Source organism: Acidobacteriota bacterium, from assembly GCA_016208495.1.
GTDB lineage: Bacteria > Acidobacteriota > Blastocatellia > Chloracidobacteriales > Chloracidobacteriaceae > JACQXX01.
In genome coordinates this window covers 57672-104692 of the sequence record JACQXX010000064.1, presented here as the reverse complement: position 1 = coordinate 104692, position 47021 = coordinate 57672, and the positions used below count along the sequence as shown (strand labels likewise).

The 47021-nt window shown below is 51.6% G+C and carries 36 protein-coding genes (1 of these 36 only partly in view); 26 read left to right on the top strand and 10 right to left on the bottom strand.

Features of this window, described 5'->3' with window-relative positions:
• Positions 1-289 precede the first annotated feature (289 nt).
• Both HY774_12150 and HY774_12145 read right to left on the bottom strand, forming a co-directional pair.
• A complete protein-coding gene (locus tag HY774_12150) occupies positions 290-718 on the bottom strand; it encodes a hypothetical protein (protein MBI4749235.1) in 429 nt (142 codons plus the stop codon).
• A 223-nt stretch (positions 719-941) separates the two neighbouring features.
• Positions 942-1217 carry a type II toxin-antitoxin system Phd/YefM family antitoxin gene (locus HY774_12145; GenBank protein MBI4749234.1) on the bottom strand — a complete coding sequence of 92 codons (276 nt, stop codon included), beginning with the start codon at positions 1215-1217 and terminating at the stop codon, positions 942-944.
• A gap of 268 nt (positions 1218-1485) precedes the next feature.
• Here HY774_12145 and HY774_12140 point away from each other — a divergent pair, with 268 nt between their 5' ends.
• The 3 genes from HY774_12140 to HY774_12130 all read left to right on the top strand — a co-directional run bounded on the left by HY774_12140 (position 1486) and on the right by HY774_12130 (position 3619).
• Positions 1486-2106, top strand: a complete 621-nt coding sequence (locus HY774_12140) for an AIM24 family protein (GenBank protein MBI4749233.1) — start codon at positions 1486-1488, stop codon at positions 2104-2106.
• Between the two features lie 121 nt (positions 2107-2227).
• Positions 2228-2866 (top strand): AIM24 family protein, encoded by a 639-nt coding sequence (locus HY774_12135; protein ID MBI4749232.1) that lies wholly within the window; start codon positions 2228-2230, stop codon positions 2864-2866.
• A gap of 12 nt (positions 2867-2878) precedes the next feature.
• The gene (locus HY774_12130) at positions 2879-3619 is read left to right on the top strand and encodes an AIM24 family protein (GenBank protein MBI4749231.1); all 741 of its coding nucleotides are present in this window, start codon (positions 2879-2881) and stop codon (positions 3617-3619) included.
• A 200-nt stretch (positions 3620-3819) separates the two neighbouring features.
• On the opposite strand, the gene HY774_12125 is transcribed toward HY774_12130, so the two are convergent.
• The 3 genes from HY774_12125 to HY774_12115 all read right to left on the bottom strand — a co-directional run bounded on the left by HY774_12125 (position 3820) and on the right by HY774_12115 (position 7123).
• The gene (locus HY774_12125) at positions 3820-4794 is read right to left on the bottom strand and encodes a serine/threonine-protein phosphatase (GenBank protein MBI4749230.1); all 975 of its coding nucleotides are present in this window, start codon (positions 4792-4794) and stop codon (positions 3820-3822) included.
• 252 nt (positions 4795-5046) lie between these two features.
• Positions 5047-6321 carry a VWA domain-containing protein gene (locus tag HY774_12120; GenBank protein MBI4749229.1) on the bottom strand — a complete coding sequence of 425 codons (1275 nt, stop codon included), beginning with the start codon at positions 6319-6321 and terminating at the stop codon, positions 5047-5049.
• 169 nt (positions 6322-6490) lie between these two features.
• A complete protein-coding gene (locus HY774_12115; protein MBI4749228.1) occupies positions 6491-7123 on the bottom strand; it encodes a MerR family transcriptional regulator in 633 nt (210 codons plus the stop codon).
• 365 nt (positions 7124-7488) lie between these two features.
• Between HY774_12115 and HY774_12110 the strand changes: the two genes are divergently transcribed.
• From HY774_12110 to HY774_12100, 3 genes are all read left to right on the top strand, one after another.
• Positions 7489-8646: a DUF3810 domain-containing protein gene (locus tag HY774_12110; GenBank protein MBI4749227.1), complete on the top strand. Its 1158-nt coding sequence runs from the start codon at positions 7489-7491 to the stop codon at positions 8644-8646.
• A 131-nt stretch (positions 8647-8777) separates the two neighbouring features.
• Positions 8778-9953 (top strand): glycosyltransferase, encoded by a 1176-nt coding sequence (locus HY774_12105; protein MBI4749226.1) that lies wholly within the window; start codon positions 8778-8780, stop codon positions 9951-9953.
• Positions 9954-10047: 94 nt separating this feature from the next.
• Positions 10048-11355, top strand: coding sequence for a trypsin-like peptidase domain-containing protein (locus HY774_12100; GenBank protein MBI4749225.1), 1308 nt, complete (start codon positions 10048-10050; stop codon positions 11353-11355).
• 232 nt (positions 11356-11587) lie between these two features.
• Here the strand turns inward: HY774_12100 and HY774_12095 are convergent, their stop codons facing one another.
• From HY774_12095 to HY774_12085, 3 genes are all read right to left on the bottom strand, one after another.
• Positions 11588-13438, bottom strand: coding sequence for a response regulator (locus tag HY774_12095; GenBank protein MBI4749224.1), 1851 nt, complete (start codon positions 13436-13438; stop codon positions 11588-11590).
• Positions 13439-16187: 2749 nt separating this feature from the next.
• Entirely contained in the window at positions 16188-16475 is a 288-nt protein-coding gene (locus HY774_12090) for a hypothetical protein (GenBank protein ID MBI4749223.1), read from the bottom strand.
• A 325-nt stretch (positions 16476-16800) separates the two neighbouring features.
• Positions 16801-19989, bottom strand: coding sequence for a hypothetical protein (locus tag HY774_12085; GenBank protein ID MBI4749222.1), 3189 nt, complete (start codon positions 19987-19989; stop codon positions 16801-16803).
• Between the two features lie 306 nt (positions 19990-20295).
• Between HY774_12085 and HY774_12080 the strand changes: the two genes are divergently transcribed.
• The 3 genes from HY774_12080 to HY774_12070 all read left to right on the top strand — a co-directional run bounded on the left by HY774_12080 (position 20296) and on the right by HY774_12070 (position 22115).
• The gene (locus tag HY774_12080; protein ID MBI4749221.1) at positions 20296-20874 is read left to right on the top strand and encodes a TerD family protein; all 579 of its coding nucleotides are present in this window, start codon (positions 20296-20298) and stop codon (positions 20872-20874) included.
• Positions 20875-21031: 157 nt separating this feature from the next.
• The gene (locus HY774_12075) at positions 21032-21613 is read left to right on the top strand and encodes a TerD family protein (protein ID MBI4749220.1); all 582 of its coding nucleotides are present in this window, start codon (positions 21032-21034) and stop codon (positions 21611-21613) included.
• Positions 21614-21725: 112 nt separating this feature from the next.
• Positions 21726-22115: a PqqD family protein gene (locus tag HY774_12070; protein ID MBI4749219.1), complete on the top strand. Its 390-nt coding sequence runs from the start codon at positions 21726-21728 to the stop codon at positions 22113-22115.
• Positions 22116-22241: 126 nt separating this feature from the next.
• On the opposite strand, the gene HY774_12065 is transcribed toward HY774_12070, so the two are convergent.
• Complete coding sequence (locus HY774_12065) at positions 22242-24734, bottom strand: DUF4968 domain-containing protein (GenBank protein ID MBI4749218.1); 2493 nt, start codon at positions 24732-24734, stop codon at positions 22242-22244.
• A gap of 80 nt (positions 24735-24814) precedes the next feature.
• Here HY774_12065 and HY774_12060 point away from each other — a divergent pair, with 80 nt between their 5' ends.
• The 17 genes from HY774_12060 (at position 24815) to HY774_11980 (ending at position 46134) form a co-directional block, all read left to right on the top strand.
• Complete coding sequence (locus tag HY774_12060; protein MBI4749217.1) at positions 24815-26035, top strand: hypothetical protein; 1221 nt, start codon at positions 24815-24817, stop codon at positions 26033-26035.
• A 670-nt stretch (positions 26036-26705) separates the two neighbouring features.
• Positions 26706-27359 carry a cytochrome c3 family protein gene (locus HY774_12055; protein MBI4749216.1) on the top strand — a complete coding sequence of 218 codons (654 nt, stop codon included), beginning with the start codon at positions 26706-26708 and terminating at the stop codon, positions 27357-27359.
• A gap of 23 nt (positions 27360-27382) precedes the next feature.
• On the top strand, positions 27383-30706 hold the full coding sequence (locus tag HY774_12050) for a TAT-variant-translocated molybdopterin oxidoreductase (GenBank protein MBI4749215.1): 3324 nt from the start codon (positions 27383-27385) through the stop codon (positions 30704-30706).
• Entirely contained in the window at positions 30688-32100 is a 1413-nt protein-coding gene (nrfD, locus tag HY774_12045; GenBank protein MBI4749214.1) for a polysulfide reductase NrfD, read from the top strand. The genes HY774_12050 and nrfD overlap by 19 nt, the downstream gene beginning before the upstream one ends.
• Complete coding sequence (locus tag HY774_12040) at positions 32093-32638, top strand: DUF3341 domain-containing protein (protein ID MBI4749213.1); 546 nt, start codon at positions 32093-32095, stop codon at positions 32636-32638. The genes nrfD and HY774_12040 overlap by 8 nt, the downstream gene beginning before the upstream one ends.
• A 179-nt stretch (positions 32639-32817) precedes the next feature.
• Complete coding sequence (locus HY774_12035; protein ID MBI4749212.1) at positions 32818-33492, top strand: cytochrome c; 675 nt, start codon at positions 32818-32820, stop codon at positions 33490-33492.
• 2 nt (positions 33493-33494) lie between these two features.
• Positions 33495-34676, top strand: a complete 1182-nt coding sequence (locus tag HY774_12030) for a hypothetical protein (protein MBI4749211.1) — start codon at positions 33495-33497, stop codon at positions 34674-34676.
• Complete coding sequence (locus tag HY774_12025; protein MBI4749210.1) at positions 34663-35244, top strand: hypothetical protein; 582 nt, start codon at positions 34663-34665, stop codon at positions 35242-35244. The genes HY774_12030 and HY774_12025 overlap by 14 nt, the downstream gene beginning before the upstream one ends.
• Entirely contained in the window at positions 35241-36083 is an 843-nt protein-coding gene (locus HY774_12020; GenBank protein ID MBI4749209.1) for an SCO family protein, read from the top strand. The genes HY774_12025 and HY774_12020 overlap by 4 nt, the downstream gene beginning before the upstream one ends.
• Positions 36084-36165: 82 nt before the next feature.
• On the top strand, positions 36166-37224 hold the full coding sequence (gene coxB, locus HY774_12015; protein ID MBI4749208.1) for a cytochrome c oxidase subunit II: 1059 nt from the start codon (positions 36166-36168) through the stop codon (positions 37222-37224).
• A 16-nt stretch (positions 37225-37240) separates the two neighbouring features.
• Entirely contained in the window at positions 37241-38932 is a 1692-nt protein-coding gene (locus HY774_12010) for a cbb3-type cytochrome c oxidase subunit I (protein MBI4749207.1), read from the top strand.
• An 84-nt stretch (positions 38933-39016) separates the two neighbouring features.
• The gene (locus tag HY774_12005) at positions 39017-39616 is read left to right on the top strand and encodes a cytochrome c oxidase subunit 3 (GenBank protein MBI4749206.1); all 600 of its coding nucleotides are present in this window, start codon (positions 39017-39019) and stop codon (positions 39614-39616) included.
• Positions 39617-39737: 121 nt separating this feature from the next.
• Positions 39738-40034 carry a cytochrome C oxidase subunit IV family protein gene (locus HY774_12000; protein ID MBI4749205.1) on the top strand — a complete coding sequence of 99 codons (297 nt, stop codon included), beginning with the start codon at positions 39738-39740 and terminating at the stop codon, positions 40032-40034.
• A gap of 12 nt (positions 40035-40046) precedes the next feature.
• Positions 40047-40979 carry a protoheme IX farnesyltransferase gene (gene cyoE, locus HY774_11995; protein ID MBI4749204.1) on the top strand — a complete coding sequence of 311 codons (933 nt, stop codon included), beginning with the start codon at positions 40047-40049 and terminating at the stop codon, positions 40977-40979.
• Between the two features lie 402 nt (positions 40980-41381).
• A complete protein-coding gene (locus HY774_11990) occupies positions 41382-42356 on the top strand; it encodes a COX15/CtaA family protein (GenBank protein ID MBI4749203.1) in 975 nt (324 codons plus the stop codon).
• A gap of 100 nt (positions 42357-42456) precedes the next feature.
• The gene (locus HY774_11985) at positions 42457-44262 is read left to right on the top strand and encodes an ATP-binding cassette domain-containing protein (GenBank protein ID MBI4749202.1); all 1806 of its coding nucleotides are present in this window, start codon (positions 42457-42459) and stop codon (positions 44260-44262) included.
• A 33-nt stretch (positions 44263-44295) separates the two neighbouring features.
• Positions 44296-46134, top strand: a complete 1839-nt coding sequence (locus tag HY774_11980; protein MBI4749201.1) for an ATP-binding protein — start codon at positions 44296-44298, stop codon at positions 46132-46134.
• Between the two features lie 14 nt (positions 46135-46148).
• On the opposite strand, the gene HY774_11975 is transcribed toward HY774_11980, so the two are convergent.
• Positions 46149-47021, bottom strand: partial view of an ATP-binding protein gene (locus HY774_11975; GenBank protein ID MBI4749200.1) — the 3' portion only. Its footprint extends 495 nt past the window's final position; only the last 873 of its 1368 coding nucleotides appear in the window; the start codon falls outside the window, past its right edge; it ends in the stop codon at positions 46149-46151.

The following is a 47021-nucleotide window of genomic DNA, read 5'->3' as shown; positions in this document are numbered from 1 at the left end:
GGCGTCGGTTGGGGGTTATGCGATGATACGTCCATCGATCTACTCCTTTGTTTTGGTATGTTGAGACTCGAGTTCTCATATCTTCTAACATATACAAAACAAAGGTTTAGATCAATTTTCAAAACTCGCAACCAGTTCCAACATATTTCCCCTCCCGCCACATGTGTGCCGGTATACTCTCGGGATTCGGCTTTTGAGAAATCATAAGTACCTCCTCATTTTTATTTTCTGTAGACCAATGGTGAGCATAGGTTGAATACCTTCGCCAAACGAAGCATCAACCTGGTAATCAATTTTGACTTCCAGGTTTATGTTCCCACCGACGGAGCATCCACGGCATGAGCGCAAAAACCACGAGCATCAGGTAATACACGGTGCCTGAAATTGGGTCACGGCTTTGGAAGTATTGCTCCAGCGTCAGCCCCCGGAGCCTGAGCACCATTGTAAATTCGACTGAAATCAACAAACTTACCGCCAGCAAGCCCATTCCCAATCGAACACTCGTGTCTGTCGGAATCCGAAACCGACGGATCATCCATCGCGCAACGAGAATAATTGCCGCCAGCATAAACGGCATTTCGATCAATTCGGCGTAGCGTTCGCCCAGTCTCGGCACCAGCCACAGAATCCGAATCGGCCCCAGGATAAACCCGACGCCAAAGACGAGCAGAAAATAAATGAGACCCGTTTTGAGAATTGTGAAGAATGAGTGTGGCATTGGGGTTCGAATTGAACGGAACGCTATAGCCAGCCAATCCAGCGGGAAAATGTGAAGGCGGTACCGCCCAGGAAAAGAATCGTGAAAATAAGTTTGTTGTGCCGCGCCAGCCAGACCGGAAGGTAAATATCAAAGAGGCGTTTTCAGTGGAGGGCTCGCTTTCCAGTAAACCAGGTCGGATGAGCCGTTGCACCAGCCGATTCAGTAAATTCTATTTTGTAGATCACAGTCCAAGTTCCTGTTTGACTTGCTCGAAAGGAATTCCTTTTCCTTCTTCGATTTCGCGAATGCCCTGGCGAATATTCGCCATCAATTCAGGATCGCTCAGAATTTCCATTGTTTCAATCAAAGACTCATAGAGTTCCCATGACATGACGGCTAAAACGGGTTTGCCGTGTTGGGTAATGGCAAGAGTACCCATTTCGGGAGATTGGGCAAATTGTTCTGGCAAGTCAGAAAGTCGGTTGCAAGCTTCGTCCATTGTTAAAGTCAGAGGCATATAAGATCTCCTGAATTCAGTGTAGTGAAACAGTACGGATACCTGATTGGTGCTTCAAGGTATTCGGCAGGAAACCGCGAACCGAAGAGGAAATTTTCTTCACTTGGCATTTGAGAGGTTTTCAGAGAGAATGCGTCCCGCTTTTCACACACTCTGAATCTGCACATGTTTTGTTCTCCAAAAATCACGGCTTGATCTTCGGACAAACCCAAATTGCTTTTGGTTTTGGACAGACCTGTGTGGACAGATATTTTCGGGAGTTCACATCATGCCGAATTATCATTTAAAGAATTCACGATTACTTGAAGTCACCCTCATGAATGAAAAAGTGCTGGCACTGGCTGGCGCCATGGTCGCCTATGAGGGGCAAATGAAATTTGAGAAACAGATATTAGGCGGAGAAGGGTTTTTCGGAGCGCTGCGCCGAACTGTCTCCAACGAAGGCTTAAACGTAATGACCACCACTGGATCGGGCAAAGTGTACTATGCGCACGAAGCCCGCGAATTGACGGTGATTCCGCTCCAGGGTGGCAAATTGTTTATTGAAAGCAAAAGTTTGCTGGTCTATGACGTCAGCGTGCGCACCAGTACCGCGTTTGCGGGGCTGCGTGGGATGGCTTCGGGCCAGGGCCTGTTTACCACAACCGTCGAAGGCCACGGCAATGTAGTGGTGATGTCCGATGGCAATTTAATTTGCCTCGAAGTCTCGCCGCAGATGCCGTTATTTGTTGATCCGGATGCGTTTATCGCCTATCAGGGCAACATCCAGCAGGAATTTCACTTTGATGTCAACTGGCGCACCATGATCGGCCAGACTTCAGGTGAAAGTTATCAACTCAAGTTCAGCGGCCAGGGCCTGGTCTACATTCAACCCAGCGAACTGAAATAGAAGGAATGAAGAATGAAGAATGAAGAATGAAGAATGAATACAACATCATCGCTTAATTCCTCAATTCTTAATTTCTTAATTCTTAATTCTACATTCGTTTGACCGGTAAGGAGATAAGCGCATGCCGACCTTTGAAATGATTAACAGCAAACTGTTGTGTGTCAGACTCAACAACGAAGAAGTGTTTACCAAGCGCGGGGCCATGATCGCATACAAAGGAAACGTGACCTTTGCTAAATCGAGCGGTGGCGCTGGCTTTGGCCAGGCCGCGATGCGGGTGGTGACCAATGAAAACCTGCAACTGATGGTATCGCGGGGCTCAGGCGAGGTCTTTTATGCCTACCTTGGCAAACACGTGACGCTCCTTAAGCTCAACGGCGAACGGTTTTATGCTGAGAGCGAAAGTATTCTGGCCTATGACTCACGGTTACGGGCCGGGACCGAATTTATGGGCAACCAGGGTGGAATGTCGGGGCTGGTTCGTGGTGCGGTGACCGGTCAGGGATTATTTACCACGACGCTCGAAGGCCACGGTGAACTGGCGGTCCTGTCTGACGGAGATATGATCGGAATTGATGTCAACCCATCCAATCCGGTGTTTGTTGATCCGGATGCCTACATTGGCCATCGCGGACAACTGACGTCGAGCATCAAGACCGACGTCAGTTGGAAAACCTTTGTCGGCCAGACGTCCGGCGAAAGCTATCAATTGCAATTCACCGGCAACGGCACGGTGTACATCCAGGCAAGCGAGAGGTAAGAAGGTGGACCTATGCCCAATTCCTATAACTACCAGACACTTCCATCCAACGATAACATTAATGCTTACAGCTATTGCCTCGAAGTGCGCGACGCGATGTTTATGCGCAAAGGCAAAATGATTGCCTACTACGGCAACCTTCGGTTTTCGGCGCTCGGTGACTCAATGTATGCCGTGATTGTAGATAAGGTTTTTAACGCTCCCGGCTACATTGGTGATTTTGTGATCGTCAACGGCCAGGGAAAAGTCGTTTTGGGCGACAATGGCAACAATATCGCTTCGTACAACCTGGAAAGCGGCAATCTGACGGTGAAAAGCAGCCACGTGCTGGGATTTGATTCAAGCCTGATCTGTCAGGAATCAACCCAGCCGGGCTATTTGACGCTGATGGGAACGGGGACGTTTCTGGCATCGTCCAACGGACCGGTTCATTTTATCGAACCGCCATGCCGGGTTGACGAACAGGCACTGCTCGGCTGGGCCGATTGCCCGAGCCCGTCCTATCACTACGATTATTCCTACATTCGCAACATCTTTGACGTGGTCGGCTCCATGGTTTTGGGCCGGACTTCAGGCGAAGAAAAACAAATTGACTTCTTTGGCCAGGGAACGGTGTTAATTCAATCGTCTGAAGAAGAACTGGCCGGTCGGATGAATTTACAGCGCCTGACCAGCGAGATTTCGGGCCTCGGTCAACATGACCTGAATCAGCTTTCCAGCTTTATCAACAATTTGATGCGACCAGGAGAATAAATTGGGGTTCAGGGTTCGGGGTTCAGGGTTTTCGAATCCCTGAGAACAAAATGACTCATATCAGCTCCCTTTTTTGAAAGGAAAACGGCCTGCCATTTCGGCAGGCCGTTTTGTTTAAAAACCAAAAAGAACTGATTGATCAGAACGGCTTAATCCTGGGATTAGAGAACCCTGAACCCTGAACCCCGAACCCTGAACCCCTATTCCAGCGTGGATTCGCTTTCCTGTGGTGAGACATACTGGATTTCAACCCGCCGGGGCAGAGAGCGATCACGTTCGAGCGATTGTGGCGCCGTGACTGGTTCACCATCCGGATGTGGCAGGTGATCTCCCGTAAAGTGGAGCAGCACCGCCGTGATGTTGTCGTCGCCGCCAGCTTCGTTGGCGGCATAGATGAGTTTGCGAACCCCAAGCCGCAGATCATTGCTGACTTCGGTAATGAGTTTCTGCATCTGGTCTTTGCGGACTTTGCCCGAGAGTCCATCGCTGCACAGCAGGACCAGGTCTCCCTGGCACAGGTTGATGACCTGGACGGCGACTTCAACCCAGGCATTGGCCCCGAGGGCCTGCATAATGACATTGCGGTAGGGGTGAAATTCGGCTTCTTCTTCGGTAATGGACCCCATTTCAATCAACTGGGCCACCAGCGATTGATCACGGGTCAGTTGGACCATATGCCCATTGCGGATCAGGTACGCCCGCGAGTCCCCGACCTGAGCCAGGGTCAGGGTGCTTCCTTGAATCCCGGCGGCGGTAAAGGTGGCGCCCATGCCGGAAAATTCCGGGGCTTCTTCAGCCGCCATGGCGATTTGGATATTGGCTTGTTCAATGGCGAGTCGAAGGCGCTCGTGAAACGGATAAATTTTGAGGTCGGGGTGGGCACAGGCTTCCGACATAATCCAACCTGACCAGGCAACCGCCAGCTTACTGGCAACTTCACCCGCAGCCGCGCCGCCCATTCCATCCGAAACAGCACATAACAGGCCGCTTTCCGTTGGGGTAATGGTGAAAGGATTATTTTCGGGAGGATCGGAATCTGCAGTCCAGGTAAATCCGGTCTCAAGGTCTATCACTAAAAAATTGTCTTCATTTCCACTTCGAACCCGACCAACGTCGGTCAACGCCGAGATTTTTACTGCGAGCTGACTGGTTGGGTGAACTGAACGGTCTGTCATAATCGGAATCTCCAATGTGCTGCTCGGCAAGGTGGTTTACTCCTTTGTGTCAAAATAACTGTTCTTGAATGCAGTGTAAAATACTGAATGCTATTTCAATGTATATTTAAGGGTTTGGTTGAAATTTAAGTTTTGATCCTACGTTCAAAACCTGTTTGTGTTTGCCCGGTTTGCCTCAACTCATCGAAAAAGCGATTGAGGGAAGTGACCTGAAATCAATCAGGTGGTCAAATTGTTCGACCTCAGCCACCTTCAACTTCCGGTTTTTCGGTCCGGCTGACCATCCAATCGGCAGGTGCTGGTGGCATAACTTTGATAGGCCAGAAATTTCCGGGATTTTGCCGGGTCATCTCCCCGTTCAAGGTCCTGTTCCAGTTGGTCAAGCACCTTTAGTTGTGCCCGTAATCGAAAATCGTTACCCAAATTTGTCAAAAGCGTGGCGGTCATCTGGATGGCGCTCAAAATCAACTGCTGGGCTTCCGTATAGCGCTCCGCATCAATGTGACGCATGGCCTCACGTTTGATCCGGGCAATGGTCAGCAGTCCAACCAGTTTTCGAACCTCGGGATGGGCGGCCTTTTCCGATGCGAGCCCAATCGGCAAAAACAACGTTTGACTGACACTGTGATTATCTCCCGTGGCCTGGCACTGCCAGTTGAGCCGGATTGAGACCGTCTGGGACCTGGCATTGGCTTTCAACCGGTTGGTCGCAATAACCAGGACAATCTGGAGCGGGTGACCAGCGCGCAAATTTGGAAGTCGAACCTCCTGTTTATGAACTGGTGTGAAATCGTTGAGGATTTCACGCACGTCCAACCCGGCACTCGTCATAAACCCAAGCCGGGTGGAATGGCCAATTTGGGAAATCATGCTTTCGATTTCGTCGGTCAACACGGGTTCAAGGTCGGTGGTGCGAACCACATGAAACGCGTTGCCATCGCCAGCTTCGGCCATTGGAATCAGGAGTTCTTCCTGAAAGTCAAACCCAATCCCAATCGTTGACGTCGTGATTCCACGCTGGGTTAATTCTGATGTGTGGTTCAAGATGGTTTCATGACGGGTTTCCCCGACATTGGCGATTCCATCCGTTAACAGAATGACGCGATTGATTGAACTGGCGGTGGCGTGGCGGCTGACTTCGAGTCCGCCTCGAACCCAGGCTTCGTGGAGCGCCGTTCGACTCCCACCATAAATTTCAGCCACGGCGGCCTTGAGTGCTGGTTTGTCGGTCACCAGGGTGCTCGGCACCAGGACTTCAACCCGCGTGTCAAATGTCACCAGACTGAGGCGGTCAGTTGGGAGCAGCCGATCAATGAGCGAACAGGCGGCCTGCCTGGCATGATTGAGTTTCTCAACCCCCATGCTCCCTGACCGATCCAGGACCAGGCTGAGATTTAACGGTGGCCGATGCGTTCCCTTCCCAATCTCTGGCGGCGTGACCTGCGCCAGCACATAAAAGCTCTTGTCAGAGGCTGCTGGAATCGCCGGATATTCAGAGATCAGTTCCAGTTTGGGAAGGTGTTCCATAGTCGGGTTCAGGGTTCAGGGTTCAGGGTTCAGGGTTCAAGAAAATAATCATGGACCCACACGACCAAAAGGATGAACGGGACGAATTCCCCTTTCGAAAACCCGGAACCCGGAACCCGGAACCCGGAACCCGGAACCCGGAACCCGGAACCCGGAACCCTAAATGATCTTACTTTCGGCGGCCAGCTTCCAACAGGGCATCCTGAATGCGTCGGGCTAGCCGGTGTCGGGTTGTGGCCTCGGTTGGAAATTGCCAGCCGGTCTGAATGTGCAATTCCAACCCTGGTTCAAGGTCAATTCGGGTCCAGGCGGAATGCGTTGGCTGGCTGGCGGTTACAGGCATCGTGCTGGTTTGCCGCTGGGTGGCGCCTGGGTCAACCGATTTTTCAGCCAGGAGCGATTCCAAAAACGCGGTCGCTGAAGTATCAGGCAGTTCAAAGTCATCGGGCGGTTCAGGTGACCCTGGAATTTCAAGGATCGCTTCCAGTTCAGCCGTTGATTTCCCCGTCAGTTGCTCCCGAATCTGTTTGATTCGCAAGTTTTGGGCTTGCAACCGTTTGATGACCAGCAGTTCAAGCAAATGGTGATACCCAAAGATCGAAGCCGACCCTTTCCGTCCAAGTGGTTCAGACAAAAGCGATTGTGCCAGGTAGTAGCGGACAGTTCGTTCGTCAGGCAAATCGCTGACATTGCCCCGGTTTTGAGCTGGCACCACGTGCAGAACAAGTTGGGCGGCAGCATCAGCCAGTTCAGAAGTCCCCAGAAATTGGTGTTCGGTCAATTCAGCGGTCTGTATCGTCATAAACTACCATTGGGCTAAGGGGTAAGGCTCAACTCTGGTGTTGAATTCAATAAATCAAATGGAATCAAACCTGATTTTTGAATGCCGGTTTTCTTGCCAGTGATTTATTCTTCATCTAAGGTTGGACACACTGTACACTTGAAATAATTTACTGTCAACAGTATTTTCTTGAAAATAAAGTGTGAATATTGAATTTTATTCTATTATATTGATTTAATTGATTTTAGATAGAGCAACTGATTCTCTTAGTTATCTACTGTCAACAATTCCTGATATTGGAATCTCGATTGCCACCTGGTCATTGATCACCTTGTCACTTTGTCACCTGGTCATTGGTCACCTTGTCACTTCACTCTGGGGGATGCATGTCGGTTCCGGCACGATTTCAGAATTTCAGCCGATTTCGCTGGCTGGCAATTGGCCTTGCCCTGGCCGGAGGTGTGCTTCAGATTGGTGCGCCACGCTCTCCACGAGTGGTTGAAGCCCTCTATGGGCAAGCCCTTTATCCGCTGATGGCCCGTGGCCTCTGGTTTACAAGCGGTTGGCTGCCCTTTTCACTGGCTGAAGTTCTTGTTGGGCTGGCGATCATTTTCGCTCTGGCGGGCAGTGTGTGGTTGATGCAAAAAACGTGGAAAAATCGCGCCGATTGGAAAGGATTGGTCAAAGCCGGCGGGATCAATGCGCTGGTTGCAGGTGGAATATTGCTTCTGGGGTTTCAACTCTGCTGGGGATTGAATTACGCCCGGTTGCCGGTAACCCAGCGGCTGGCGATCCCTTCGCATCAGGCAACACCTGCCGAAGTGAAAAATCTCTGCCGGTTTTTGGTTGCCGAAGCCAATCGTGCCTACGCGGAAGCCCAAACCCAGGCCGGTTCCATGTCACCAGGCGTGATGGCCATTTCCCTGGATGTGGTTCGGGCTGATCTGGAGGCTACTTTCCGTCGTGCAACCTGGATTGGACCAACGGCCCAGGGGGCGTACAGCCCCGCCAAACCGGTTTTTTTCTCGCCAGTGCTGTCATATGCCGGTATCTCAGGGGTGTACTTTCCGTTTACCGGCGAACCGAATTTCAATACTGATATGCCGGGGTGTGATTTGCCATTCACCATTGCCCACGAAATGGCACATCAACGCGGCTTTGCCCCCGAGGATGAAGCCAACTTCGTTGCTTTTTTGATTTGCATCACCGCTGAGCAGCCCTATTGTCGCTATTCCGGGTATTTGCTGGGAGCACGCTACTTGTTGCGTGATGCCTGTGAGACCCGTGATTGCTCTCAGGAACTGCTGGAGCAGTTTGCCGTCGGCCCCCGAGCCGATTTAAAAGCCGTGAGTGTGTTTTGGGCCCGGTATCGCGGCATCTGGCAGGACCTCAGCCAGCGCGTCAATCATACCTACCTGCGCGCCAACAACGTCACCGCTGGCATTGGGAGTTACGGTCTGGTGGTTCGACTCATCGCCGATTATTATCACGCCGATTCTATTTCAAGTCGCCCTTCACCCGAAAATTCAATACCGGATCAGTGAAGCCCGGTTGGAGTTGATATCAATCAATAAGCTGGTGGTTATTGGTTAGAAATCAATACTTTCGAAGAAAAACCAAGAACTAACCACTAACCACTAACCACTAACCACTCAAAGGATTCTTCATTCTGCATATGGCGTCTGTGCTTTATTTCCTTGCCCTGTTGTTTTTAGGGGTGACCAGTCTGGGCGGGCTGGTGTATTACCTGCTGGCAATTTTTTCAATTCGTCGTCTGCGTCGGTTGCAACCTGATGTACCAGTTGACCCGACAATCCCGCTGCCGCCAATTTCGCTGCTCAAACCACTCAATGGCGCCGACCCAGGGCTGGAAACCTATTTGCGAACGTTTTTCGCGCAAGACTATCCACGATTTGAGATTCTGTTTGCTGTTCGACACGAATCAGACCCGGCGGTCCCGATTGTCCGCCGTCTGTCATCTGAATTTGCCCACATTCCAACCCGGTTGATTTTGACGGGCGAGCCACCATTTGCCAACGCCAAGGTCTATAGTATGGAGTTGATGTCCCAGGCGGCGCAGTTTGACATTTTGGTGATTACCGACAGCGATGCTTCGGTCCGAACGGATTACTTGCGGCACATGGCCAGGACGTTCCAACCGACAGAGGTCGGCGCCATGACCAACCTGTACCGGGGCGTCGGGGAACTTGATTTCTGGTCAAAACTTGAGGCACTCGGCATGAGCACTGAGTTTATGGCGGGTGTGGTGGTGGCTGAACGTCTGGAAGGCATGAAATTTGCCCTGGGGCCATCAATGGCGATTCGACGTGAATGCCTGGAAAAGATCGGCGGGTTCGCGCGCATGGCTGAGTATCTGGCTGATGATTTTGTGCTCGGGAATTGGGCGGATGAAGCGGGCTACAAAGTGGCACTTTCCACCCACGTGATCAATCATCACGCCACAACCACTGGATTTACTAAAACATTTGTCCACCGACTGCGCTGGAACCGAAGTTCGCGTTTCTCGCGTCCGGATGGATATATCGGCCAGGGGTTTACCTATGGATTGGTGTGGGCCATTGGGTTAGCGGTCCTGGCACCTTTTCCCTGGAATCTGATGGTTTTGGGAAGTATCCTGCTGGTTCGGTTCTGGCTGGCGATTGAATTGGGCACGTTGTTATTACAGGACCGCTCTGTGGTTGGACGACTGTGGATGATTCCACTCCAGGATGTCATGAGCTGGGCCACGTGGCTCGGCGCTTTTTTGGGACGCGAAATCGTGTGGCGACAGGAACGCTATCGGCTGGAATTTGGTGGCCGGTTCGTCCCCGTGGTGCCAAGGTCAAAATGACAGGGTGACAGGGTGACGAGATGACAAGGTGACAAAATGAGATTGCTTTGAAAACCCTGAACCCTGAACCCAAACCCCAGACAGGAAACCGCTTATGAGCAAGCAACTTGTGAAAGGCCAGCGCATTAAACTCTCTGATTTAACTCCGCAATCACAGATTCGTCTTGATATTGCGTTATCCGGTTTAAAAGACCAGGCCCAGTTTTATTGTCTTGCCCTCAATGATCGGCAGAAATTGCTGAAATCCGAATATTTAGTGTTTTCCAGACAGCCCAGCAGTCCCTGTCAATCAATTCAGGTGGCTTCAAGCACGCCCACCCAGGCATCCATCAACGTCAATCTCAGCTCGCTGCCTGGCGAAGCCAAAGAAGTTGTGCTGGCGGTGTCGTTGGGGGATCGGACGGGGTGTCTCCTGGAAAATGCCAGCGACATCCAGAGCGGCAGCCTGGTGGTTTCAGCCGGATCGCAGGAAGTCGCCCGCTATCAGTTTTCAGCTCACGATTTTGACGGTGAAAAAGCACTGGTTTTAGGCCGTCTGTACCAGAAGGACGGCTGGCGGCTCGGACTGGTCAGCAGTGGCTTTCGGGCGGGACAAACGGCGCTGTTTGACCATTTCGGAGTGCCCGCTGGTCTGGTGACCCCAGCCGTTCCCGCACCGCCTCCACCGCCACCTCAAGCCTATGGCCAGCCGGCAGCGACGCCACAACCCGCCCTGGCACCGCAGCCGCCACTTGAAGATCAGCCGATTTTGCTTCCTGGAAAACTTCCGCCGCCAAAACCGGTCTATATGCCAGCGAATTTTCCTGGAAATCAGTCGCCAACTGTACCCGGCGGACTGACCGGTGCCGTTGGATTCATTCTGGTTGAATGCCAGGATGGACAGCACGCTTCGGGCACGGGTTTTGTCATCAATCCAGGTGGTTTTATCCTGACCTGTTACCACGTGGTGTCAGACGCCAAACGAATGGATATTTGCCTGAGCGGCACCAACTATTTGCGACCATTGCTCTATGTTGCCGGAAGCGCCCAGCATGATCTGGCTTTGCTATGGATTTCTGATTGTAACGGTGCCTTAAACTGGATGCCGCTCATTACACCCGACAATGACATTCCGCTTGGTGAAAATATTGGGCTGTTGGGGTTCCCGCTCGGCTTTGAACTTGGCATCAGCGTGAATTACACCCAGGGCATCGTCAACAGTTTGCGAACTCGAAACAGCATTCCAGTCCTGCAAATTGATGCCGGAGCAACCCATGGTTCATCCGGCGGTCCAGTTTTTCGGCGTTCAGATGGGAAAGTGATTGGGATGGTGCAGGCGATCCTGGATCAAAAAGGAATTCTGATTAACTGGGCGCTGGACATTCGAGTGTACTGGGAACTTGGCTGGCATGCCCGGTTTTAGAGATAAGGGAGTCGGATGGAAATATCATACCACCAGGGTTCAGGGTTCAGGGTTCAGGGTTCAGGGTTTGAGGTGATGAAGTGACTTGATTCCACTCAAGATGAAGACTGGGGAACCGGCAGGTACCGCTCAAGCTGGAGTATCTGGCCCTAAACCCTAAACCCTGAACCCTGAACCCTGAACCCTGAACCCTGAACCCTGAACCCTGAACCCTGAACCCTGAACGGAATTCCTACGTTGCCACTCCTTCAATCAAATCCAGCAATTCATCAAACTGATAGGCTTTGACCATGGCCCGGAGTTTGTCGGTCAGATCTGGGTGATCGCCTTGATCAAGTTGGTTGATGACTTCATAGGTAGCTTCGAGGTCGCCTTCGTTGGCAGCTTTATTGAGCGCCGTGAGAATTTCCGGTGGTTGTGCGGCCAGAAATGCCTGGAGGGCGTCCGTGTTGATGCGGTGTTCCGCTGTGGTGGACGCCAGGTCGCGATAGACAAAATTGACTCCGAGGTACTGGGTCATTTTTTCAAAAATCACTGAATCCCGAAACGGCTTGGAAATGTAATCATCACATCCCTGGGCCAGAATGGTATTGCGGCTTTCATCAAAGGCACTGGCCGTGAGCGCAATAATCACCGTGCGGATGCCGCGCCCGCGCCCGGTGTTTGGCCGCAACGTGTCTTCTTTGCGAACCCGGCCACCATCAGAACGGGAAATTTCATAGTCGCGCATTCGGATTCCAATTTCATACCCTCGGATTTTGCGAATGGCCGTGTAGCCATCCATAATCGGCATGCGCATGTCCATCCAGACCAGATGCGGATTCCACTGCATCCATAAATCAACAGCTTCCTTGCCATTGACGGCTTCTTTGACTTCAAACCCAATCGAATTCATCATTTTGACGAGCAATCGCCGGTTTTCCCATTTGTCGTCAACAATCAGGATGCGGAAGTTTGGTTGTCCTGGCTCCACGCCAATGACCTTGCGTTCAAGCTGGGACCGTTCTTCAAATTCGACTCCCATCAGCGGGATTTCAAATGAAAACCGGGAGCCCTGTCCAAATGTGCTCTCGGCTTTGATTTCACCACCCATCAACTTCACAAACGTCTGGCAAATGGCCAGTCCCAGCCCCGTACCTTCCTTCATCCGGCGTCCGGTTTCAGACTGGACAAACGCTTTGAAAACCTCGGGCAGATCGTCATCGGAAATGCCCTGACCCGTGTCGCACACTTGAAATTCAACCCGATCTTGCTTCCAGTTGACGATGAGTTCAACGGATCCGCATTCAGTAAATTTGAAGGCGTTTCCAAGCAGGTTGATCAAGATTTGCCGGAGTTTGCTTTCATCGCCCAGCACGTGTTGGGGAAGCTGCGGATCAAGGTTGAAACAAAAACGCAGATTATTTGACTCTGCCCGAGGCCGGAACATTTCTTCCAATCCCTGCAGCATTTTCTGAAGATTGAAGTTTTGCTGATTGAGCGTGACGCGACCAGATTCAATTTTTGAAATCGAAAGCACGTCATTGATGAGCGCCAGCAGGTGTTCGCCGCTCCGCATAATGATTTCAAGATTTTCGTGCTGGTCGGCTGACAGGCGCTGGTCGCGTTGCATCAGTTGCACAAATCCCAGAATGGCATTGAGCGGGGTGCGCAGTTCGTGACTCATGGTGGCGAGAAATGTGCTCTTGGCCTGATTGGCGGCAACGGCCTGATTTTTGGCGTGCAGGGCTTCTTCTTTGGCCGCCAGTGCCTGTTGTTCCGAGGTCGTTAGTTTTTCAACCTGTTCGGCAATGACCTGAGTTCGCTGGCTCACTTTTTCTTCGAGCAACTGGTTTTGGCGCTGTAATGCCTGAACCCGCCACCTGATGACCAGATACCCGGTGCCGATGGTCAAACAAAAATACAGGGCAAACGCCCACCAGGTAACCCAGGGGGCTGGTTTGACCCGAAACGAAAACGAGACCGGTCCTGAGACATTTCCAGCAAAATCTTTTCCCCAAACCCGGAAGGTGTAGTCCCCAGCCGACAAATTGGTGTATTCCTTTTTATAGTCGCTGGTCCAGGCGGTGGGTTTTTCGTCCATGCCGATGAGTTGTGTCTGGTAGAGGGTGTCGCGTTCGCGGTAGTAACTCAGCAGGGTATATTCAAACCAGAGATTGTTGTCTGAGTGAGCCAGTGTGGATTGATTGGTAACAATCTGGTCTGATCCCGTGAGCCAGACCCGCTCAATCATCAACGGACAGGGGCTTGTATTCTCAATTTCATTCGCCGGATCATAAACGGCGGCCCCATCAATGGTGCCGGCCCAGATCCGTCCTTTGCGATCCACAAATGAAGCGCCGGTATTACATTCGTTGCTCGGCAAACCGTCTTCGGTGGTAAAGACTTCCAGTCGTTGGGATTCAGGCGCATTGGGGTTGGTACTGTCTTGGGTGAGTCGAACCACCCCTTTGTTGGTAAAGAAATAAAGGCGGTCTTTGGCGTCGGTGCGGATTTGATAGGCGACGTTGTTGGGGAGTGCTGGGGTGGTTGAGTCGGAATAGTAGGTCCAGTGAGGGTCGTCGCTGGTCAGATCGAGGCAGGCGACGCCTCCGCCAAAGGTGCCAATCCATAATTCATGGCGACCGTCCCTGGTCTGGAGTTCCTGCAGCGACAGGACGTCGTTATGCGGCAGACCATTGGTGACGTCATACATGCGCCAGATCCCATCGCGGAGAGAGGCCAGTCCTTTGCGAGTCCCAACCCAGACAACGGTTTTGCCTCCGACAAGCCGGGTTTGAGCCAGGCAGCGGACGTGATGTTGAATGATAGACGCATTTTGATTGCGAATGGGGATAAACTGATCCTGGTCAAATTTGACCAGCCCGGCCTTGGTTCCAAGCCAGAGTTCAGGCGGCTGGCCAGGCAAAGCGGTCTGCACCATGCTGGTCACATGGTACAAATCATTGGTTGTCCCGAGGTGGAAGGTCTCCCAGCGATTTTTTTGAAAACGGGCCAGCCCTCGATCCAACCCGGCCCAGAGCGTCCGGTTGCCTTCAGGATCTGTTGTTTCATAAAACACATTGACATAGCCTTGAGCGAGAGGCCCGGAAACAGCCGCCCACTGGCCTTTTTCAAATTTGGCGACCCCCAGCGTGGTGCCAAGCCAGAAGGTTGAATCGCCAGTTGGGGAAACAGATTCAAAAATGCTGTAAACACTGTTACTCGGCAGCCCCGTCGAAGTGGTCAATGCGATCCATTTTCCCGTTTCCAGGCGGGCCAGTCCGCCGCCCGCTGTCCCAACCCAAAGCGTGCGAGTTCCGGTTTTGGATTGGGTTTCATGCAGGCTCCAAACCACATTGTACGGAATGCCTTCCCGCTGGCTGATGACCGTCCATTCGCCGTTTTCAAATCGGCCAAGACCCTTGCCCGCGCATCCAGCCCAGATAATCAGAGACCCCGAGGCGGATTCTGAGGCTAGCAGACAAAAAACCGTATCGTCGGGCAGGCCGGAGGCACGGGTATGGATTGTAAATTCGCCATTGTGGAGTTTGGCCAGACCGCGCTGGGTTCCAATCCATAATGCCTGCTGAGGGGTGCCGGCGCCGGTTTCAATGAAGGAAAAGATAAAATCTGACGGCAACCCCTGTTTGGTCGTGAGAACCGAAACCCGATCTTGTTCAATCCGCACCAGTCCGCTGCGTGTTCCCGCCCAGATAATTCGATTGCCGCTGGGATCTTTGGTTTCCATCAAGCACCGGATGGATTGGTCGGGCAAGGCATCTGCCGGTATGGGAAAAACCAGAGCGCTGTTTCGGAAACAGACAATGCCGCCATCGGTTCCCAGCCAGTATTCCGTTGAGCCGTCAGCCGCTTTCGATTCCAGAATGGCCCGAATTTCATTGCTCGGCAGCCCGGTTTTTTCGTCAAAGGTGCTCCATTGATCATTTTTAAGAATGGACAGGCCGCCACTGGTGCCGACCCAGAGACTTCCGTCAGCCATGGCGGCGAGGGTTCGCACATAGCTGGACGCGTGCCGGTTCGGAAGTTTTTTCACCGTCCATTTTCGCCCGTTGTAACAGGCAATGCCATCCAGGGTGCCAACCCACAAATAGCCTTTGAGGTCAAAGGTAATCGCGGTGATTGAGTTTTGCGGCAGTCCATCGCGGTCGGTAAAAACCCGGAATCCATACCGCCCAATGGTGGTAATGTCTTTGGTGATGGCACCCGAAGTGAAGCCGGATTGATCAGCCGGTTGCAAAGCGATTGGCGGAGCGGCAAAAAGTGGGTCCCCGGCCAGAAGGGACAATTCCGCTAGTGCTGGCATAAGTCCTGCCAGCAAGCAGACGAATCCGAGCAGTCGGCGGGAAACTGTCTTTGCCATAACCAGAGCAAGCCTGATTTCCTCGAAGGTATCCTGGATCCAAAGAAGGGGAATACCAGTCGAAAAAAGGTCCTCGCAATTTGTGGGATCATGTAACCTGGGCAGGATGCCGGAGCCGCTCAATACTAGCCGAAATTGAAGAAGTGGAAAACAGGAATGGCAAATTAGGGTTCGGGGTTCATGGTTCGGGGTTCAGGGCTCAGGCTGTTTTGTTCAATGGAATCAACGGGTTGCTTTAATTGATGCTGACTTCGGGGTTGAACAAAATCTCAATCAACCCGTCAGAAACTTTCCTGACACCCGGCTGAAGAAGGCAGGCGGAAGACTCGCAAGCTCAGGGCGATCAAAGGGATGAGAGGTGAAGGATGAGGGATGAAAGAAACCCACTGCTTCTACGGATTTTGTGTTGGAGACGAATCAGCCGAAACCAATGAGTCCCACCCATAAATAAAAATCTGTAAAAGTTTGATTATGGGTTGTTTATTTCGGCCATTGCACTTTCAAGGATACTTTCATCAACGCCACGTTTGCGTAAGTTCTCAACCAGTTCTGTTAATGATATTGCTCCCTCAAGCCGAGCCAAATCTTGTCTTAATCCTTGCCCAATATAGGCTCGGATTAATGGTTGATACCCTGAAAAGCCCACCTGCGGGGCGACTCGCTTCAAGTCTTCAATCACATCCTCCGGGATGCGGAGGCTAATCGTCGTCATCGGGCAGTCTTTTTGTAACCGCCGTTTTAGGTCATTGATTTTCATAGTTTTGTCTCTCCTGGTTTGTCACCCATCGGGCTGAAGACTTCGGGCTGAAGAAAACGGGCTGAAGAAAAATACTAAATAGGGTTAAATATCTTATTATCAATGGATTATAAGAATTGTTCGACCTCGAACATTTTTATTTCTTCGAAGTCTTTACCCCGTTTTCTTCAGCCCCGAGCCCTAAACCCAGGGCTGAAGACTTCGGGCTAAGGGCTGAAGAAATTGGGCTGAAGAATTGGTTTTGTTTCATCCCTCATCCTTCAGCCCTCATCCCTTTCGTTGCCCTGAGCCCTGAGCCCTGGTTTTTTCAGCCCCGTGTCTCTTCTCACTTCGTCCGGTCAAGTGTGATGCGGGTGTGGATGCCTTCAGGGGTGAATTCAAGCGATGCCTGAACACCTTTCAGGCTTTCGACAAACTGGATGAAGGGCTCCTTTCCAGTGGCTTCGATGGGTTGTTTCGGATGACTATGGGTGCCGTGAACCGTGCATTCGGCCACGCCACTGGTTGGTTCGATCTGGTAGCTTCCACCAGCCGGACAAAATGGAATGTAGCCCATCCGTTTCAGGAATTGTTGGTGAAAGTCAGGGTTGGTGATCGGAAACTGCTCGTTGAGCAATCGGATACCACTCAGGTTTTGCAGGCACGTGCCGCGCATCTTTTCCTGCCAGTGGGCGGCCACCGTTGGGCGAATCTGGCGAAATTGGGACGGCCTCATTGAAAAAAGCAGATTGGACGGCGTGTCGTGGGCCAGTAATGCCGTATCGGGTTTGTCTTTCAGCGCATCAATCAGGCTGGTTAGAACCGGCAGTTGCGTGCTGACAATCAAGTGTTTGCCGACAATCGCCCAGGCAAACCGGAAGTCAGCCACAAAGAGCGAGAGCTTTGCCGTGTGGATTGGAATGTCACGATATGAATTGAGTTCATAGCGTTCGAGTGTCAGCCAGCGTTCACCCTGCATCCGGAATCGCTGCTCGGCTTGAGCCAGCACTTTGTCAAATAGACGTTCCGCCTGGGCCGCATCCGTGATGTCCATCGAAACATAAATCGGCAGGGTGAGCGATGACAAAATGAGTCCGAAAAAGGCATCATCACCCCGAGGCAGGCCGCTTCCGCCAATCAAGGTCGTGGTCGTATCCATCGCAAAGGTAAAGAGCGGCGTTCCGTCACAGAAATTCAGACTGATGGTGTCACCAATCGTAGCGAGAAATTTCTCGCTGTCCGGGCCGGTCATATCCAGCAGAAACGATTTGAGCATTTCCTTGCGGAGCGGACTCTCCTCCCCAAGCTTCATCCCAACCGAAGCAATGGTGCCGGCGGTAACTGGAATTGAGAGTTTGGCCGGCCTGCCGCCGGCGGATTCGCGAACACCATTATAAATGCTGTTTTCAATCAGCGGCAGAATGCAGGTTTCGACTTCGATTTTGTCACGCAGTCGAAAGCGGATGCCCACCGGGTCGAAATATCGGCTCCAGTACTGGGTATAGCGTTCGACAAAATTCCGGTAGCCGGCGGCTTCGGCTGGCGTGGCCTGGGTGATTGGAATTTCGATCAGCGGGGTCAGATTGCGGTGTGAGCCGTGGACCGAACAGCGGGCCAGTCCCTGCTCGTCAAGCTGGTAGGTGCCTCCTGACGGGCATTCCAGGTCGTCGGCGTCAAGGAGCTTTTGTTCGCGGAGTTCGGTCAGCGTCACCGGTGTTCGTTTTCCCTGGTCATACCCGTGAGAGAGGTGGGCGTGTTCGAGGTTGTGCAGATTGGCCGTGCATCCAAGCTGGCGAATACGTCCAATTTTTTGCTCGGCCCCGACCACGCGCCGGATAAAGGCGTCGGAAAGGTAGAGAAACCCATCTTCGTCATTGACCGTGCCGGGAAAAATCGTGCGCATATAGCGGAATTCGGCTGCCGCTTTGAGTGACGGTCGTTTGCCTTGCGCCGCATCCAGGATGCGTTCCAATGCCGACCGCGAATTGGAATAGACTCGATAGCTGTCAACCGTGGTCCAGTAGGAAGAAATTTCCCGGTCCGGTGTGGTCAACGTGCCAATTTCAAAGTTGCCGTAGCGAGCGGTTGACTCGACCGCGTCCGGACGTTGTTTCTTGGCCTCAGCCCGGTGGGCCGCCATTGATTGATCAAAGATCGGACCGTTTTTGACATTAAAAATCACGCTCAAATCATTGCCGTCGGTGACAAATGGGTCATTTCCGGTTAAGGCAAGATCGTCCACGACAAAGCTGCCAAACAACCGGGTCAGGCTTGAGAGTTCGATACAGAGTTGTTTGAGGAGCCGCTCTTTCACCTGCCGGTCGTGCGAGGTGACTTCAATTGATTGCAGGAGCGTGGTGCCCCACTGGTCCAGCAAATCAGACAGCTCAATTTCACTTTTGATGGTTGAAAAATGGACATAATACTGATCGTGCGGGACCAGTTTGGCGAGTTCAAACACAACCGGCTGGCGGCCTTCAAGCATTTTTTCAAACGGATGCGATTTGACCGCCGGGCCTTCCAGTTTGGTAATCGGGACAGTCTGGCCGCCTCGATCATCTGAAATGTTCAGCAGTTGCCGGTACTGGAGTGATTCCTGAATCGCCAGTCCGCCGGTGGTGATCGAAAACAGGTCAACCTCCTCGCGAAACCGGTTGCCGCCGTCCCGACGCTGTAAACGCAAAAATCCACTGAAGTCAGGCATCGGGATCTGGTATTTCTCAACCGTCTGACGAATGAGCTGAAGGTGCATCCACGGATCGCCGCCATTGACCAGTTCAAGCCCAAGCTGGTTGGTCCAGGCTGTTGCCCATTGTTTAACCAGTTCGGTGTCGGCGGGGAATTTTTGGGGCGGTGACAGCTTCAGAGTGGCCACTACCCGCGCCGGCTCGCCTGATTTGGGCAGAGTGGCCAGAATGACCGAGGTTGGCTCGGAACCGCTCAGCCGGCCATACACATCAAGCCACTGCGGGTCTGGTTTCGATTCGGGTTTGGCATTCCAATCAATTGTGGGGGCTGTTTCTTGCACCCTGGCCATTTCAGCTTCCAGGTCACTCCGTTTTTTGGTGAGCGCTTTGTGTTCGGCTTCCACCCGATTCAATTTTGCCTGTAACACAGCGCGGGTTTCAGCCTTGATTGTGGTGTCTTTAAGGAGATCAGCCAGGGCTTTTTGCTGGGGTTCAAGCGTGGAAATCTGCTCATTGACCTGGTTCATCTTGATGCTTACCTGGTTGAGTCGTTCCTGATAGGCTTCATACTGTTTTTGATGTTCGGGCGATGTCCATTCCGTGCTGACCTGGGCCGGCAACGGGCGGTCAACGGCAATCGCAAAGGCGGTCCCGTCTGAGGCGCGTGCGGTGATGTCCCAGGCACTGTTCGGGGCAATATCAGAGAGTGGAATTTTGAGATGAAAAACCTGGGTCGTCCCTTGCGCGGCAAACCGGGTTTTGACGGATTGTGGTGCTGCCAGGCAGATCACACCGCTGCCAAGCACCCATAAAATGGCAAACAATCGAAGCATAAACCGCAGATACATAGGATCCTCACAGAGTCTGGTGGTAAAATATTCCAGTTTTGAGTCGGTCAAAACGAGTGAGTTGTTTGACAAATATACTGTTTTGAATGACTTACTTGTCCGGAATTGCGGCGTGTTGATTGAAAAATAGTGGAGTGGTGGTGGTTCTTGCTGGATTTGCGGGTTGAGAAACTGGGTTCAGTTACGAAGCGACTTGCCAACCTGTAGCAGTTGGAGTACTTTCGTGCTCCGAAAATTACCGGCTTTCCCACATCAGTTGGAGGCCGGGTAACCTACTTTAAAAACTTTCACATTAGGGAGAAGTTTATGCCAATTTCACTTTCAAAGGGCGGAAATGTATCGCTGAGCAAAGCGGAACCGGGTTTGAAAAAAGTATTGGTAGGTCTCGGATGGGAATCCAGAGCCACTGACGGCGCCGCTTTCGACCTTGATGCAAGTGTCTTTTTGCTGGCTGATACCGGAAAAGTCCGGGCGGATAACGATTTTATTTTCTACAACAATTTAAGTTCCACCGATGGTTCAGTGGTCCATAGCGGCGACAATCGGACGGGGGCTGGGGCCGGTGACGACGAAGCTGTGCGTGTAAATCTGCCCAGTGTTCCGGCGGATGTCAAACGTATTGTTTTTGCCGTCACCATCCATGACGCCGAAACCCGTCGTCAAAACTTCGGAATGGTCTCAAGTGCGTTCATTCGCGTCGTCAATGATGAAAACACAAATGAAATTGCGCGCTATGACCTGTCGGAAGATTCAAGCACTGAAACCGCGATGATTTTTGGTGAACTGTACCGAAATGGCGATGAATGGAAATTCAAAGCGGTCGGTCAGGGCTATAACGGTGGCCTTGGGCCGCTGGCACAGTCCTTTGGCGTTAATATTGGGTAATACCAGTTTGTAGTTAGTAGTCAGTAGTCAGTAGTCAGTAGTTAGTAGTCAGTAGTTCACTAAATCTATTTGATTGAGTTACTTGACTATTTTCTAATGCAAGGACTCCATTCCAAAATGGTATAAGATTCAGATAACCGATAAAGGAAGGTGAACCATGTCCATTAGTTTACAAAAAGGACAGAAAATCTCTTTGGCCAAAGAAGGCGGTGCCACGCTCACGAAAGTCGTGATGGGGCTTGGGTGGGATGCCAAGAAAAAAGGCGGCTTCTTTGGTTTTGGGGCCAAGGAACAGGAAATTGACCTCGATGCCTCGTGTTTGTTGTTTGACCAGAATAAGCAGGTGGTGGATGTTGTCTGGTTCCGCCAGTTGCGCAGCCGGGACGGCAGCATCCAGCACACCGGTGATAACCGCACGGGACAGGGCGAAGGCGATGACGAACAGATTATCGTGGACCTGCCGCGCGTCCCTGACTATGTGCAAACCATCATGTTTGTCGTCAACAGTTTTACCGGACAATCCTTCAGCGAAATTGAAAATGCGTTTTGCCGCCTCGTAGATCAAAGCAGCAATCGCGAAATCGCAAAGTACAATTTGAGCTGCAATGGCAATCACACGGCCCAGATTATGGCCAAGCTCTATCGCCACAACAACGAATGGAAAATGCACGCCATCGGTGAAAATGGCACTGGTCGGACGTTCCAGGAGCTGTTGCCGGTGATGATGCCCTACGTGTAAGCCCATTGAGCCTTGACAGGTATTCCTTGAGAGCCAGGTGTTTCACCTGGCTCTTTCATTTGGAGTGCGGGGACTTGTCACCGCTTTGGGTATTGATTCTGAGAGGATTCGCATGCATTTGACGACTTCGTTTTGGGTTGATGAAGCCAAATTGATCCAGGAGCCTTTTGCTGATGAAACAGTTTTGATCAATTTGGAAACCGGCCAGTACTACAGTTTAAATGCATCAGGTACTGACATCTGGCGACTGGTGAAAAAACAGGCATCGGTGGCAGCCATTTTCGAAGGCATGACGACGCGCTATTTTGCCGTTCCTGAAGCTGATATCGAAGTGGCCATTGTGTCGTTCCTGGAACTCCTGATTGAAGAAAACCTGATCGAAATTTCAGCGATGGAAACTTCCATCGGATTTATCCAGGGCGTGACGCCCCGGCCAATCACCGTTGAGCACCTGCCGTTTGTCGCTCCGACGCTCACGCGACATGCCAACCACCTAATATAGCCTTTTAGAAAAAGGTTCAGAGTATCGTCTTTAGACGAGAGGTTTTTTCTTCCATCCCACTGGTCATATCTCACGCCTGAAGGCGTTACTCTGAACTCAAAACATTTTCTAAAATGCTATGGAACCCTACTTTCGCAAGGTCACTGTTTCCGGCAACGCTGAAACCGTCAGCACCAGTCGCTTTCGGGCGGCATCAAATTCAACGGTTGACGACTCTTTTCCATTTACCAAAACTGCTTTCGGTGGTTGTTCAAGTCCAATCAGTTCAATCTTTTGAATTGCCCGACCAGCAAATTTACCGCTGCTTTGGAATTTGAGTTCCGTTGTGGTTCCGACGGTTTTCACCAGCCGGAATTCACCCTGCCGATACCCGTATCCTTCCCCGGCATCTTCAAAAAATTCGCCTTGCTGATTGTTTCCAGCCGCAATTGTCAAAAACAATGGCTGGTTGGCCATTTCGCCTGTGTTTTGGACAATGGGCTGAGTTGGCAACACAGCACCTGCCCGGACAAAAAGCGGCAATCGCTCAATCGGAGCTTCGACTTCCACCCAGTTTCCGCCCGTCATCCGGATTCCAGTCCACCAGTCAATCCAGTCTGTTCCGGCTGGAAAATACACCCGGCGTTTGGTCGCACCCTGTTTGACCACCGGCGCCACCAGCAGGTCTGAGCCGATAAGATATTGATCGTCAATCAAATAGGTGTTTTGATCGTGTGGGAACTGATACCAGAGCGGACGCATGACGGGCTGGCCGGTTTGTTCGTGATTGTGGAACTGGGAATAGAGATAAGGGAGCAGTTGATAGCGGAGTTCAATCGCCTGGCGGTTGATTTTTTCAAATTCCGGTCCAAAGGCCCAGGGTTCCTGATCGTTGGAACCAGCTTCGGTGTGTGAGCGATACATTGGTGTCAAGGCGGCGGCCTGCATCCAGCGGGTGTTGAGTTCTGCCGAAGGATTTCCGGAAAAACCACCGACATCGGCCCCGACCAGTGACACTCCGGAAATACTTAAATTCGTCAACATCGGAATCGAAAGCGCCAGGTGATCCCAACTGGCCACGTTATCGCCGGTCCAGATGGCCGAATAGCGTTGAATTCCGGCATACCCGGCACGGGTCAACACAAATGGCCGCAGGTTGGGCCGCAGGTTACGCAAACCTTCAAACGTGGCGCGGGCCATTTGCATGCCATAGACGTTGTGGTAGCGGGCATGGTCGCCGGGATGACCGTCTCCGGCATGGCGATTGGTCAACGGAAACGTTTTCAGTGGATGATGGAGCGTGTTTGGTTCTTTGAGATCCCAGGGAAGAAAGGTTGCCGGCTCGTTCATATCATTCCAAAAGCCGCTGATCCCGTCGTCCAGGTTTCCGGCATAGTGTGACCCGAACCAGGCCCGCGCCTGTGGGTTGGTAAAATCCGGAAAGGCACAGGTCCCGGGCCAGACTGTCGCCTGAAACTCTTTGCCATCAGCCGTTTTCACAAAGTGATTCCCTGCCTGACCGCTCTGGTATACCCCATATTTGTCATCAACTTTGATTCCTGGATCAATAATCACCACGGTCCGGAATCCATCCTGGCGCAGATCGGAAATGAGTTTTTTCGGGTCGGGAAACCGTTTTTTATCCCAGGTAAACACCCGAAAGCCGTCCATGTAATCAATATCCAGGTAAATCGTATCGGCTGGAATTTTTCGACGGCGAAAATTGTCGGCAATTTCACGGACGCGGGCTTCTGGATGGTATGACCAGCGTGATTGTTGAAACCCGAGTGCCCAGAGCGGCGGCAATGAGCCACGACCGGTCATCGCGGCATATGCCGCCACAATTTTTTCAGGGGAACGTGTTTCTCCGCCGGTAAACACATAATAATTGAGGATCCCGCCCGCCACGCCAAATGTGTACCGGTTTGGGTTGGTCTTGCCCATATCAAAAAAGCTGCGGTAGGTATTGTCCACAAACACACCATAGGCGCGGGCATTGGACAGGGCGATAAAAAAGGGAATGGTCTGGTAAATCGGATCGGTGCCGACCGGATAGCCATAGGTGTCGGTATTCCACATCACCAAAAATTGATCATGGCGTGAGAGCGGCAACGCTTTTTCACCAAACCCATAGTAGAGTTCAGTTGGTGTGCGTTGTTTGGACGTTTCGATCTCGCCTGTCTGGCTGTCAAAGGCCGTGGGGCGAGCCGGATCATCGGTCACCACAGATTTTCCAGCCGCATCCAGAACCGTCAGGAGAAAACCTTTTCGCTCAATCATCACGGTGGCGCCGCCCGGAGCCGCGAGTTTGATGGTGGTTCCGGTTTCGGCCACTGTAATGGCTGGCGGCGGTTGGTCACTGTGATTGACAGCATAGGACCAGTCTTCTTCGATGATACCTGGAGGAATGACCCGCACTCGAACCACGTCTGCTGTCACAAAACGGACTTCAGCTTTCACCCGGCTTGAAAGCTGGCACACAACACCGTTTTTCTCGCGGAGAAGTGTGGTAACATCGCCCACCGGCTGTACCGCCGCTGCTACTGTCTGGGAAGCGATCACCAAACCAAATACAACACCAAACACGATTTTTAACCAGGAGACTCCTGGCTCAACCTTGAGTTGTTGAGGCAACACCATAGTCAATTCCTTGTTGTGAAATGTGGGGAAATTTCAGACAGCCTACCACAAAACCTTTTGATCAGGATGGAAGATCCGGCATGAGAGCAAAATACTTTTTGAACCTGGTTCTGATTTTAGTTGTTGGAATAACAGCTTTTCTGAGTCATCCGTGGCAGGTATTGGCCCAGTCGCCGACTGGTTCGGCGATGACCGAAGTTGCCAGTAAACCGGTTACCGCTAAAAACAACCTCAAGGTGTTTGAGGTGGTCTGGTCAACCATCAACAAGGGATACTATGACGACAAATTCAACGGTGTTGATTGGGTGAAATCACGCGAGCGATTCCAGCCACGCGTCGCGGCGGCAGCCACTGAAAAAGAGCTATATGAACTCCTGCGCGAAATGGTGGCTGAACTCAAAGATAACCACGTTTCGGTCAAATCCCCTGAAGTGGCGCAATTGTTAAAGCGGCGGGCGTTTCCAAATATCGGGGCTGAATTTCGACGCATTGACCAGCAGGTCCTGGTAACCGAAGTGAAAGTTCCGTCATCGGCTTCGGAAGCCGGGATCCAGCCGGGGTGGATTTTGACCTCGGTCAACGATGTCCCGGTGGAAAAACTGGATGGGTTTTCAGGCGATGTTGGGGAGACGCTGCGATTCAAATTTCTGGACCAGACTGATAGCCCACGCGATATCTCATTGAATGTCACCTATTTGGCGACAACACCCATCCAAACGGCCCGCTTGCTGGACAAGAATGTGCTCTATGTCCGGTTTGATCGGTTTGAGGAAAACACGGGCAAGTGGTTTCAAGCCGTGCTGGCGCAACATGAAATGGCGAGCGGGTTAATTCTGGATCTGCGCCGCAACCTGGGCGGGCTGGTTTCGACCGTGCGTCAGTGTCTGGAGGTGCTTTCCCTTGAAGATGTTGTCGTGGGTGAATTTATCGAGCGGAGCGGAAAAGAAAAAATTTTCCGAATTTCAGGCAAGGGAAAGCGAGCCTGGAGCAAGCCAGTGGTGGTGTTGATTGATAAATACAGCGCGAGTGGGTCGGAAATTTTAGCGGCGGCGGTACAGGAAACCGGGCGGGGAAAAGTGGTCGGTCGGCCAAGTGCCGGGGCGGTTCTGGCCTCGATCAAAAAAGATCTTCCCGATGGGGGTGAGTTGCAATACAGCATCCGGGATTTTCTGACCGTACGCAACGTTCGGTTAGAAGGTCACGGGGTCAAACCGGATGAAGTCATCGAGTTAAGCGTCAACGCGGTGCGTCAAAATAATGACCAGGATGTGGCGCGAGCGCTGGAAATCCTGGGGCAATGAGCGATTTTCAGTCTGATAATACAAGGTATTTTCAGCGTCGCAATTACTTTTTTTCTCGCATCTGCGAAGACCAGGTGTGATCAAAAAATCTGCTTTTTTTTCAAAAGGTTACGCTGGGTTTCGATTGCTGCTTATGCTGCAAGTTTTATAGTTATTGACCCTCCAAACTCCCAATTTGTGGCAAAGTCAACACTTTTCAAGTCACCAAACCTGTGGCACAATGCGCCGCATCCGCAGAAGTTCACTGCCCAATGTCTTCTCTACACTTTCTACAGGTCCCCAATTTAACTTGAGCGTCAGGCTGACTTCTGCCTCCTGGTAGCTGGCTCGACAACCTGCCCGGAGCACCTGACCGCTTACGTGCCATTCTGACCGAATCACTTAAATTTTTTCGACGGTGAGCCGCGGTGCGGGTTGACTCTGATTGAAAAATTGTATAAAAGCGCCTTCCTTGCTCTGTATTCAAAACACTACGCGCTTTTCTCAGCACCAACTGCTCACGGCGGAAATCACGCCAGGAACTGCCAAGGCTAGATATCTTAGTTCCGAGTTTTGCTTCTTGTGTCACTGGTCAGCTTTGACGCTGTCCCTTACCTTGCTGTAAGTGGATGTGCGTCTTGTGAGTTGACTATCGCGCAGATGCAAGCTCGATTGGAATGAGAGGGATTTTATGTCACAGGTCTTTCACCGCAGTATGAACTCGGTGGCAAAGATTAGTATCGTCGGGGGCGCATTGCTGGCGGCCACCTTGCTGCTGACACTGGATTTGGCCATCCGGTCTCCGCTGGTGACCAACCAGGAGATCGCCCAACCGCAACCAGTTCAGTTCAGCCATAAACACCACTATTCCGGGCTCGGCATTCACTGCCTCTATTGCCACACATCAGTGGAAGATTCCTCGTTTGCCAATGTGCCGCCGACGGCAACCTGCATGAACTGTCACTCCCAGGTCTGGTACACGGCGCCGATCCTGCAACCGGTCCGCGCCAGCTATAAAGACAATCAGGCACTGGAATGGAATCGGGTTCACAATCTGGCTGATTTCGCCTATTTCAATCACAGCATTCACGTCAATAAAGGGATTGGCTGTGTGTCGTGCCATGGTCGGATTGACCAGATGCAGCTTGCCTTCAAAGCCCAGCCAATGACGATGGAGTGGTGTATTAGCTGCCATAAAAACCCTGAGCCAAACCTTCGTCCGCGCGACCAGATATACAACTTTGAGTACCAGCGCACCGACCCGGCAGAAGGTCCGAAGTTGATGAAGGAGTACAAGATTCGCAGCGCACGCATGCTGACGAGTTGCTCAACGTGCCACCGATAAGGAATGTGGGAACCGAAAACACTATGCCTACCAAAGAGAAACAGACCCTGTCCTCGATTCGCGAAGAATTGAATTCGAAGCAAGGCCGCCAGTTCTGGAGAAGCATTGAAGAACTCACCGAAAGCGAAGAATTTCTTGAGCTGATCCGCAATCAATACCCGCGTCAGGCATCGCTGTTGGGCGATGCGATTGACCGCCGCCGCTTCCTGCAAGTGATGGGGGCGTCGTTTGCCCTGGGTGGGTTGACGGCGTGCAATCCGATTGCGGCGCCAACAGATAAGATCGTGCCCTATGTCCGCGCCCCAGAGGAAATCCTGCCTGGGAAACCGCTCTACTACGCGACTTCGATGGTGCTTGGCGGGTTTGCTTCCGGGATTCTGGTTGAAACCCACATGGGCCGGCCAACCAAGGTTGAGGGCAATCCGGATCATCCGGCCAGCCTTGGGGCGACCAGTGCCTATGCCCAGGCGTCGGTCTTGGATTTGTATGATCCTGACCGCTCCAAAAACGTCCTCTATTATGGCCAGCCACGACCATTTGATGTGTTTCTCAGGGATGTGCGCGAGTTTTTGCCAGCCAGCAAAGCCAAACAAGGGGCCGGGATCCGCTTCCTGTCTGAAACGGTGACCTCGCCAACACTCACCGCCCAGTTCAAGACCTTCCTCGAAACCTACCCGCAAGCCAAATGGTATCAATATGATGCTGTCAACCGCGACAATTACCATGAAGGAACGCGGCTGGCTTTCGGCAGTTATGCCCATCCGGTGTACCACTTTGACAAAGCAGACGTGGTCGTTTCGCTCGATGCCAACTTCCTGGGCGATGGACCTGGTGCCGTGCGCTATACAAAGGATTTTTCGAAGCGTCACCGGGTTCGCAAAGATCAAAAAGAAATGTCGCGGCTCTATGTTGCGGAAACAATGCCGAGCGTCACGGGAACCGTGGCTGACCACCGGATGGCGGCCAAACCAAGCGAAATCCTGGGACTGGCCAAACGTATCGCGGCGGGGGTTGGGGTTCCGGTCAAAGATGCCCCAGCGGGCGGTGCCAATGACAAATGGATTACGGCCCTGATCGAAGACCTCAAGAAAAACAAAGGCAAGAGTGTGGTTCTGGCGGGCGACAACCAGCCCCCAGCCGTGCATGCCCTGGCCCACGCCATCAATCAGTCGCTGGAAAACAACGGCAAAACGGTGACGTTTACCGAGCCGCTGGAAGCCACGCTGCCAAACCAGCCATCACCGCAAAAGCAGGCTGAATCGCTCAAGCAACTGGTGCAGGAACTCGATGCCGGACAGGTCGAATTGCTCATTATTTTGGGTGGCAACCCGGCCTACACCGCGCCAGCCGACCTGCAATTTGGCGACAAGGTCAAAAAAGCCAAAACGGCGGTGCACCTGAGTTCGCACTATGACGAAACCTCAGTCAACTGCCACTGGCACATTCCGCAGAGCCACTTCCTGGAAACCTGGAGCGATGCCTGTGCTTTTGACGGCACGGTGTCAATTGTCCAGCCATTGATTGAGCCAATTTACAAGGAATCCAAATCCGCCCATGAACTGCTGGTGGCGTTTCTGGACCAGTTTAACCAGTCAAGCTATAGCGTCGTCCGCGAATTCTGGATGAAGCAACTTCAGTTGAGCGGTGAAGGGTTTGAAACCGCCTGGCGACGGGCGCTTCATCATGGATTTTTAGCTGGAAAGGGTGCGGCCCAGGCTCCGGCAGCCGCCCCGGCGCCAGCTTCAACTCCGTCACCCGCTGCTGGTACCGCCGCCGGTGTTGCGGCAGCGACAAAACCGGCTGAGCCAAAACCGACGGAACCGAAACCGGCTGAAGCCAGCAGTGCCAAACCAGCCGACAAGGCCGCGACTGAAAAACCCTATGTAATGCAGCCGGAAAAGACAGTCACCGCCCAACTTGATGCCGTGGCAACGGCGGTGGCCGGAATGGCCGCCCCAACCAGCAAATCACTTGAAGTTCATTTTGCCCCAGACCCAGGTGCGTTTGATGGACGTTTTGCCAACAATGGCTGGCTGCAGGAAACGCCCAAACCAATTACCAAAGTGACCTGGGAAAATGCCGTTCACCTGAGCCCGAAGACGGCAGCCCAAAAGAATCTCAAGAGCGAGGATCTGGTTGAAATCAGTTTTGGCGGTCGCAAGATTGCCACCGCACCAGTCTGGGTTGTTCCTGGACACGCTGAAGACTCGGTCACCCTGCACCTCGGGTATGGTCGTTCACGAGCCGGTCAGGTCGGGAATGACATTGGATTCAACGTCTTTGCCCTGCGCTCGACCACGTCGCTCTGGGGTGGCGACGGCCTGTCGCTCAACCCGACTGGCGATACCCACCATCTGGCTTCGACCCAGCTTCACTTCCGGATGGAAGATCGCGAACTGATTCGAATTGGAACGCTTGAAGAATTCCAGAAACTGCTCGACGGCAAAAATGCTGAAAAGCCATCCTTTGTCAAAGAAAAAGTTGATTTGGAAATTGAAGAAGAGAACAAGAAAAAGGAACCGATGACGGTTTTCACGCCTTCCGATCACATTGATGATCCGAAAGGATACCAGTGGGGCATGTCAGTTGATACCAGCGCCTGCACTGGCTGTAACGCCTGTGTCGTGGCCTGTACTGCGGAAAACAACATCCCGGTGGTCGGAAAACTGGAAGTCCTGCGTGGTCGTGAAATGCACTGGATGCGCATTGACCAGTACCATACTGGAAGCCCTGATGATCCAGATATTTACGTCCAACCAGTGATGTGCCAGCATTGTGAAAACGCACCCTGCGAAGTCGTTTGCCCGGTTGAAGCGACCAGCCATAGCACCGAAGGTATTAACGAAATGACCTATAACCGGTGCGTCGGTACCAAATACTGCTCCAATAACTGCCCGTACAAAGTCCGACGATTCAACTTCCTGGCCTACTCCGATTATGACACCCCGGTGCTCAAGTTGGGACGCAACCCGAACGTGACGGTCCGGAGCCGCGGGGTGATGGAAAAGTGCACGTTCTGTGTCCAGCGTGTCAACGCGGCCCGGATCGAAGCCGAAAAACGTGGAACGCCGGTTGAGGATGGCGAAATCGTTACTGCCTGCCAGGGCGCCTGCCCGGCGGAGGCGATTGTGTTTGGAAACATCAACGATCCACACAGCAAGGTCTCCAAGTTGAAGGAAGAACCGACCAACTACGACTTACTGGCTGAAATCAACGTCAGACCACGAACTTCCTACCTGGCCACGGTTCGCAATGTCAACAAAGACATTCCGAAGACGGCTGACAAACCAGAATGGGAACACAATTCATTATCTGAGGAGTCGAAGACATGGCTGTTGCCGAGTTAGACAAGCAATACACATATGATGAAAAGGGTGAGATTGTCGTCGTCGAACCGGGGCATACTTTCGAATCTGTCACCGGAGCCATCACCGGCGTTGTGCTCACCCCACCAGAAAAGACCCCGAAAGGGTGGATTTTTGGATTCTTTATTGCGTTTTCGATTCTCCAGCTTCTGATGGTCTCAGTGGCCTGGTTGATCTACCGGGGGGTTGGTATCTGGGGGATCAACGTACCCATCGGCTGGGGCTTTGACATCGTCAACTTTGTGTGGTGGATCGGTATCGGCCACGCCGGAACGTTGATTTCGGCCATTTTGCTGCTCTTCAAACAGCAATGGCGAACCTCGATCAACCGGTTTGCCGAAGCCATGACGCTCTTTGCGGTGGCTTGCGCGGCCATGTTTCCACTGCTCCACACCGGGCGTCCCTGGTACGCGGCTTATTTTCTCCTGCCCCAACACAACACCCTGGCCCTCTGGTTTCCACAATTTCGAAGCCCGTTAATGTGGGACGTGTTTGCGGTCTCAACCTATGGAAGCGTCTCGCTTCTGTTCTGGTACATCGGTCTTGTTCCTGATCTGGCTTCGATTCGAGACCGGGCTAAAAATCAGTACGTCAAGATTCTCACCGGGATGTTTGCCCTTGGGTGGCGGGGTTCGGCGCGCCACTGGGCCCGCTATGAAACGATCTATACCATTCTGGCTGGCCTCTCGACGCCGCTGGTGCTCTCGGTCCACACCATCGTGAGTTTTGACTTTGCGGTCGGCATTATCCCTGGCTGGCACTCGACGGTCTTCCCGCCCTACTTTGTGGCCGGCGCGGTCTACTCCGGGTTTGCCATGGTGCTCACCTTGATGATCCCGATGCGGTACTTCTACAAAATGGAAGACTTCATCACCACACGCCATTTGGAAAATATGGCCAAAATCACGCTGGTGACGGGTTCCATCGTGGCCTATGCCTATCTGACCGAAATCTTCTATGCCTGGTACAGCGGGAGTGAATTTGAATGGTACATGATGAAAAATCGCATTTTCGGACCGTACCGGGCCATGTATTGGATGTTGATTTTGTGTAACGTGATCACGCCGCAATTGTTGTGGTCACAGAAGATCCGGCGCAATGTTCCAGTGTTGTTCGTGATTGCAATCATTGTGAACATTGGTATGTGGCTTGAGCGGTATGTGATCGTGGTGGTGAGTTTGACACGCGACTTTCTGCCATCATCGTGGGGGATGTTTTCGGGAACGATCTGGGATTGGGGCCTCTATATCGGCACCATCGGCTTGTTCCTAACCCTGATCTTCCTCTTTATGCGGTTGATCCCAATGATCAGCGTGTTTGAAGTGAAAATGCTGTTGCCTCAGGCCAAATTGAAGGAGTCGCACCATCATGAATAAGGAAGAGAAGGCAGCTTTGTATGGCTTGCTGGCTGAATTCAACACCCCGGACGAGTTGGTGAACGCAGCCAAGAAAACCTATGACGCCGGCTATCGTCAGATTGACGCTTATTCGCCATATCCGATTGAGGAAGCCGCCGAAGCGATTGGATTTCACAAAAACGCGGTGCCCTTGATCACGCTGTGTGCCGGGATTATGGGAGGCTTGACCGGGTTTGGCATGCAGGTTTTTATGAACCTGTACCACTATCCGCTCAATATTGGTGGTCGTCCGCACTATAGCTGGCCGTCGTTTATTCCGATCACCTTTGAATTGACGGTGTTGTTTGCCGCTTTCACCGGGGCAATCAGTATGCTCGTGCTCAATGGATTGCCGATGCCTTACCACCCATTGTTTAACGTTGAGCGGTTTTCACGTGCCACGCAGGACAAGTTTTTCCTCTGCATCGAATCTGCCGATCCGAAATTTGATCTGGCAGAAACGCGCAAGTTTTTGAATGCCCTCAATCCAAGCGAAGTATTTGACGTTGAGCCGTAGCCAAAGCCAACTTATGAATGAAGAATGAAGAATTATGAATTATGAGTAAAGCAATCTCAGTGATTTACAAGAACTTAGCTTTTCATAATTCATAATTCATAATTCATAATTCATCCGGTTTGCTCTCAATCAACGAAAGGATTTGTGACGCAATGAAGAGGCTCACACCCACCACAAAGATGCGTTCTTCAACGCTTGTCCTCAAGGCGAGTTGCCTGGTGTTTCTGGCGTTGTTTGCCGTTGGCTGCCGCCAGGACATGGCGGACCTTCAACCCCGGTATCAGCCGCTGCAAAAAACGGATTTCTTTGAAGACCGCCAGGCATCCCGGCTCCCGGTTACGGGCACCGTCGCCTATGGCCGAAGCTTTACCAAAGCGGATCCTGATTTCCTGCGTGAAGATCGCCACCTGTATGACGGAAAAATGGCGGATGGTTTGTTTGCCCAGGACTTTCCGTTTCCAATCACCAAAGCTGATTTGGATCGAGGGAAGCAGCGCTTTGAAGCCTATTGCTCGATGTGCCACAACTATCGTGGCGACGGCAACGGGATGATCGTTCGCCGCGGATTGACCAAACCGAATTCCTTCCACCAGGACGACGTTCGCCAGAAGCCAGTGGGGTATTACTATTCGGTCATCAGCAACGGGTTTGGCTCGATGGGCAGTTATGCCGCCTCGATTCCGGTTCGTGACCGGTGGCGGATTGTGGCCTACATTCGGGCGTTGCAATACAGCCAGAATGTCCCATTGGCCGAAGTGCCCGCTGAAAAACGAAGCGAATTGGACAAGAAAGCAGATGCTAAGAGCGCGGGTGGCCAATCAACCGGAGGCCACCAGGCAGGAGGAGGTCACTGATCATGAGTCAAGCCGCATCACAGGCTACTCCAGCACTTAACAAATTGCAGACCTTTGCAATCGGTCTGGCAGTTCTTGGGTTGGGTGGACTTCTCGCCTCCTTTGCGATGGGTGGGCCCGAGCAGTTTTTCCGTTCCTACCTGATCGGGTTCGTCTATGTGGCCAGTTTCCCGCTTGGTTGTCTGGCCATCCTCTTTATTCAATATCTGAGCGGTGGACAGTGGGGGTTGATCATCCGGCGCATTCTTGAAGCCGGGGCCAAGACCATGCCGCTGTTACTGATTTTGTTTTTGCCAATTCTGGCTGGTATGACCCACATCTTTTCGTGGGCGGTGCCAGGCGCCACGACCGGTGATGTCGTGTTGCAACGCAAAGCACCGTACCTGAACGTCTCATTCTTTTCAGTGCGTGGCTTCATCTATCTGATTTTGTGGATTGGGTTTGCCTTTGCCATCAACCGGTTTGCCCGTCGCCAGGATGAATACAAGGACATGCGGATCAAGAAGTTTATCCACGACTTCAGCGGCGTGGGTCTGGTGATGCTCTCCATCACGATGACCTTTGCCGCCACGGACTGGATTATGTCGGTTGATCCGCACTGGTATTCAACCATGCTGCCGGTGATCTGGATGGCCGGAAGCCTGCTCGCCGGGTTTACCACTTCGGTGGTGGTGGTCACGATGTTGCTTGGCACGGAGCCTTTTTCGAAGGTGGTCAAGAAACGCCACGTGCATGATCTGGGCAACTTTATGCTGGCCTTTACCATGTTTTGGGCCTACTGCTCGTTCTCACAGTTTTTGATCACCTGGTCCGGCAACCTGCGCGAGGAAATTCCCTGGTACCTCCACCGCATGCACGGTGGTTGGGGGCTGATTGCCGCCGGATTGATTGTGCTCCACTTTTTCCTGCCCTTCTTTATGTTGTTGATGAAAGACATCAAGAAATATGCCAACCGGTTGATTTGGGTGGCTGGATTGCTTCTGGTAATGCGGCTGGTGGATATCACGTGGTTGATCTCGCCGTCTTATGACCACGGGCACTGGCACTTCAACGTGTTTGATTTTGCAGCCGGCGCTGGGTTTTTGGGAGTCTGGATGGTTTGGTTTATCTGGAATCTGAAGCAAACACCACTCCTGCCCGAGTACGATCCGAATTTGGAGGCATTGCACCATGCACAGCACTGAACACCACGGCAAAGTGGAAAAAAATCCGGAAGTGAACTTTGAGCCAAAAGACACCAATATTGGGGCCGTCATTAAGGTGACGGCGGTGTTTGTGTTCTTTGGCATCATTGGTCCCCTGGTTTTTAATGTGTGGTATAAGCACTTTCTGCCAGCGCCGACCACAACCAGCGTCACCAACCTGCCGGACGCCGAGAAGGCGAACATGAAGTATTTGGAACGGGATAACCAGCCGAAGCTTCAGGCCAACCAGAAGTTGAACCCCATTTCCGATGTGAATGAAGTCAAGAACTGGAAGGATGAGGAAGCCCAGTACCTGAAAAGCTATACCTGGGTGGATAAAAACAAGCAAATCGCCAAAATCCCGATTGAAGACGCCATGGCTCAAATGTTGAAGAAGGGCTATGATTCCCGCAAAGCCACCAGCGGCGCTCCAGCCCTGGGCAGTGGGTCTCCCGCCGCGGCTTCAACCGTGGCCGCGGCGCCAGCAACTCCGGCCCCGGCAACGCCTTCAGCCCCGGCACCCAACACGCCTTCGGCGACTCCTTCAAGTCCCGCAACTCATCAATGAAGAAGTATTTCATTTGGGTTTTCTTACTTCTGGGCATATGGGCCCTGCCTGTCACTGCCAGTCAATCAACCGGTTCACTGCCGACTTCAAATGCGTCGGTTGAACTCCTCAAACAGATCGGATTTGAACAACACAACGGCGAGCAGCTTCCGCTTGACCTTGAGTTCTTTGACGAAAATGGATTGCCGGTCAAACTCGGCCAGTATTTCACCACCCAGCCGGTCATCATTGTTCCGGTCTTGTTGAAATGCCAGTTTTTGAGCCTGAACGTGCTCAACGGACTGATTCGGAGCCTGACCGACGTCAAACCGGGTGTCGGCCAGGAGTTCACGGTTCTGGTGGTCACCATTGACCCTCGCGAAACGACAGCGACTGCTGCTGGCCAACGGCGCGGGTTCATCAAACGGTATGGTCGTCCGGGAAGCGACCCCGGCTGGCATTTTTTGACGGGACGTCAACCTTCGCTCCAATCACTGATGAAGTCCCTCGGATTCCGCTACCTTTGGAATGAAGAAAAACAAGGGTTTGCCCATTCCGGCGGCATCATCATCGCCACCCCTCAGGGGAAAATTTCACGCTATTTCTTCGGCATGGAATACCCAGCCGAAACTGTCACTCAAGCGCTTTCAACTGCCCAGGCGGGTCGAGTCGGAGCATTGGTGCCAGCCTCCTCACCATATTGCTTTCACTATGACCCGGGAACTGGAAAATATACCCCGGTTGTACTGAATCTCTTGAAAATCAGTGCAGTGGTAACCGTCGTCGCCCTCGGGCTCTTCCTGGGGATGATGCTTCGATCAGAGCGACGCGGGCACAATACATCAGAACAGCGAGGTTAAGTCAGTGGCTTTCTTACTTCCTCCATTTTTCCCAGAACAGGCCTCAACGGCTGCCGCCGAAATTGACTACTTTTACTTTTTCATGCTGGCGGTGTGCGGTGGTGTGGGTCTGACCATCATGATTTGCATCACGGTGTTTGCCATAAAATACCGCCGCCGGTATGAAGGGCAACTGGCCATTGAAACCCACGAATCGCCCTGGGCTGAGTGGGGATGGACCATTGTGCCGTTTTTTGTCTTCATGGTGATGTTTTACTGGTCAGCCATTATCTTCTTTAAACACACAACCATTCCCAAAAACACTCTCGATGTGTATGTCACTGGGAAACAATGGATGTGGAAGTTTCAGCACCTGGATGGGCAACGTGAAATCAACCAGTTGCACGTTCCATTGGGCCGACCAGTGAGACTGGTGATGTCATCGGAAGATGTCATTCACAGTTTCTTTGTTCCAGCCTTCCGAATCCACATGGATGTGCTGCCGAAAAAGACGAGTTACACGTGGTTTGAAGCCACCAAAACGGGCACCTTTCATTTGTTCTGTTCCCAATATTGCGGGACTGAACACGCGGGAATGATTGGCAGCGTGATCGTGATGGAGCCGCAGGACTATGAAAAATGGCTTATCTCAAACTCACAAGGATCCATGGCCATTCGGGGCCAGGAGTTGTTCAACAAACTGGCCTGCAATGCGTGCCACACCGGCAATGCGCAGGCGCGAGCACCGTATTTGAACAATCTCTATCGGAAGCCGATCACGCTTGAAAGCGGTGAACAGGTGATCGTGGACGAAAACTACATTCGTGAGTCAATTTACAAGCCAAACGCCAAGATTGCCGCCGGGTATGCCAATATCATGCCGAGCTATGAGGGGCAGCTCACTGAAGAGGAAATCCAGCTCCTGGTAGCCTACATTCGGGCCATGGGCAGTGGTTTTGACCAGATGCCGCCAGTGTCGAACCCAACTGGGGTTCAACCCTATCCGGCAGGGGGCAATCCGGATGGTTCATTGCCATATAAAGCTGGGCAGGCCAATCAGACCCCTGCCACGGGTGTTCCAGCCCCGAAAGCTCCAACCAGTGCCGCTGAAGCTCCCAAAGCCCCCCAGTCGTCAAAGACACAACCATCAAAGAAGGAATGAGGTGTGAGGAATCGCTATGACACCTGCTGCAACAGTGAAATTTCCTGAAAAACATTATTTAAATGAAGGCTTTGGCTGGAAGTCGTGGTTGCTCACGACCGACCATAAGCGCATCGGCCTGCTGTATCTGGTTTCCATCACCCTGATGTTCTTCCTGGGCGGTTTCTTTGCCTTCCTGATCCGGTTGCAATTGCTCACGCCCCACGGAGAGTTTTTAAAAGGTGATACCTACAACAAGATTTTCACCATGCACGGGGTGGTGATGATCTTTTTCTTCCTGATTCCGTCAATTCCGGCGACGCTCGGAAACTTTCTGCTGCCGTTGATGATCGGGGCCAAGGATCTGGCCTTTCCCAAGATCAACCTGCTGAGCTGGTACATCTTTATCATCGGGGCGATTTATGTCCTGTGGATCATCATGGTTGGCGGGTTGGACACGGGGTGGACGCTCTATACGCCCTATAGCACCAAATACAGCAACACCAACGTGATTGCGGCGACGCTCGGGGTCTTTGTCCTTGGATTTTCGTCAATTCTGACCGGGCTGAATTTTATTGTGACCACCCACAAGATGCGGGCGCCGGGAATGACCTGGTTTCGCATGCCATTGTTTGTGTGGGCACTGTATGCCACCAGCCTGATCCAGATTCTGGCGACGCCGGTCCTGGCCATTTCAATGGTCTTGCTGGCCGCCGAACGCTTTGCCGGGATCGGGATTTTTGATCCGGCCCTGGGCGGTGACCCGGTATTGTTCCAGCACATGTTCTGGTTTTACTCCCACCCGGCGGTCTATATCATGATTTTGCCGAGTCTGGGCGTGGTGAGCGAATTGATCGCGGCGTTTGCGCGCAAAAAACCCTTTGGGTACAAATTTATTGCCGTGTCATCCATGATGATCGCGATCTTTGGCTTTCTGGTGTGGGGACACCATATGTTTGTGTCCACCATGTCGGTCTATGCTGGAATGGTCTTCTCGTTTATCACTTACTTTGTGGCGGTTCCATCCGGCGTGAAGGTTTTTAACTGGACGGCGACCCTCTATAAAGGCTCAATTGCCTTTGACACCCCAATGCTCTATGCCATCGGGTTTATCGGGCTGTTTATCATTGGTGGCTTGACCGGATTGTTCCTGGCGTCAATGGGGTTGGATCAACATCTGCACGACACCTACTTTGTGATTGCCCACTTCCATTTTGTGATGGTCGGTGGTGCGGTGATGGCCTACTTTGGCGGTCTGCATTACTGGTGGCCAAAGATGTTTGGCCGAATGTACCCGGAAGGCTGGGGCCGGTTGAGCGCCCTGATTGTGTTTATCGGGTTTATCCTGACCTTCTTCCCACAGTTTGTGGTGGGATATCTCGGAATGCCCCGTCGGTACTACATCTACGCTCCGGAATTCCAGGTGTGGAATGTCCTCTCAACTGCCGGCTCAACCATTCTGGCGATTGGGTACATTCTGCCGCTGTTTTATCTGTTCTGGTCATTGAAATACGGTCCGGTTGTGGACAACCCGTGGAATGCAAAGGGGTTGGAATGGACCGTTGCTTCCCCGCCACCGTGGGACAATTTTGCTGAGACCCCAGTTGTGACCGAAGATGCATACAACTATCCATTGCATCCAATGGGTGAAGAGCCACAGCTTGCTCCGGGCCAGGATCCAATGCCTGGATATCGAATGCCATCCGAAACCGGTGCCACAGGAGACTAAACCGTGTCAACTCATTCAAATTCACTTGCTGTCTTACACCACTTTGCTGACGCCGAACAGCAGCATGAATCAGCCACACTGGGGATGTGGTCGTTTCTGGCCACCGAAGTGCTCTTGTTTGGGGGATTATTCCTGGCGTATTCCTTGTTCCGGTTCTACCACCACGACACATTTGTGATTGGCAGCTATGAACTGGGAATCAAACTCGGACTAACCAATACCATCGTGCTGATTTGCAGCAGTTTAACAATGGCATTGGCTGTTCACGCTGCTCAGGAAGGCCACAAAGGCAAGTTGATGGGATTTCTGGTTTTGACCATGATCCTTGGCGCCGCCTTTATGGGAATTAAGGCGATTGAATACACCGAGCACTATCATCACCATAAAGTGCCGGGATTAAATTTCGTCTACAACCAGTTGCCGAACGGTGGGGTTGACGCCACTGAGCCGGTCTTTCACTTCCTGTACTTTTGTATGACCGGAATTCACGCCCTCCACATGGTGGTGGGAATGGGAATTTTGGCTACCATTTTGTACATGTCCTGGAAAGACACGTTTTCACCGGAGTACAGCACGCCGGTGGAAATGGCCGGGTTGTACTGGCACTTTGTTGACATCGTGTGGGTGTTTCTGTTCCCGCTTTTATACTTGACCGGGTTGCACTACAAAGGCGGCGGACATTAAAGAATGAGGGATGAGGGATGAGGGATGAGGGATGAGGGTGCATTGTACCAATCATAAGCTCCTCATTTTTCATTCCTGCTTTCCCTCCGGTGTTTAAACTCTTTGAATTTGAGGAAAAAATATGGCTGGACATGTCGTTCCGCTGAAAACATATCTGAGTGTCTTTGGAGCCTTGATGGTCTTGACCGGGATCACTGTCTGGATTGCGACCTTTGACCTGGGATCCTGGAATGCCCCGCTTGCCCTGGCGGTTGCCACCACAAAAATGGTCCTGATCGTGTTGTTTTTTATGCACGTCAAATACAGCACCACGCTCACCAAGGTTTTTGTAGCGTCGAGTTTCTTTTTCGTGGCAATCTTGTTTTTCTTCACCTTCATTGACTACTTCTCGCGCCACCTGGACTATTTGCCAAGGTAGAGGCTTTGTGGAATGATTGAAACCGTTGTCCCCACTATTCCAACTGAAGAGCTCCCAGCGGTACGCAGCACCTTGATTTACGGACTCCGCAAAGCCAAAGCCTATCTTGAACTCACCAAGCCACGGATTACTTTTGAAGTTGTCTTAATTGCCACCTTCGGGTATCTGCTCGGTACGCGTGGGCCAGTTGATTATGTGCTCATGCTGCACACCCTGTGCGCCGTCGCCCTGCTTTCATCTGGTATTTCGACGCTGAATCAATACCTGGAACGAAATCTGGACGGCTTGATGAAACGCACCCTCCATCGTCCACTTCCCACTCGAAAAGTCTCTGAAACTGAAGCCCTGGTGGTGGGGCTCGCCCTGGCAATCGTGGCCGAATGGTATTTGTATTTTGCGGTCAATGAACTCACCGCGTGGCTTGGCGCCCTGACCGCCATCGGATATGTCGGCATTTATACTCCCCTCAAGACCAAATCAACGATTTCAACCCTGATTGGGGCTTTTCCAGGTGCCGTTCCGCCATTAATTGGCTGGGTGGCCGCGTCTGGAGAACTCTCACCGGAAGCCTGGGCCTTATTTGCCATTATGTTCTTCTGGCAATATCCGCATTTTCTGGCCATTGCCTGGATGTACCGTGAAGACTACAGCCGGGCGGCAATTAAAATGCTGCCCGTGGTTGAGCCCGATGGAAAACGCACCAAACGCCAGATTTTGTGGAATACCCTGATTCTGCTGCCGTTGACGCTGGCACCAACCCTGATGCACCTGACGGGAATTTTCTACGCCGTCGCTGCCGTGGTGTTAGGGGGGTATTTCTTGCGCAGTGTTCTGATTTTGAATAAGACCGGTACCGGGCAAGATGCCCGACGAGTGATGAAGGCATCGGTCATTTATATTTCGATTTTGTTTTGTGTGATGGTCATCGATAAGATGACCCCATAGTCTTAAAACCATCAAAAAACGGAATTGCAGGGGTGAACGGGAGCGGTGAGTCGTCTGGACAGGCGCAAGCTTGACCAGCATCACTTATTCAATGTTCGCCCCTTTTCAATTTGGGCTGAGGGTATGGGGCTTGGGGCTAAGGGAAGTACCTGTTTTCCAGCCATTTAGCCTTGAAAAGCCCCAAGCCCTCAGCCCCAAACCCCAAGTCCCATAAGCGCCAGGATAAGAAAATGTGAGCCTGTTTGAGACAAGGAGACAAGGAGACAAGGAGATCCTCCCGACGGTGGGAGCGGGAGAATATTTTTTCTCCTTGTCCCCTTGTCCGCTTGTCCCCCCTTGTCCAGATGGGGCTTTGTTTCCTTATCCTGGCGCTTATGGCCCCAAGCCCTCAGCCCAAAACATATGACTAATCAAAAGCCTACGCGTTTAATTCAATTTGCCTGGTTCGTCCTGGTCTATAACATTGGTGTCATTTTATGGGGTGCCTATGTCCGGGCGACTGGTTCTGGGGCTGGTTGTGGCAATCACTGGCCGTTGTGTAACGGAGAAGTTTTCCCAAGGGCCAAAGAGATTGAAACTCTGATTGAGTTTGCCCATCGAACGACGAGCGGTGTGGCGCTCATTGTGGTCGTTGCGCTGAGTATTTGGGTTTTTCGTGCCTTTCCGAAAAAACACATTGCCCGAACCGGGGCCACGCTTTCGCTCTTTTTTATATTTGCCGAAGCCTTAATCGGTGCCGGACTGGTTTTGTTCAAGCTGGTGGCGGGAAATACCTCCATGATGCGGGCGGCATATTTGTCGGTCCACCTGGTCAATACCTTTCTGCTCCTGGCTTCACTCGCCATGACAGCCTGGTGGGTAACTGGTGGCAAGGCCATTGAATGGAAACGATCAATGGCCACGGTTCTCGTTTCAGTCGGTATTATTGGACTTCTCATTTTAGGTGTTAGCGGAGCAATCACGGCTCTGGGTGATACGCTCTTTCCCTCCAGATCCTTACTGGAAGGCTTCAACCAGGATATGTCGCCAACCTCGCATATCTTATTGAGACTGCGCATCTGGCATCCGATTATTGCCATTATTGTGGGATTTTATTCGATATTTTCGGCGGTTTTGCTCGAACAACTGGTCAAAACCAAAGCTGTCAAACGACTGGGACAGCTTCTCATCGGTTTGGTGATGATTCAATTTGTCGCCGGAGTGATCAATGTGGCGCTCCTGGCACCGATCTGGTTGCAAATGGTGCATTTACTGTTCGCCGATATGTTATGGGTGACCTTTGTGTTGATGGGAACGGCGGCGCTTTCAGACACCCCAATCGCCACGGCTGATTCCCAAAGCCTGGAGCACATCGAAAACGGACTGGTTGGAGCATAATCGGGTTCCGCGCTTCCGCGCTTCCGGGTTTTCGAATTTATGTCCTTTATGTCCTTTATGTCTTTGAAACCCTAACCACTGAACCACACTGGATTTACACGTGAAAAAAGAAGTAACACCGCTGGTTGATCGTCAGGGAGCTACGAAGGCCGCACTTCAGCTCTTTGGGAAATATGGAAAGCCCTATTACGGCACCTTTTTCATGGCCTTTATCTGTCTGCTGCTGGCCGGCACGATTGCGCTTATGTTTCCCTACTTTGTTGGTCGCCTGCTCGATTCGGCATTTACCCTCAAAGACACCCGTGAACTCAACCGCACGCTCCTGTTTCTGGTCGGAATGCTGACGGTGCAGTCGCTTTTCAGCTTTGGTCGGACTTACTTTCTGGTCTACATCGGCGAGCGACTGGTGGCGGACCTGCGTCGTGACCTCTTTGACCATTTGCTGAAATTAAGCCTCAGTTTTTACAGCAACCAGCGAATTGGCGAATTGACATCCCGAGTTTCATCCGACATCACGCTGATTCAATCTGGCACGACACTCAATCTGGCTGAAGCCCTGCGGCAGTTGATTGTGTTTACTGGTGGCGTAACGCTGATGTGCATTACCAATTTTCGGATGACCATGACGCTGCTGGTGATTATCCCCTTTCTGGTTGGCGCGGCGGCATTTTTCGGGCGCGGGATTCGCCGCATCAGCACCCGAGTTCAAGACCAGGTTGCCGAAGCCTCGGCCATCCTCGACGAAGCGATTGCGAACATCCGAATCGTGCAATCCTTTGTCCGCGAAGAGTTTGAGGTGTCACGCTATAAAAAGCACATTGAATCATCGCTCGGGCATGCACTTCGACGGGCACTGGCGCGAGGCGGGTTTAGTGCGTTTATTGTCTTTATTTTGTTTAACGGGATTGTGTTGTTGCTCTGGTTCAGTTTGCAGCAGGTGGTGGCCGGGAAAATGACGCTGGGTCAGATAACATCTTTCTTTTTATACACTTCGGTGGTGGGAACGGCGCTTGGCGCCTTCACCGAACTCTACGGAGAATTCAACCAGACGCTTGGTGCTTCACAACGAGTGGTCGAGTTGTTCCAAACCATCCCGGAAATCAAAGATGCCCCGGATGCCAGACAGGTCTCGCCAGTGCAAGGACTGGTTGAATTTCGCAACGTCGCCTTTGCCTACCCGACCCGTCCAGATGTGACCGTGCTGCAAAATCTCAATATCACGGCCAACTCGGGAGAAATCATCGCGCTGGTTGGACCGAGCGGCGCCGGGAAAACCACGGTCATTTCGCTCTTGCCCCGATTTTTTGACGTGAACGCCGGCTCGATTCTGGTGGATGGAATCCCGGTAACCCAGTGGAAACTCAAAGAATTGCGCACCAATATCGGGATTGTGCCTCAGGAAACAACGCTCTTTAGCGGGACGATTCGTGAAAATATTGCCTATGGCCGACTTGAAGCGACCAGCGAAGAAATCGAACAGGCGGCTCAGGCGTCAAATGCTCATGACTTCATCATGAGTTTCCCTGATGGATATGAAACCGTGGTTGGCGAACGCGGCGTCAAACTCTCCGGCGGGCAACGTCAGCGCATCGCAATTGCCAGAGCCCTGTTGAAGAACCCACGAATTTTAATTCTCGACGAAGCGACCAGTTCGCTTGATTCCGAGTCGGAAGGGCTGGTCCAGGACGCGCTTGAAACCTTGATGGAAGGCCGCACCACGTTTGTGATTGCGCATCGCCTTTCAACCGTGCGCCGGGCAGATCGGATTCTGGTCCTCAACGAAGGCCGCATTGTCGAATCCGGCTCGCACCAGGAATTGATCGAGCAAAACGGGTTGTATCAAAAGCTGTACACCATGCAGTTCCGTGATGACAGCCCAACGACGGATGTACTGGCGTCAGTTTAGGCAACTTAAAAAAGTAAGTTTGTGGAAGGAGTTATGAAAATAAAATCTATCAACATCAAAAATCATCCACCAATTCAATGCTTCCAAGTAGATAATCTAACACACAGAGTTGTTATTGCTGGCCAAAATGGTGTAGGTAAAACCAGAATTATCAGGGCAATTATTGAGCTTATAAGCACCAGTCGTGAAAATGAGACGACCCAACTTATTATTGAAGCAACAACGGATCTAGAAAAGGGTCGTTGGAAAAAGTCAACATTAGATACTAATGTACACCAAGATAAACGACTTCTATTTAGTACTGTGAGTAAGCAACAACAAAAAACAAACTGGCAGAGTAGTTTTATTTTGATAGAAAGCCGAAGGTTTATTGACCGAATCTCTAATTGCTCACTTCCCCCAAGCAATCATGACCCATCCCAAGACAAAATAAATTGGAATACTCCTATTAGTCCTTTGAAGGATAGATTTGAGAACACAGTTCATTCCCTTTTGCAAATGCTAAATGCGCAGAATAATAAAATAGCTGAACAGGCAAAAGAATTAAGGAAATCTGGGCATTCAGAAATGAAACTAGATTTTCCAGACATTTTAATGCCTTATAAGTTGGCGTTCTCTCAGCTACTTACCTCCAAAGTACTTTTGGACCCTGATCTTCGCAATCAAAAACTCAATTTTTCTGAAAATGGTCAAATTATTCCCATTGAAAATTTAAGCTCAGGGGAAAGGGAGGTTGTAAATATTGTTTTTGATTTTCTCTTCCGGTCACCATCCGATTGCATCGTTTTGTTTGATGAACCTGAGTTGCACCTTCATCCTGAGTTAGCTAAAAGGCTTCTTCAGGCACTACAGGACGTTTCACCAAGAAATCAGTTTATTTACTGTACTCATTCCTCTCACATCATAACTTCTTCTCTCCCTTACTCGGTTGTGTTTATTAAACCACCAGGAACAAACGGTGAGAATCAAGCCTTACCCGTCAAAGCTGATGATGAGATTGTTGAAGCACTTCAACTATTAGGGCATTCATTGGGAGTGCTCTCGCTTGGGAAGAAGATTGTTTTGATTGAAGGTAAGACAAATAGCCTTGATGTATTGGTCTATAAGTCTATTGTGGAAAAACAGTTTTCGGATTTTGTGCTTCTTCCGTCTGAAGGGAAACATGTCATCCAGAGCTTTGATCTTTTAAATACAAAGGTTTTGCAGAAGACTTTATGGGGGGTTGAATTCTTTATGCTGCGGGATCGTGATGCTATTCCTCTCTCAGACCCTAAAGAGTCTGTGGAAAACACTGTAAATAGTAGAATTCGATACCTTAGCCGGTATCATCTCGAAAACTATTTTCTTGATGAGCAGGTATGGGCAAAAGCATTTGAGAAATTATTTATTGAAGAGAAATCTGATCTTCGATCCCCAGACCAAATTCGAAAGAAAATACTTGATTTAGCTAAAGAAAACATTCCCTATGCTGTTGCGCTTTATGTATCGGCAGAAATGCGAAAAAACATTGGGAATGTTGATCTTATGCCCCGTGATTGTCACTCAAAGCCTTTAGGTGAATTATTGCAACTAATTGCCGAACGTGCAGTTGCTGAATCCAATCGGGTAAAGCACAAACTTGATCAGAGCCAAGTTGAAACTACAACACGGACCATCGCTCTCAAACTAGAAGAATCCTTAAAAAATGCTGACGAATGGAAGACATTAATTCCAGGAAAAAACATTTTAAATAGATTTCTTAAAGATGTGAAACAACCCATTGATCAAGCAAAAAGAGCTTATATCCAGGTTGCTTTAGAATCTGGTTCTGAAGTTTTTAAAGATATCCAGGAGATCTTTGCCGATTTTTCTGCCTTTGGAAAACATCAATAACAATCTTGATGACTTTAGTGTTGATGCTGCAATGACTTCCCTTCCTTATGCAGCTCGCGGCTGATGCCTGACAGCAAATCCTGGAAATAAATCATTGGCGGAGTCCGCACGACAGCTTTTAAACAGGCATACCGCAGCACATTGATGATGCTCCCACCTGAAAGTTCATACTCACGGGCCAGTCGGGAGAAATTGACGTCTGCCGCCAACGGGTACGGCTTGTTTTTGAAATTATCTTCCCACAGGCGCAGGCGTTGTTGATAGCCGGGCATTGGAAAATGAACCACTGACTGAAACCGGCGGGCAAACGCTTCATCAAGGTGAAATCGCATATTGGTGGCCAGGATGGCGATTCCGGGGAAGTCTTCGATGCGCTGCAACAGGTAGGAAATTTGCTGATTGGCCGCCCGGTCGTTGGCGTTGCGTGATTCGGTTCGTTTTCCAAACAGCGAATCTGCTTCGTCAAAGAACAAAATCCAGTTCTGGTGTTGGGCGTGGTCAAACAAACTGGCCAGATTCTTCTCGGTTTCGCCGATGTATTTTGACACCACTTTTGACAAATCAACCCGATACACCGGCAATCCAGTCGCTTTCCCGAGCAGGCTGGCCGTCAGGGTTTTCCCCGTTCCCGGTGGTCCGTAAAACAAGGACCGAAACCCGGATTTGAGCCGATCCCGGAGCTGCCATTCATTGAGTAACGTGTCTTGATGCGTGATCCAGGTCACGATGTCATCAATTTCCTGCCGGGTTCCAGTTTCCAAAACCAGGTCTTCCCACCCATAGGGCGTGGTAATCAGTTGAGCCGGAAATTCCTGACTTAGCGGCGGATGGTAGGTTCCACCGGTTGTAAGCCGCTCCAGATAGACGGGAGTCATTCGCAAGGCCGA

Coding starts and splice junctions, on each gene's coding strand:
- HY774_12120 (MBI4749229.1), bottom strand. CDS start 6,321: ATGGAACACCTTCCCAAACTGGAACTGATCTCTGAATATCCGGCGATT.
- HY774_12060 (MBI4749217.1), top strand. CDS start 24,815: ATGAGAGCAAAATACTTTTTGAACCTGGTTCTGATTTTAGTTGTTGGA.
- HY774_12010 (MBI4749207.1), top strand. CDS start 37,241: ATGACACCTGCTGCAACAGTGAAATTTCCTGAAAAACATTATTTAAAT.
- HY774_12115 (MBI4749228.1), bottom strand. CDS start 7,123: ATGACGATACAGACCGCTGAATTGACCGAACACCAATTTCTGGGGACT.
- HY774_12080 (MBI4749221.1), top strand. CDS start 20,296: ATGCCAATTTCACTTTCAAAGGGCGGAAATGTATCGCTGAGCAAAGCG.
- HY774_12000 (MBI4749205.1), top strand. CDS start 39,738: ATGGCTGGACATGTCGTTCCGCTGAAAACATATCTGAGTGTCTTTGGA.
- HY774_12070 (MBI4749219.1), top strand. CDS start 21,726: ATGCATTTGACGACTTCGTTTTGGGTTGATGAAGCCAAATTGATCCAG.
- HY774_12135 (MBI4749232.1), top strand. CDS start 2,228: ATGCCGACCTTTGAAATGATTAACAGCAAACTGTTGTGTGTCAGACTC.
- HY774_12095 (MBI4749224.1), bottom strand. CDS start 13,438: ATGGACGAAAAACCCACCGCCTGGACCAGCGACTATAAAAAGGAATAC.
- HY774_12085 (MBI4749222.1), bottom strand. CDS start 19,989: ATGTATCTGCGGTTTATGCTTCGATTGTTTGCCATTTTATGGGTGCTT.
- HY774_12050 (MBI4749215.1), top strand. CDS start 27,383: ATGCCTACCAAAGAGAAACAGACCCTGTCCTCGATTCGCGAAGAATTG.
- HY774_12005 (MBI4749206.1), top strand. CDS start 39,017: ATGTGGTCGTTTCTGGCCACCGAAGTGCTCTTGTTTGGGGGATTATTC.
- HY774_12075 (MBI4749220.1), top strand. CDS start 21,032: ATGTCCATTAGTTTACAAAAAGGACAGAAAATCTCTTTGGCCAAAGAA.
- HY774_12090 (MBI4749223.1), bottom strand. CDS start 16,475: ATGAAAATCAATGACCTAAAACGGCGGTTACAAAAAGACTGCCCGATG.
- HY774_12145 (MBI4749234.1), bottom strand. CDS start 1,217: ATGCCTCTGACTTTAACAATGGACGAAGCTTGCAACCGACTTTCTGAC.
- HY774_12100 (MBI4749225.1), top strand. CDS start 10,048: ATGAGCAAGCAACTTGTGAAAGGCCAGCGCATTAAACTCTCTGATTTA.
- HY774_12055 (MBI4749216.1), top strand. CDS start 26,706: ATGTCACAGGTCTTTCACCGCAGTATGAACTCGGTGGCAAAGATTAGT.
- HY774_12150 (MBI4749235.1), bottom strand. CDS start 718: ATGCCACACTCATTCTTCACAATTCTCAAAACGGGTCTCATTTATTTT.
- HY774_11990 (MBI4749203.1), top strand. CDS start 41,382: ATGACTAATCAAAAGCCTACGCGTTTAATTCAATTTGCCTGGTTCGTC.
- HY774_12110 (MBI4749227.1), top strand. CDS start 7,489: ATGTCGGTTCCGGCACGATTTCAGAATTTCAGCCGATTTCGCTGGCTG.
- HY774_12105 (MBI4749226.1), top strand. CDS start 8,778: ATGGCGTCTGTGCTTTATTTCCTTGCCCTGTTGTTTTTAGGGGTGACC.
- HY774_12030 (MBI4749211.1), top strand. CDS start 33,495: ATGAGTCAAGCCGCATCACAGGCTACTCCAGCACTTAACAAATTGCAG.
- HY774_12040 (MBI4749213.1), top strand. CDS start 32,093: ATGAATAAGGAAGAGAAGGCAGCTTTGTATGGCTTGCTGGCTGAATTC.
- HY774_12065 (MBI4749218.1), bottom strand. CDS start 24,734: ATGGTGTTGCCTCAACAACTCAAGGTTGAGCCAGGAGTCTCCTGGTTA.
- HY774_12035 (MBI4749212.1), top strand. CDS start 32,818: ATGCGTTCTTCAACGCTTGTCCTCAAGGCGAGTTGCCTGGTGTTTCTG.
- cyoE (MBI4749204.1), top strand. CDS start 40,047: ATGATTGAAACCGTTGTCCCCACTATTCCAACTGAAGAGCTCCCAGCG.
- HY774_12140 (MBI4749233.1), top strand. CDS start 1,486: ATGCCGAATTATCATTTAAAGAATTCACGATTACTTGAAGTCACCCTC.
- HY774_12130 (MBI4749231.1), top strand. CDS start 2,879: ATGCCCAATTCCTATAACTACCAGACACTTCCATCCAACGATAACATT.
- HY774_12125 (MBI4749230.1), bottom strand. CDS start 4,794: ATGACAGACCGTTCAGTTCACCCAACCAGTCAGCTCGCAGTAAAAATC.
- HY774_12020 (MBI4749209.1), top strand. CDS start 35,241: ATGAAGAAGTATTTCATTTGGGTTTTCTTACTTCTGGGCATATGGGCC.
- nrfD (MBI4749214.1), top strand. CDS start 30,688: ATGGCTGTTGCCGAGTTAGACAAGCAATACACATATGATGAAAAGGGT.
- HY774_11980 (MBI4749201.1), top strand. CDS start 44,296: ATGAAAATAAAATCTATCAACATCAAAAATCATCCACCAATTCAATGC.
- HY774_12025 (MBI4749210.1), top strand. CDS start 34,663: ATGCACAGCACTGAACACCACGGCAAAGTGGAAAAAAATCCGGAAGTG.
- coxB (MBI4749208.1), top strand. CDS start 36,166: ATGCTGGCGGTGTGCGGTGGTGTGGGTCTGACCATCATGATTTGCATC.